General features: G+C 52.0%; 56 protein-coding genes and 2 pseudogenes (2 of these 58 running past the window's edge). 33 read left to right on the top strand and 25 right to left on the bottom strand.

The features are described from left to right. Nucleotides 1–1,541, bottom strand: the 5' portion of a protein-coding gene (dpiB, locus tag QUF14_RS03400; protein WP_001353363.1) for a sensor histidine kinase DpiB. Its footprint begins 118 nt before the window's first position; 1,541 of the gene's 1,659 nt are visible here — the first part of the coding sequence; its start codon is at nt 1,539–1,541; the stop codon falls past the left edge of the window. A 379-nt stretch (nt 1,542–1,920) separates the two neighbouring features. Here dpiB and citC point away from each other — a divergent pair, with 379 nt between their 5' ends. From citC to uspG, 11 genes are all read left to right on the top strand, one after another. Then, a complete protein-coding gene (citC, locus tag QUF14_RS03395; protein WP_000467722.1) occupies nt 1,921–2,979 on the top strand; it encodes a [citrate (pro-3S)-lyase] ligase in 1,059 nt (352 codons plus the stop codon). 14 nt (nt 2,980–2,993) lie between these two features. Beyond that, nucleotides 2,994–3,290 (top strand): citrate lyase acyl carrier protein, encoded by a 297-nt coding sequence (gene citD, locus QUF14_RS03390; RefSeq protein ID WP_000700703.1) that lies wholly within the window; start codon nt 2,994–2,996, stop codon nt 3,288–3,290. Continuing rightward, nucleotides 3,287–4,195, top strand: a complete 909-nt coding sequence (gene citE / locus QUF14_RS03385; protein ID WP_000622357.1) for a citrate (pro-3S)-lyase subunit beta — start codon at nt 3,287–3,289, stop codon at nt 4,193–4,195. Before citD ends, citE begins: the two co-directional genes overlap by 4 nt. A 10-nt stretch (nt 4,196–4,205) precedes the next feature. After that, nucleotides 4,206–5,738, top strand: a complete 1,533-nt coding sequence (gene citF, locus QUF14_RS03380) for a citrate lyase subunit alpha (protein WP_000192245.1) — start codon at nt 4,206–4,208, stop codon at nt 5,736–5,738. A gap of 3 nt (nt 5,739–5,741) precedes the next feature. Next, nucleotides 5,742–6,293, top strand: a complete 552-nt coding sequence (gene citX, locus QUF14_RS03375; RefSeq protein ID WP_000550422.1) for a citrate lyase holo-[acyl-carrier protein] synthase — start codon at nt 5,742–5,744, stop codon at nt 6,291–6,293. After that, nucleotides 6,268–7,146: a triphosphoribosyl-dephospho-CoA synthase CitG gene (gene citG / locus QUF14_RS03370; protein WP_000062467.1), complete on the top strand. Its 879-nt coding sequence runs from the start codon at nt 6,268–6,270 to the stop codon at nt 7,144–7,146. The genes citX and citG overlap by 26 nt, the downstream gene beginning before the upstream one ends. Nucleotides 7,147–7,196: 50 nt before the next feature. After that, complete coding sequence (gene citT / locus QUF14_RS03365; protein WP_000050323.1) at nt 7,197–8,660, top strand: citrate/succinate antiporter CitT; 1,464 nt, start codon at nt 7,197–7,199, stop codon at nt 8,658–8,660. 113 nt (nt 8,661–8,773) lie between these two features. Then, nucleotides 8,774–9,580, top strand: coding sequence for a ribonuclease I (gene rna / locus QUF14_RS03360; protein WP_024212085.1), 807 nt, complete (start codon nt 8,774–8,776; stop codon nt 9,578–9,580). 229 nt (nt 9,581–9,809) lie between these two features. Beyond that, nucleotides 9,810–10,220: a nucleoside diphosphate kinase regulator gene (gene rnk / locus QUF14_RS03355; RefSeq protein WP_000089742.1), complete on the top strand. Its 411-nt coding sequence runs from the start codon at nt 9,810–9,812 to the stop codon at nt 10,218–10,220. A gap of 142 nt (nt 10,221–10,362) precedes the next feature. Then, nucleotides 10,363–10,452, top strand: coding sequence for a small membrane protein YldA (gene yldA, locus QUF14_RS28870; RefSeq protein ID WP_349813939.1), 90 nt, complete (start codon nt 10,363–10,365; stop codon nt 10,450–10,452). A gap of 123 nt (nt 10,453–10,575) precedes the next feature. Further along, entirely contained in the window at nt 10,576–11,004 is a 429-nt protein-coding gene (gene uspG, locus QUF14_RS03350) for a universal stress protein UspG (protein ID WP_000278505.1), read from the top strand. A gap of 121 nt (nt 11,005–11,125) precedes the next feature. Here uspG and ahpF read toward each other — a convergent pair whose 3' ends face one another. Then, nucleotides 11,126–12,691, bottom strand: coding sequence for an alkyl hydroperoxide reductase subunit F (ahpF, locus tag QUF14_RS03345; RefSeq protein WP_032183601.1), 1,566 nt, complete (start codon nt 12,689–12,691; stop codon nt 11,126–11,128). 170 nt (nt 12,692–12,861) lie between these two features. Next, the gene (ahpC, locus tag QUF14_RS03340) at nt 12,862–13,425 is read right to left on the bottom strand and encodes an alkyl hydroperoxide reductase subunit C (RefSeq protein WP_000052796.1); all 564 of its coding nucleotides are present in this window, start codon (nt 13,423–13,425) and stop codon (nt 12,862–12,864) included. Between the two features lie 372 nt (nt 13,426–13,797). Here ahpC and dsbG point away from each other — a divergent pair, with 372 nt between their 5' ends. From dsbG to QUF14_RS03320, 4 genes are all read left to right on the top strand, one after another. Continuing rightward, nucleotides 13,798–14,544, top strand: coding sequence for a thiol:disulfide interchange protein DsbG (dsbG, locus tag QUF14_RS03335; RefSeq protein ID WP_024212086.1), 747 nt, complete (start codon nt 13,798–13,800; stop codon nt 14,542–14,544). Nucleotides 14,545–14,751: 207 nt separating this feature from the next. Beyond that, nucleotides 14,752–15,654: a DNA-binding transcriptional repressor CitR gene (gene citR, locus QUF14_RS03330; RefSeq protein WP_024212087.1), complete on the top strand. Its 903-nt coding sequence runs from the start codon at nt 14,752–14,754 to the stop codon at nt 15,652–15,654. Between the two features lie 146 nt (nt 15,655–15,800). Next, entirely contained in the window at nt 15,801–17,021 is a 1,221-nt protein-coding gene (locus QUF14_RS03325; protein WP_032183599.1) for a phosphoadenosine phosphosulfate reductase, read from the top strand. Further along, entirely contained in the window at nt 16,994–17,623 is a 630-nt protein-coding gene (locus tag QUF14_RS03320; protein ID WP_000528558.1) for an IbrB-like domain-containing protein, read from the top strand. Before QUF14_RS03325 ends, QUF14_RS03320 begins: the two co-directional genes overlap by 28 nt. On the opposite strand, the gene ybdL is transcribed toward QUF14_RS03320, so the two are convergent. Continuing rightward, nucleotides 17,624–18,784, bottom strand: coding sequence for a methionine-oxo-acid transaminase (ybdL, locus tag QUF14_RS03315; protein WP_000183933.1), 1,161 nt, complete (start codon nt 18,782–18,784; stop codon nt 17,624–17,626). Between the two features lie 108 nt (nt 18,785–18,892). On the opposite strand from ybdL, the gene hcxA reads away from it, so the two are divergent. Beyond that, nucleotides 18,893–19,981: a hydroxycarboxylate dehydrogenase HcxA gene (gene hcxA / locus QUF14_RS03310; RefSeq protein WP_001120478.1), complete on the top strand. Its 1,089-nt coding sequence runs from the start codon at nt 18,893–18,895 to the stop codon at nt 19,979–19,981. 9 nt (nt 19,982–19,990) lie between these two features. On the opposite strand, the gene QUF14_RS03305 is transcribed toward hcxA, so the two are convergent. Next, on the bottom strand, nt 19,991–20,188 hold the full coding sequence (locus QUF14_RS03305; RefSeq protein ID WP_000460431.1) for a YbdD/YjiX family protein: 198 nt from the start codon (nt 20,186–20,188) through the stop codon (nt 19,991–19,993). A gap of 141 nt (nt 20,189–20,329) precedes the next feature. Continuing rightward, a complete protein-coding gene (cstA, locus tag QUF14_RS03300) occupies nt 20,330–22,435 on the bottom strand; it encodes a pyruvate/proton symporter CstA (protein WP_001043157.1) in 2,106 nt (701 codons plus the stop codon). Between the two features lie 311 nt (nt 22,436–22,746). On the opposite strand from cstA, the gene QUF14_RS03295 reads away from it, so the two are divergent. Then, complete coding sequence (locus QUF14_RS03295; protein WP_000119449.1) at nt 22,747–23,169, top strand: DUF7832 domain-containing protein; 423 nt, start codon at nt 22,747–22,749, stop codon at nt 23,167–23,169. A 110-nt stretch (nt 23,170–23,279) separates the two neighbouring features. On the opposite strand, the gene entH is transcribed toward QUF14_RS03295, so the two are convergent. From entH to entC, 5 genes are read right to left on the bottom strand one after another with little or no spacing between them, the layout of a single operon-like run. Beyond that, complete coding sequence (gene entH / locus QUF14_RS03290) at nt 23,280–23,693, bottom strand: proofreading thioesterase EntH (RefSeq protein WP_000637945.1); 414 nt, start codon at nt 23,691–23,693, stop codon at nt 23,280–23,282. Between the two features lie 2 nt (nt 23,694–23,695). Next, on the bottom strand, nt 23,696–24,442 hold the full coding sequence (gene entA, locus QUF14_RS03285) for a 2,3-dihydro-2,3-dihydroxybenzoate dehydrogenase EntA (protein ID WP_000347669.1): 747 nt from the start codon (nt 24,440–24,442) through the stop codon (nt 23,696–23,698). After that, the gene (gene entB, locus QUF14_RS03280; RefSeq protein ID WP_001007113.1) at nt 24,442–25,299 is read right to left on the bottom strand and encodes an enterobactin biosynthesis bifunctional isochorismatase/aryl carrier protein EntB; all 858 of its coding nucleotides are present in this window, start codon (nt 25,297–25,299) and stop codon (nt 24,442–24,444) included. Before entB ends, entA begins: the two co-directional genes overlap by 1 nt. A 13-nt stretch (nt 25,300–25,312) precedes the next feature. Further along, nucleotides 25,313–26,923 carry a (2,3-dihydroxybenzoyl)adenylate synthase EntE gene (gene entE / locus QUF14_RS03275; protein WP_000026822.1) on the bottom strand — a complete coding sequence of 537 codons (1,611 nt, stop codon included), beginning with the start codon at nt 26,921–26,923 and terminating at the stop codon, nt 25,313–25,315. A 9-nt stretch (nt 26,924–26,932) separates the two neighbouring features. Then, nucleotides 26,933–28,108: an isochorismate synthase EntC gene (entC, locus tag QUF14_RS03270; protein ID WP_024212089.1), complete on the bottom strand. Its 1,176-nt coding sequence runs from the start codon at nt 28,106–28,108 to the stop codon at nt 26,933–26,935. Nucleotides 28,109–28,296: 188 nt separating this feature from the next. Here entC and fepB point away from each other — a divergent pair, with 188 nt between their 5' ends. Beyond that, nucleotides 28,297–29,253 carry a Fe2+-enterobactin ABC transporter substrate-binding protein gene (fepB, locus tag QUF14_RS03265; protein WP_001234337.1) on the top strand — a complete coding sequence of 319 codons (957 nt, stop codon included), beginning with the start codon at nt 28,297–28,299 and terminating at the stop codon, nt 29,251–29,253. 3 nt (nt 29,254–29,256) lie between these two features. On the opposite strand, the gene entS is transcribed toward fepB, so the two are convergent. Next, on the bottom strand, nt 29,257–30,507 hold the full coding sequence (entS, locus tag QUF14_RS03260; RefSeq protein WP_100733575.1) for an enterobactin transporter EntS: 1,251 nt from the start codon (nt 30,505–30,507) through the stop codon (nt 29,257–29,259). A 110-nt stretch (nt 30,508–30,617) separates the two neighbouring features. Here entS and fepD point away from each other — a divergent pair, with 110 nt between their 5' ends. The 3 genes from fepD to fepC are packed head-to-tail and all read left to right on the top strand — an operon-like array spanning nt 30,618 to nt 33,423. Beyond that, entirely contained in the window at nt 30,618–31,622 is a 1,005-nt protein-coding gene (fepD, locus tag QUF14_RS03255) for a Fe(3+)-siderophore ABC transporter permease (RefSeq protein ID WP_024212090.1), read from the top strand. After that, on the top strand, nt 31,619–32,611 hold the full coding sequence (fepG, locus tag QUF14_RS03250) for an iron-enterobactin ABC transporter permease (protein WP_000640941.1): 993 nt from the start codon (nt 31,619–31,621) through the stop codon (nt 32,609–32,611). The genes fepD and fepG overlap by 4 nt, the downstream gene beginning before the upstream one ends. Continuing rightward, a complete protein-coding gene (gene fepC, locus QUF14_RS03245) occupies nt 32,608–33,423 on the top strand; it encodes an iron-enterobactin ABC transporter ATP-binding protein (RefSeq protein WP_000140649.1) in 816 nt (271 codons plus the stop codon). Before fepG ends, fepC begins: the two co-directional genes overlap by 4 nt. Here the strand turns inward: fepC and wzz(fepE) are convergent. From wzz(fepE) to fes, 4 genes are all read right to left on the bottom strand, one after another. Continuing rightward, on the bottom strand, nt 33,420–34,553 hold the full coding sequence (gene wzz(fepE) / locus QUF14_RS03240; protein ID WP_000096729.1) for an LPS O-antigen length regulator Wzz(fepE): 1,134 nt from the start codon (nt 34,551–34,553) through the stop codon (nt 33,420–33,422). The two genes, fepC and wzz(fepE), sit on opposite strands and share 4 nt — an antisense overlap. Nucleotides 34,554–34,768: 215 nt before the next feature. After that, entirely contained in the window at nt 34,769–38,650 is a 3,882-nt protein-coding gene (gene entF, locus QUF14_RS03235; protein ID WP_100733576.1) for an enterobactin non-ribosomal peptide synthetase EntF, read from the bottom strand. Beyond that, on the bottom strand, nt 38,647–38,865 hold the full coding sequence (locus tag QUF14_RS03230) for an MbtH family protein (RefSeq protein WP_100733577.1): 219 nt from the start codon (nt 38,863–38,865) through the stop codon (nt 38,647–38,649). Before QUF14_RS03230 ends, entF begins: the two co-directional genes overlap by 4 nt. 2 nt (nt 38,866–38,867) lie before the next feature. Continuing rightward, nucleotides 38,868–40,070, bottom strand: a complete 1,203-nt coding sequence (gene fes, locus QUF14_RS03225) for an enterochelin esterase (protein WP_000125793.1) — start codon at nt 40,068–40,070, stop codon at nt 38,868–38,870. A 242-nt stretch (nt 40,071–40,312) separates the two neighbouring features. Here fes and fepA point away from each other — a divergent pair, with 242 nt between their 5' ends. Together fepA and entD are read left to right on the top strand one after the other, a co-directional pair. Continuing rightward, nucleotides 40,313–42,553 carry a siderophore enterobactin receptor FepA gene (gene fepA, locus QUF14_RS03220; RefSeq protein ID WP_001034927.1) on the top strand — a complete coding sequence of 747 codons (2,241 nt, stop codon included), beginning with the start codon at nt 40,313–40,315 and terminating at the stop codon, nt 42,551–42,553. 174 nt (nt 42,554–42,727) lie between these two features. Beyond that, on the top strand, nt 42,728–43,348 hold the full coding sequence (gene entD / locus QUF14_RS03210; protein ID WP_077630135.1) for an enterobactin synthase subunit EntD: 621 nt from the start codon (nt 42,728–42,730) through the stop codon (nt 43,346–43,348). 121 nt (nt 43,349–43,469) lie between these two features. Here the strand turns inward: entD and hokE (QUF14_RS03205) are convergent, their stop codons facing one another. Further along, on the bottom strand, nt 43,470–43,622 hold the full coding sequence (gene hokE / locus QUF14_RS03205; protein ID WP_000956467.1) for a type I toxin-antitoxin system toxin HokE: 153 nt from the start codon (nt 43,620–43,622) through the stop codon (nt 43,470–43,472). Here hokE (QUF14_RS03205) and QUF14_RS28865 point away from each other — a divergent pair. After that, nucleotides 43,591–43,864, top strand: a pseudogene (locus tag QUF14_RS28865) (hypothetical protein). The gene hokE (QUF14_RS03205) and the pseudogene QUF14_RS28865 overlap by 32 nt on opposite strands. Further along, the gene (locus QUF14_RS03200) at nt 43,854–44,006 is read left to right on the top strand and encodes a hypothetical protein (protein ID WP_286333341.1); all 153 of its coding nucleotides are present in this window, start codon (nt 43,854–43,856) and stop codon (nt 44,004–44,006) included. Before QUF14_RS28865 ends, QUF14_RS03200 begins: the two are co-directional and overlap by 11 nt. Here QUF14_RS03200 and hokE (QUF14_RS03195) read toward each other — a convergent pair. Next, complete coding sequence (gene hokE, locus QUF14_RS03195; RefSeq protein ID WP_000956464.1) at nt 43,972–44,124, bottom strand: type I toxin-antitoxin system toxin HokE; 153 nt, start codon at nt 44,122–44,124, stop codon at nt 43,972–43,974. The genes QUF14_RS03200 and hokE (QUF14_RS03195) overlap by 35 nt on opposite strands. A gap of 350 nt (nt 44,125–44,474) precedes the next feature. Next, on the bottom strand, nt 44,475–44,627 hold the full coding sequence (gene hokE, locus QUF14_RS03190; protein WP_001354838.1) for a type I toxin-antitoxin system toxin HokE: 153 nt from the start codon (nt 44,625–44,627) through the stop codon (nt 44,475–44,477). Here hokE (QUF14_RS03190) and QUF14_RS28860 point away from each other — a divergent pair. Next, nucleotides 44,596–44,825, top strand: a pseudogene (locus tag QUF14_RS28860) (hypothetical protein). The gene hokE (QUF14_RS03190) and the pseudogene QUF14_RS28860 sit on opposite strands and share 32 nt — an antisense overlap. A 65-nt stretch (nt 44,826–44,890) precedes the next feature. Here the strand turns inward: QUF14_RS28860 and QUF14_RS03185 are convergent. Then, the gene (locus QUF14_RS03185) at nt 44,891–45,019 is read right to left on the bottom strand and encodes a hypothetical protein (protein ID WP_001225242.1); all 129 of its coding nucleotides are present in this window, start codon (nt 45,017–45,019) and stop codon (nt 44,891–44,893) included. Between the two features lie 58 nt (nt 45,020–45,077). On the opposite strand from QUF14_RS03185, the gene QUF14_RS03180 reads away from it, so the two are divergent. The 5 genes from QUF14_RS03180 to ybdG all read left to right on the top strand — a co-directional run bounded on the left by QUF14_RS03180 (nt 45,078) and on the right by ybdG (nt 49,046). Beyond that, on the top strand, nt 45,078–46,196 hold the full coding sequence (locus QUF14_RS03180; RefSeq protein ID WP_001122259.1) for a YbdK family carboxylate-amine ligase: 1,119 nt from the start codon (nt 45,078–45,080) through the stop codon (nt 46,194–46,196). Nucleotides 46,197–46,261: 65 nt separating this feature from the next. Then, on the top strand, nt 46,262–46,510 hold the full coding sequence (locus QUF14_RS03175; RefSeq protein ID WP_000682514.1) for a DUF1158 domain-containing protein: 249 nt from the start codon (nt 46,262–46,264) through the stop codon (nt 46,508–46,510). 64 nt (nt 46,511–46,574) lie between these two features. Further along, nucleotides 46,575–46,943: an MmcQ/YjbR family DNA-binding protein gene (locus QUF14_RS03170; RefSeq protein WP_000360965.1), complete on the top strand. Its 369-nt coding sequence runs from the start codon at nt 46,575–46,577 to the stop codon at nt 46,941–46,943. Between the two features lie 94 nt (nt 46,944–47,037). Then, entirely contained in the window at nt 47,038–47,691 is a 654-nt protein-coding gene (nfsB, locus tag QUF14_RS03165; RefSeq protein WP_000351458.1) for an oxygen-insensitive NAD(P)H nitroreductase, read from the top strand. A 107-nt stretch (nt 47,692–47,798) separates the two neighbouring features. After that, nucleotides 47,799–49,046, top strand: coding sequence for a mechanosensitive ion channel YbdG (gene ybdG / locus QUF14_RS03160; protein WP_001153126.1), 1,248 nt, complete (start codon nt 47,799–47,801; stop codon nt 49,044–49,046). Between the two features lie 155 nt (nt 49,047–49,201). Here the strand turns inward: ybdG and pheP are convergent, their stop codons facing one another. The 5 genes from pheP to cusC form a co-directional block, all read right to left on the bottom strand. Then, entirely contained in the window at nt 49,202–50,584 is a 1,383-nt protein-coding gene (gene pheP, locus QUF14_RS03155; RefSeq protein ID WP_024211934.1) for a phenylalanine transporter, read from the bottom strand. A gap of 101 nt (nt 50,585–50,685) precedes the next feature. Continuing rightward, nucleotides 50,686–53,829, bottom strand: a complete 3,144-nt coding sequence (cusA, locus tag QUF14_RS03150; RefSeq protein WP_000573913.1) for a Cu(+)/Ag(+) efflux RND transporter permease subunit CusA — start codon at nt 53,827–53,829, stop codon at nt 50,686–50,688. Nucleotides 53,830–53,840: 11 nt separating this feature from the next. Then, complete coding sequence (gene cusB, locus QUF14_RS03145) at nt 53,841–55,064, bottom strand: Cu(+)/Ag(+) efflux RND transporter periplasmic adaptor subunit CusB (RefSeq protein WP_000717100.1); 1,224 nt, start codon at nt 55,062–55,064, stop codon at nt 53,841–53,843. A gap of 15 nt (nt 55,065–55,079) precedes the next feature. Then, on the bottom strand, nt 55,080–55,412 hold the full coding sequence (gene cusF, locus QUF14_RS03140) for a Cu(+)/Ag(+) efflux RND transporter periplasmic metallochaperone CusF (RefSeq protein ID WP_000709862.1): 333 nt from the start codon (nt 55,410–55,412) through the stop codon (nt 55,080–55,082). A gap of 23 nt (nt 55,413–55,435) precedes the next feature. After that, entirely contained in the window at nt 55,436–56,818 is a 1,383-nt protein-coding gene (cusC, locus tag QUF14_RS03135; RefSeq protein ID WP_000483761.1) for a Cu(+)/Ag(+) efflux RND transporter outer membrane channel CusC, read from the bottom strand. 156 nt (nt 56,819–56,974) lie between these two features. Here cusC and cusR point away from each other — a divergent pair, with 156 nt between their 5' ends. Both cusR and cusS read left to right on the top strand, forming a co-directional pair. Beyond that, nucleotides 56,975–57,658 (top strand): copper response regulator transcription factor CusR, encoded by a 684-nt coding sequence (gene cusR, locus QUF14_RS03130; protein ID WP_100733804.1) that lies wholly within the window; start codon nt 56,975–56,977, stop codon nt 57,656–57,658. Next, nucleotides 57,648–57,671: the start of a Cu(+)/Ag(+) sensor histidine kinase CusS gene (cusS, locus tag QUF14_RS03125; protein ID WP_000157206.1), read on the top strand. Its footprint extends 1,425 nt past the window's final position; the window shows 24 of its 1,449 coding nt (coding positions 1–24); the start codon lies at nt 57,648–57,650; the stop codon falls past the right edge of the window. The genes cusR and cusS overlap by 11 nt, the downstream gene beginning before the upstream one ends.

Genomic DNA, 57,671 nt, shown 5'->3' with positions numbered 1-57,671 from the left:
ACGTAGCTGGCAATCAAGTACAACCCAATGCCATGTTCGCCGGGCTCGTCAGCACGCGTACTGACACCCTGCTCAAATATTTTGTCTCGTAGAGACTCTGGAACGCCGCAGCCCTGATCGGCGACTTCAATCACCACATCATCGCCTTCATCGCTAAGGAATAATTCAACGATCTTGTTTCCTTCATCGCTACGCAGGCTGGCTTCGAAGGCGTTATCAAGTAAATTGCCAACAATGGCTGCAAACTCGGTGCTGTCCAGTCCTGGCGGCAGTTGCGAAAGCTGACTTCCGGGGACGATGACCATTTTTAGCCCCAGTTCGCGGGCGCGCTGCACTTTACCAAAAAGCAGCCCCGCCACCTGGCGATCGGCAAACGCCTCGCGCAGGCTATCAATGAGCTGTTGCTGGGCCTGAGACTCCCCCTGCACCATCGCCAACACGCGATCATACTCTTTCATCTGCAACAGACCATTGAGCGTCGACATCCAATTGAGATGCTCGTGTCGCAATGTGCGCAGGCTCTCGACGTATTGTTTAATTTGCGTCAGTTGTGCATTGAGGGTGGATATTTCGTCTTTACTACGAAAGCTGATAATGGCCCCCAGCAAATCATCACCAGAACGAATAGCTTCCCGGTTGGCAATAACGCTCAGACCGTTAAAGTTCGCCACCACATCCTGACGTTTTTCATCAATCTGTTCGGTAAAGAAATCGGCGGGCCTGACCACTTCAGCAATGGGTTTACCCAACCATTGCCGTCCGGGGGAACTCAGCCCCAGCATCTTTCTTGCGTTACGATTGATGGCGGTAATGTAACCGTGCGGATCCACCGCAATCAGCCCTTCATAAACCGAACTAAACAGCGCCTCTTGCTGACGGACCACGCGTGCGATTTGCTTTGGCTCCATGCCCATCATTTGCCGACGGATATGCGCGGCCAGGAACCACGACAGCAACATCAGAATCCCTAACAGCACGACAAACACGCCAGCCATCGGTAATAAAAACTCAGCCCGCCAGCTATCGATTTTACTCACCAGGTAGCCAATCGACACCACGCCGATGACTTTTCCATCGTCATCAAAGATTGGCGTTTTGGCACGCATCGCCATGCCAATTGACCCTTTCCCGGTGATAAAGTAGCTCTCCCCTTTCTCCAGCGCGCCCGGTTTGGTGAATTGCATAGGATAACCAATTTTCTCCGGATTAGGATGGTAAAGACGAATCGAGTGCCGGTCACCAATCACGACATAATCGAAATCAGTATCTCTTTGTAATTTGTTAGCGATGGTCGCCAGCCTCTTGTAGTCACGCGTTTTCACTGCGCTGATGATACTGTCATTAGAAGCAATAATTTTTGCCTGATTCATTGCCATGTCGCGCACATGAAGCGTTAAATAGTCCTCAAAACTGGCCGTAAAATATTGCGCCAGGGCTGCAATGACAAATATTGAGAACACCAGAATCAGCAAAAAGATACGCAGCGGAAATGCCAGTCTTTGGAAAAATGCAAACTGTTTATTCTCGTTAAGCTGCAACATTGTTTTCCTTGCGGGTTGTCCCGAGCCTTTTTGACGGATGTAATTAAAATGTTGAATCAAAATACATAGATATTAAATATAATCGTGGCAAATTTTATTCATTAAATCAATTAAATCACTTAAACCTGCGGGTCATTTCGTAATTACATTAATTAAAAAACTTAAAACCATTAAATAAATAAAAAACCACTAACTCTATGTGAAATAAATCAAAATTTCACGCTGCAATACTCCTTAGGATGTATAGCGAAAGGAGAAAAAGATATACCTCGATCGCCCCCCTTTCTCCCAAGTGAAAATAAAAGGTTATCAGTTTGCAACATCGAACAACATTCGTTGCAAATCGATAACAACATGCACCTTCAGGATACTATTTATTATGTTCGGCAATGATATTTTCACCCGTGTAAAACGTTCAGAAAATAAAAAAATGGCGGAAATCGTCCAATTCCTGCATGAAAATGATTTGAGCGTTGACACCACAGTCGAAGTATTTATTACCGTAACCCGCGATGAAAAGCTTATCGCGTGCGGTGGAATTGCCGGAAATATTATTAAATGCGTTGCTATCAGTGAATCCGTTCGCGGTGAAGGACTGGCGCTGACATTAGCCACTGAATTGATAAACCTCGCCTATGAGCGGCACAGCACGCATCTGTTTATTTATACCAAAACCGAATACGAGGCGCTGTTCCGCCAGTGCGGTTTTTCCACGCTGACCAGTGTACCCGGCGTGATGGTGCTGATGGAAAACAGCGCCACGCGACTGAAACGCTATGCCGAATCGCTGAAAAAATTTCGTCATCCAGGGAACAAGATTGGCTGCATTGTGATGAACGCCAATCCCTTTACGAATGGTCACCGTTATCTGATTCAACAGGCTGCAGCACAGTGCGACTGGTTGCATCTGTTTTTAGTTAAAGAAGATTCTTCACGCTTTCCCTATGAAGACCGGCTGGATCTGGTGTTAAAAGGCACCGCCGATATTCCACGCCTGACTGTGCATCGCGGCTCCGAATACATCATCTCCCGCGCTACGTTCCCTTGCTACTTCATTAAAGAACAGAGCGTCATTAACCATTGTTACACCGAAATTGATCTGAAGATTTTCCGTCAGTACCTCGCTCCCGCGCTGGGTGTAACTCACCGCTTTGTCGGTACTGAACCCTTTTGTCGCGTTACCGCCCAGTACAACCAGGATATGCGCTACTGGCTGGAAACGCCGACTATCTCCGCACCGCCCATCGAACTGGTTGAAATTGAGCGGCTGCGTTACCAGGAGATGCCGATATCCGCTTCCCGGGTACGTCAACTGCTGGCGAAAAACGATCTCACGGCTATCGCGCCGCTGGTCCCTGCAGTCACGCTGCATTATTTGCAGAACCTGCTTGAGCACTCCCGCCAGGACGCGGCAGCTCGTCAAAAGACCCCCGCATGAGAAACAGGTGAAAAATGAAAATAAACCAGCCCGCCGTTGCAGGCACCCTTGAGTCTGGGGATGTGATGATACGCATCGCCCCACTCGATACGCAGGATATCGACCTGCAAATCAACAGCAGCGTTGAAAAACAGTTTGGTGATGCCATTCGCACCACCATTCTGGACGTTCTCGCCCGCTACAACGTGCGCGGCGTACAGCTGAATGTCGATGACAAAGGCGCACTGGACTGCATTTTACGTGCACGACTGGAAGCCCTGCTGGCACGCGCCAGCGGTATCCCGGCTCTGCCATGGGAGGATTGCCAATGATTTCCGCTTCGCTGCAACAACGTAAAACTCGCACCCGCCGCAGCATGTTGTTTGTGCCTGGTGCCAATGCCGCGATGGTCAGCAACTCATTCATCTACCCGGCTGATGCCCTGATGTTTGACCTCGAAGACTCCGTAGCATTGCGTGAAAAAGACACCGCCCGCCGCATGGTTTACCACGCGCTGCAACATCCGCTGTATCGCGATATTGAAACCATTGTGCGTGTAAACGCGCTGGATTCCGAATGGGGTGTCAACGACCTGGAAGCCGTCGTTCGCGGTGGTGCGGACGTTGTGCGTCTGCCGAAAACCGATACCGCTCAGGATGTTCTGGATATCGAAAAAGAGATCCTGCGTATCGAAAAAGCCTGTGGTCGTGAACCCGGCAGTACCGGCTTGCTGGCGGCGATTGAATCTCCGCTGGGCATTACCCGCGCAGTGGAAATCGCTCACGCTTCCGAGCGTTTGATCGGTATCGCCCTCGGTGCAGAAGACTATGTGCGCAACCTGCGTACAGAACGCTCCCCGGAAGGAACTGAACTGCTGTTCGCTCGCTGCTCCATTTTGCAGGCCGCGCGATCTGCGGGTATTCAGGCGTTCGATACCGTCTATTCTGACGCAAACAACGAAGCCGGATTCCTGCAAGAAGCCGCCCACATCAAACAGCTGGGCTTTGACGGCAAATCGCTGATCAACCCGCGTCAGATTGATCTGCTGCACAACCTCTACGCACCGACCCAGAAAGAAGTGGATCACGCCCGCCGCGTCGTAGAAGCCGCTGAAGCCGCCGCTCGCGAAGGCCTCGGCGTGGTTTCCCTGAACGGCAAGATGGTGGACGGTCCGGTTATCGATCGCGCCCGTCTGGTGCTCTCCCGCGCAGAACTTTCCGGCATCCGCGAAGAATAAGGCAATCAAAATGACGCAGAAAATTGAACAATCTCAACGACAAGAACGGGTAGCGGCCTGGAATCGTCGCGCTGAATGCGATCTTGCCGCTTTCCAGAACTCGCCAAAGCAAACCTACCAGGCTGAAAAAGCGCGCGATCGCAAACTGTGCGCCAACCTGGAAGAAGCGATTCGTCGCTCTGGTTTACAGGACGGCATGACGGTTTCCTTCCATCACGCTTTCCGTGGCGGTGACCTGACCGTCAATATGGTGATGGACGTCATCGCGAAGATGGGCTTTAAAAACCTGACTCTGGCCTCCAGCTCCCTGAGTGATTGCCATGCGCCGCTGGTAGAACACATTCGCCAGGGCGTGGTTACCCGCATTTATACCTCTGGCCTGCGCGGTCCACTGGCGGAAGAAATCTCCCGTGGTCTGCTGGCGGAACCGGTGCAAATCCACTCTCACGGCGGACGTGTGCATCTGGTACAGAGCGGCGAACTGAATATCGATGTGGCTTTCCTCGGCGTCCCGTCCTGTGATGAATTCGGTAATGCCAACGGCTACACCGGTAAAGCCTGCTGCGGCTCCCTCGGCTATGCAATGGTTGATGCCGACAACGCAAAACAGGTCGTGATGCTTACCGAAGAACTGCTGCCTTATCCGCATAATCCGGCAAGCATTGAGCAAGATCAGGTTGATCTGATCGTCAAAGTCGATCGCGTTGGCGATGCTGCAAAAATCGGCGCTGGTGCTACCCGTATGACCACTAACCCGCGCGAACTGCTTATTGCCCGTAGCGCTGCGGATGTGATTGTCAACTCAGGCTACTTTAAAGAAGGTTTCTCCATGCAGACCGGCACCGGCGGCGCATCGCTGGCGGTAACCCGTTTCCTGGAAGACAAAATGCGTAGCCGCGATATTCGCGCCGACTTCGCCCTTGGCGGTATTACCGCAACGATGGTTGATCTGCACGAAAAAGGTCTGATCCGCAAACTGCTGGATGTACAGAGCTTTGACAGCCACGCTGCACAATCGCTGGCCCGTAACCCCAATCACATCGAAATCAGCGCCAACCAGTACGCTAACTGGGGTTCAAAAGGTGCATCGGTTGATCGTCTCGACGTGGTGGTACTGAGCGCGCTGGAAATTGACACCCAGTTCAACGTTAACGTGCTGACCGGCTCTGACGGCGTACTGCGTGGCGCTTCCGGTGGTCACTGCGATACCGCGATTGCCTCTGCACTTTCCATCATCGTCGCACCGCTGGTACGCGGTCGTATTCCGACTCTGGTGGATAACGTGCTGACCTGCATCACCCCGGGCTCCAGTGTCGATATTCTGGTCACAGACCACGGTATCGCAGTTAACCCGGCACGTCCGGAACTGGCAGAACGTCTGCAGGAAGCGGGGATCAAAGTGGTTTCTATTGAGTGGCTGCGTGAACGTGCGCGTCTGCTGACCGGTGAACCACAGCCGATTGAATTCACCGACCGCGTCGTTGCCGTTGTGCGTTACCGCGATGGCTCGGTGATCGATGTTGTGCATCAGGTGAAGGAATAAGCCATGCACCTGCTTCCTGAACTCGCCAGCCACCATGCGGTGTCAATTCCCGAGCTGCTCGTCAGCCGGGATGAAAGGCAAGCACGGCAACACGTCTGGCTCAAGCGCCATCCTGTTCCACTGGTCTCCTTTACCGTGGTTGCGCCTGGGCCGATTAAAGACAGCGAGGTCACACGCCGAATTTTTAATCATGGCGTGACAGCCTTGCGTGCCTTAGCCGCAAAACAGGGCTGGCAAATTCAGGAGCAGGCTGCACTGGTTTCCGCCAGCGGGCCGGAGGGCATGTTGAGCATTGCCGCCCCGGCTCGCGACCTCAAGCTCGCCACCATTGAGCTTGAACATAGTCATCCTCTCGGGCGGTTATGGGATATCGATGTCCTGACACCCGAAGGCGAAATTCTCTCCCGCCGCGACTATTCACTGCCGCCTCGCCGCTGCCTGTTGTGCGAGCAAAGCGCAGCTGTTTGCGCGCGTGGAAAAACCCATCAACTGACCGATTTACTCAACCGCATGGAGGCGCTGCTGAACGATGTCGATGCCTGCAACGTCAACTAAAACCACAAAGCTTGCGACGTCATTAATCGATGAGTACGCCCTGCTGGGCTGGCGCGCCATGCTGACTGAAGTCAATCTGTCACCGAAACCAGGCCTCGTGGATCGGATTAACTGCGGGGCGCACAAAGATATGGCGCTGGAAGATTTTCACCGCAGCGCGCTGGCGATTCAGGGCTGGTTACCCCGTTTCATTGAATTTGGTGCCTGTAGTGCTGAAATGGCACCAGAAGCGGTACTCCACGGATTACGCCCAATTGGTATGGCTTGCGAAGGTGATATGTTCCGCGCCACTGCGGGCGTAAACACGCATAAAGGCAGCATTTTTTCTTTAGGGCTACTGTGTGCGGCAATTGGCCGTTTGCTTCAACTCAACCAGTCGGTAACGCCAATAACCATTTGTGCGACGGCGGCAAGTTTCTGCCGTGGCCTGACCGATCGCGAACTGCGTACCAATAATTCACAACTGACGGCAGGTCAACGGTTGTACCAGCAACTTGGCCTTACCGGCGCGCGCGGCGAAGCCGAAGCAGGTTACCCACTGGTGATCAACCACGCCCTGCCGCATTACCTCACTCTGCTGGATCAGGGGTTAGATCCTGAACTGGCATTGCTCGATACCTTACTCCTACTGATGGCGATCAACGGCGATACCAACGTTGCATCGCGCGGTGGCGAGGGAGGCCTGCGCTGGCTACAGCGCAAGGCGCAAACATTATTGCAAAAAGGGGGCATCCGAACCCCCGCCGATCTCGATTATCTCCGGCAGTTCGACAGGGAGTGTATCGAACGAAATCTCAGTCCAGGCGGCAGTGCCGACCTGCTGATCCTTACCTGGTTTTTAGCACAGATTTAATTATTTAAGCACTTGATAAATTTGGAAATATTAATTTTCGGAGAACCCGTATGTCTTTAGCAAAAGATAATATATGGAAACTATTGGCCCCACTGGTGGTGATGGGCGTCATGTTTCTTATCCCTGTCCCCGACGGTATGCCACCGCAGGCATGGCATTACTTCGCTGTGTTTGTGGCAATGATTGTCGGCATGATCCTCGAGCCAATTCCGGCAACAGCGATCAGTTTTATTGCGGTTACTATTTGCGTTATTGGCAGTAATTACCTTCTCTTTGATGCCAAAGAATTAGCTGACCCAGCGTTTAATGCGCAAAAACAGGCGCTGAAATGGGGTCTGGCTGGTTTTTCCAGCACCACGGTATGGCTGGTATTTGGCGCATTTATTTTTGCATTAGGGTATGAAGTTTCCGGGTTAGGTCGTCGCATTGCCCTTTTCCTGGTGAAATTCATGGGCAAACGCACGCTGACGTTAGGTTATGCGATAGTCATTATCGACATTCTGCTGGCACCGTTTACACCGTCCAACACCGCGCGTACCGGGGGTACGGTTTTTCCGGTCATTAAAAACCTGCCGCCGCTGTTTAAATCATTCCCGAACGATCCGTCCGCGCGTCGTATTGGCGGCTATTTGATGTGGATGATGGTCATTAGTACCAGTCTGAGTTCGTCCATGTTTGTCACCGGTGCGGCACCAAACGTGCTGGGTCTGGAGTTCGTCAGCAAAATTGCCGGCATCCAGATTAGCTGGTTGCAGTGGTTCCTCTGCTTCCTGCCGGTTGGCGTTATCTTACTTATCATTGCGCCGTGGCTTTCCTACGTGCTTTACAAACCGGAAATCACACACAGTGAAGAAGTAGCAACCTGGGCGGGTGATGAACTAAAAACCATGGGTGCGCTGACACGCAGAGAGTGGACGCTGATTGGCCTTGTATTGCTCAGCTTAGGTTTGTGGGTATTTGGCAGTGAAGTCATTAATGCTACTGCGGTAGGTCTGCTGGCAGTTTCGCTAATGCTGGCCCTGCACGTTGTGCCGTGGAAAGACATTACCCGCTATAACAGCGCATGGAACACGCTGGTCAACCTGGCAACTTTGGTTGTGATGGCTAATGGCCTGACTCGTTCTGGCTTTATTGACTGGTTCGCCGGTACCATGAGTACGCACCTGGAAGGATTCTCACCAAACGCAACGGTGATTGTACTGGTTCTGGTGTTCTACTTTGCGCACTACCTGTTTGCCAGCCTGTCTGCGCACACCGCAACCATGCTGCCGGTTATTCTGGCCGTCGGTAAAGGTATTCCGGGCGTACCAATGGAACAACTGTGTATCCTGCTGGTGCTGTCTATCGGTATCATGGGCTGTCTGACGCCGTATGCAACCGGTCCTGGGGTGATTATTTACGGCTGCGGCTATGTGAAATCAAAAGATTACTGGCGTCTTGGCGCAATCTTCGGGGTGATTTACATCTCTATGCTGCTGTTGGTTGGCTGGCCGATTCTCGCTATGTGGAACTAATACGTTCGCCAAACGCTGAATAAATCATCACGCCCGCCAGGTAAGCCCACCAGGCGGGCTTTTTTATGATTTAATAGGTAGTATTCAGTGTATGTATGAGTTCCACACCCATTATGAAAGCATTCTGGCGTAATGCCGCGTTGCTCGCGGTTTCTCTGCTTCCCTTCTCTTCTGTCAACGCTGTGGCGTTGCAGGCAAAACAGTATGGCGATTTTGATCGCTATGTCCTTGCTCTCTCCTGGCAAACCGGGTTCTGCCAGAGTCAACACGATCGAAATCGTAACGAACGGGATGAATGTCGCCTGCAAACCGAAACACCCAACAAAGCCGACTTTCTGACCGTACATGGTCTATGGCCGGGATTGCCTAAATCGGTTGCGGCCCGTGGTGTTGATGAACGACGCTGGATGCGCTTTGGTTGCGCTACTCGCCCAATCCCGAATCTACCAGAGGCGCGCGCCAGCCGGATGTGTTCATCGCCGGAAACCGGGTTATCGCTGGAAACGGCAGCTAAACTAAATGAAGTCATGCCGGGAGCTGGCGGTCGTTCCTGCCTGGAACGTTACGAATATGCCAAACACGGCGTCTGCTTTGGTTTTGATCCGGACGCTTACTTCGGCACGATGGTACGCCTGAATCAAGAAATTAAAGAGAGCGAAGCCGGAAAATTCCTTGCGGATAACTACGGTAAGACAGTGAGCCGCCGTGACTTTGACGCCGCCTTTGCCAAAAGCTGGGGAAAAGAGAACGTGAAAGCAATTAAGCTAACGTGTCAGGGTAACCCTGCGTATTTGACTGAAATTCAGATCTCGATCAAAGCTGACGCCATCAACGCTCCGCTTTCTGCAAACTCATTCTTGCCACAACCACACCCAGGCAACTGTGGCAAAACCTTTGTGATTGATAAAGCAGGTTATTAATCCTCTGATTTACAAAAGACGCTAATTCGTCTTCCATAAACTATGACGATTAAGATTTATACATAATGCGCTGCATTGAGGAATTCCCTGAATGTGACGCAAATCACTTCAAAGAGTGAGCAACAGTCAGTATCATCATGTGAGTTAAACCCTCGCCGCCTGACGGTGAGGGTTTTCTTTTGGGTATGTTTATCTGCGACACTCGCAGTACCGACGACATGGAGTAAAAATGTCCAGACCAACTATCATCATTAACGACCTGGATGCCGAACGCATCGATATTCTGCTGGAGCAACCTGCCTATTCTGGTTTGCCAATCGCCGACGCGTTAAACGCAGAGTTGGATCGCGCCCAAATGTGTTCGCCAGAAGAGATGCCACACGACGTGGTGACAATGAACAGCCGGGTTAAATTCCGCAATCTTAGCGATGGCGAAGTGCGTGTGCGCACGCTGGTGTATCCGGCAAAAATGACCGATAGCAATACTCAGCTTTCCGTTATGGCTCCGGTAGGTGCCGCACTGCTGGGGCTGCGCGTTGGCGATTCCATTCACTGGGAACTTCCGGGCGGCGTTGCAACCCACCTTGAAGTGCTGGAACTCGAATACCAGCCAGAAGCTGCTGGCGACTACCTGCTTTAATCCCATCTGCACAAGCGACAACTCGCTTTGCCCAGAGGATGCACTCGCATCCTCTTTCCGCTCAAATATCAACCAGATTTATCATTTTGCTCTTAAGCACAGCATTCTAATCTGAACTGGTTATTCATCTGCGGAACCCCATATGAGCGAAGCTCTCAGTATCACTGCGTTTTATATATTCATAGCAGCTATTATTGTTGCTGCAGTGCTATACCTTGAACAACGCTGGTAGTACCTGGTTTTATTTATTTTCCAGATCAATCGCAAATTCAGATCGAATCAGCCTCGCAAATCATAGATTCATAATCAATAATGTGCTGTTATGTATACATGCAAAAACAAGGAGAGAATGCTTATGTACAAAACAATCATTATGCCAGTGGATGTATTTGAAATGGAATTGAGCGACAAAGCTGTTCGCCACGCTGAATTCCTCGCCCAGGATGATGGAGTTATTCATCTACTTCACGTACTACCGGGGTCAGCCAGCCTGAGCCTGCACCGTTTTGCCGCTGATGTACGTCGTTTTGAAGAGCATCTGCAACATGAAGCAGAAGAACGTTTGCAAACGATGGTCAGCCACTTCACCATCGATCCTTCCCGCATTAAACAACATGTCCGTTTTGGTAGCGTGCGGGATGAAGTCAATGAGTTGGCAGAAGAACTGGGGGCTGATGTTGTCGTTATCGGTTCGCGCAACCCATCGATTTCGACCCATCTGTTAGGTTCTAACGCCTCAAGCGTTATCCGCCACGCTAATCTGCCTGTACTGGTCGTTCGCTAACAGACAAAAATATTTATACCGCCCTGCCCGGAGCCATCCCGGCGGGGCTTTTTATTGCAATAAAAAAGCCGCCAGGTTTGACCCCGGCGGCTAAGCAATTGCAGGTGAATCTTACTTCTTCTTATGCTGTTTTGGTGCGAATCAGGTAGTCAAAAGCACTCAGAGAGGCTTTGGCACCTTCGCCAGTGGCGATGATGATCTGCTTGTACGGAACCGTCGTACAGTCACCCGCTGCGAACACGCCTTTGACGTTGGTTTCGCATTTCGCATCAATGATAATCTCGCCCATGCGGTTACGTTCGACTGCGCCTTCGAGCCAGTTGGTGTTCGGCAGCAGACCAATCTGGACAAAAATACCGGCCAGTTCGATGTTGTGAATATCGCCGCTGACACGATCGCGATATTCCAGACCAACAACTTTGCTGCCGTCGCCTTTCACTTCCGTGGTTTGCGCATTCAGAATAATGTCGACGTTTTTCAGGCTGCGCAGTTTGTCCTGCAGAACCTGGTCGGCTTTCATTTCTGGCGCAAATTCCAGCAGAGTTACGTGTTCAACGATACCCGCCAGGTCGATTGCCGCTTCCACGCCGGAGTTACCACCGCCGATAACCGCTACGCGTTTGCCTTTAAACAGCGGGCCGTCGCAGTGCGGGCAGTAGGTCACGCCTTTGGTACGATACTGATCTTCTCCCGGAACATTCATGTTGCGCCATTTTGCACCGGTCGCCACTATAATGCTGCGTGCTTTCAGTACCGCGCCAGAAGCTGTTTCAATCTGATGCAGGCCACCTTCAACCGCTGCCGGAATCAGTTTGCTGGCGCTCTGGCTGTCGATCACATCAACGTCGTATTCATCAACATGAACTTTCAGTGCACCTGCCAGTTTTTGGCCTTCGGTCTTCGGTACAGAAATGTAGTTTTCGATATCAACGGTATCGAGGATCTGACCACCAAAACGTTCACCCATCAGACCGGTACGGATGCCTTTACGTGCGGAGTAAATTGCTGCCGCTGCACCCGCCGGGCCGGAACCAACGATTAATACGTCATAAGCATCACGCTTGTTCAGCTCTTCTGCCGCACGTTTTTCCGCGCCAGTATCAATTTTGGCGACGATTTCGGAAATAGTCATGCGGCCCTGACCAAACTCTTTCCCGTTTACGAACACTGCCGGAACGCCCATCACGTTGCGATCGGTGATTTCGTTCTGGAAGGTGCCGCCGTCAATTGCCGTATGCTTGATGCGCGGGTTCAGTACGCTCATCAGGTTCAGCGCCTGCACCACGTCCGGGCAGTTATGGCAAGAGAGCGAGTAATAGGTTTCGAATTCAAAATCACCGTCAATATGGCGAATCTGCTCCAGCAAAGACTGCGCTTCTTTTGACGGATGACCACCGGTCCACAACAACGCCAGTACCAGCGAGGTGAACTCGTGGCCCAGCGGGGAACCTGCAAAACGTGGCCCCTGGTTGGAACCTGGGTTAGTGATCAGGAAAGACGGCTTACGCACCGGCAAGCTGTTATCTTCTTTAAAGGTGACTTTGTCTGACAGTTCTGCGATTTCAGCCAACAGTTCCTTGATTTCTGCCGATTTAGCGCTGTCATCCAGCGTGGCAATTAACTCAACAGGCTTGGTCAATTTCTCAAGGTAAGCCTTGAGTTGAGTTTTCATATTTGTGTCGAGCATGTTTATCTCCTGGGCTTTAAACATCATCATGCAAGCGGCCTCTGCGGCTACCTGGATGCAGCTTGCATCATGGTGCGGGGAAGAAAATCGGGTGCCGCAGCACCCGATTAATTAGGTGAATTTCCGAACTATTTCGCGCCGGAGTTGGTAGCGCGAAAGACAAAGGAAATTTAGATTTTACCAACCAGGTCCAGAGACGGAGCCAGAGTTGCTTCACCTTCTTTCCATTTAGCCGGGCAAACTTCACCTGGGTGAGAAGCTACGTACTGTGCTGCTTTGATTTTACGCAGCAGGTCAGACGCGTCACGGCCAATGCCTTCAGCGGTAACTTCGATTGCCTGGATGATACCCTGCGGGTCAACAACGAAGGTTGCACGGTCAGCCAGACCTTCATCTTCACGCATGTTGTCGAAGTTACGGGTCAGGGCGCCAGTCGGGTCGCCGATCATCGCATATTTGATTTTAGCGATAGTTTCAGAGCTGCTGTGCCATGCTTTGTGGGTGAAGTGAGTATCGGTAGATACTGCGTATACATCTACGCCCAGTTTCTGCAGTTCTTCGTAGTGGTCAGCAACGTCACCCAGTTCGGTCGGGCATACGAAAGTAAAGTCAGCCGGGTAGAAGAAGAAGACGCTCCAGCGGCCTTCGGTATCTTTTTCGGTGATTTCGATGAATTCGCCGTTTTTGAATGCCTGGTTTTTAAAAGGTTTAATTTTGGTGTTAATCAAGGACATCTATACTTCCTCCGTGTTTTCGATGAGATGTAAGGTAACCAATTTTTGCCGATTCGGCTAATGCGTTTCCATTATCAAATCGATAAGTTTTACCTTACAACCGTCGTAAGACAACTTTGTGAACTTTGCACCGCCAGTGGCGATAAAAAGTAAAATGGGCCCCCTTTCCAGGTGACCGTGTAATCTGAACTACCCTTTGGTATCTTCAGCGCCTGCCTGCAGGCTGTGGTGTTGCCCTTACAAATGCAACAACGACATGGATTACAACACCCTCATAAACAAAGGGCAATCACCTGATCTAAGCTCTTACCTATGACAGTGATAGGTTATGCCTTTTACTCCATTTTTGCACTGACTGAAAAGGACAAATTAATGTTAAAAAAGATACTTTTACTGGCTCTGCTTCCTACAATCGCCTTTGCAGAGGAACTTCCTGCTCCGGTAAAAGCGATTGAAAAACAGGGCATTAAGATCATCAAAACGTTCGATGCCCCCGGCGGAATGAAAGGTTATCTCGGCAAGTATCAGGATATGGGCGTCACCATCTACCTGACTCCAGATGGTAAGCACGCTATCTCTGGTTACATGTACAACGAGAAAGGTGAAAACCTGAGTAACATGCTTATCGAAAAAGAAATTTATGCGCCAGCCGGACGCGAAATGTGGCAACGGATGGAACAATCGCACTGGCTCCTCGACGGTAAAAAAGACGCGCCAGTCATAGTCTACGTTTTCGCCGATCCGTTCTGCCCATATTGTAAACAGTTCTGGCAGCAGGCGCGCCCGTGGGTTGATTCTGGCAAAGTACAGTTGAGAACATTGTTGGTTGGGGTTATCAAACCAGAAAGTCCGGCGACAGCCGCGGCAATTCTGGCCTCTAAAGATCCCGCAAAAACCTGGCAAGAATATGAAGCCTCTGGCGGCAAACTTAAGCTAAATGTGCCTACAAACGTAAGTGCAGAGCAAATGAAAGTGTTAAGCGACAACGAGAAACTCATGGACGATCTGGGGGCAAATGTCACACCGGCTATCTATTACATGAGTAAGGAAAATACGCTGCAACAGGCCGTGGGGTTGCCCGATCAGAAAACGCTTAATATCATTATGGAAAATAAATAGAAGATAATTCATGGGTGGTTGAAATACATCCTTGCTTTTCAACCATTCTAAAAACGCATGAATTGCTTCTTCCCCTCCAGACAACTGTGTTACTTTAGAAAAACTTAATCCAGAGTTAAGTAATAAAACATAACAAATATAAATAAAACAGTAGAATCATTGATTACAAGAATGATTTATGGACAAGATAATATAACGGAGTATGTTATGGCTAATCTTTATGATTTAAAAAAATTCGACCTCAATTTACTGGTCATATTTGAGTGCATTTATCAACACCTCAGCATTAGCAAAGCAGCAGAATCATTATATATAACGCCATCTGCCGTTAGTCAGTCGTTACAACGTTTACGCGCGCAATTTAATGACCCGTTATTCATCCGCTCAGGGAAAGGTATCGCGCCGACTACAACAGGATTAAATCTGCATCACCATCTTGAGAAAAATCTCCGAGGCCTTGAACAAACGATCAATATCGTTAATAAGTCTGAGCTGAAGAAAAATTTTATTATCTACGGTCCTCAGCTTATTTCTTGTAGTAATAACAACATGCTAATCCGCTGTCTAAGACAAGATACTTCAATCGATATAGAATGCCATGACATACTGCTTTCAGCTGAAAACGCTGAAGAATTGTTAGTTCAACGCAAAGCTGACCTGGCAATTACACTGCAACCAGTAATTAGCCGCTCTGTCATCTGCATGCCGGTACATACTATTCGCAATTCTCTTATATGTAGCAACAAACATCCTCGTATTACCGATACCAGTAACTATGAACAAATTATCGCCGAAGAATTCACCTTGTTGATATCTAAATCAGCAGGGATTGACGAAATTCAAATGGACATAGATGAACGTTTTATGAACCGTAAAGTTTCATTTCGCAGTTCTTCTTTGTTGACGATAATTAATAGTATTTCTGTTACTGACTTATTGGGCATTGTGCCCACCGAACTGTACGATTTACATCGTGATTTTTTGAAGTTACAAGAGATAAAACTGGAACGACCACTTCCTACGGTTAAACTTTATATTTCCTATAACAAGGCTTCGTTGAACAACCTTGTCTTCTCACGATTCATAGATCGTTTAAATGATAGCTTCTGATTTATTACCACGGATAAATGTTATATTACGCATCAATTGATTCATTGTGTGAATATAAAATAATGTGCTCTATCTTGCTTCGTTTACCCTATAATTAGCGGATTCATCTCACAAGTCACCCAGTAACGTTCAGAGAGCGTTTTCAGATGTCTATTTATAAAATCCCTCTTCCGCTGAATATTTTAGAAGCTGCACAGGAACGTATTACCTGGACACTTAACACCTTGCCCCGTGTTTGCGTTTCTTTTTCGGGGGGTAAAGATTCCGGATTAATGCTGCATCTTACCGCCGAACTTGCCAGAAAATTAGGAAAAAAAATCTGCGTTTTGTTTATCGACTGGGAAGCACAGTTCTCTTGTACCATCGACTATGTACAGTCGTTACGCGAGTTGTATACCGACGTTATTGAAGAGTTTTACTGGGTAGCACTCCCACTCAAGACGCAAAATTCCCTTTCACAATACCAACCAGAATGGCAGTGCTGGGAATCTGATGTCGAATGGGTGCGTCAGCCCCCGCAAGAAGCGATAACCGATCCTGACTTTTTCTCCTTTTACCAGCCAGGCATGACCTTCGAACAATTTGTACGTGAGTTTGCCGAATGGTTTTCACAAAAACGTCCGGCGGCGATGATGATCGGCATCCGTGCGGATGAGTCCTACAACCGTTTTGTCGCCATCGCCAGTTTAAGTAAACAACGTTTTGCCGATGATAAGCCCTGGACCACAGCCGCACCAGGCGGTCACAGCTGGTACATTTACCCCATCTACGACTGGAAAGTAGCTGATATCTGGACCTGGTATGCTAATCATAAATCCCTATGTAACCCATTGTATAATATCATGTATCAGGCAGGCGTTCCCCTGCGTCATATGAGAATTTGCGAACCTTTTGGCCCGGAGCAACGGCAAGGATTATGGCTCTATCACGTTATCGAACCGGATCGCTGGGCTGCTATGTGCGCACGAGTTAGCGGGGTAAAAAGTGGCGGCATTTACGCCGGACATGACAATCATTTTTATGGTCATCGGAAAATCCTCAAACCAGAGCATTTAGACTGGCAAGAGTATGCATTATTGCTGCTTGATAGCATGCCGGAGAAAACGGCTGAGCATTACCGCAACAAAATTGCCATTTACTTGCATTGGTATCAGAAAAAAGGTGTCGAGGTGCCACAGACCCAGCACGGGGACATTGGCGCGAAAGATATCCCCTCCTGGCGGCGAATTTGCAAGGTGTTACTGAATAACGATTACTGGTGTCGGGCATTATCATTTAGCCCAACCAAAGCGAAGAATTATCAGCGTTATAACGAACGGATAAAAGTAAAACGTCAGGAGTGGGGAATACTATGCAACAACAATTAACGCAGGATTTAACCCAATTTCTCGCCAGCTTGCCGGAAGACGATCGCATCAAAGCGATTAACGAAATCCGCCTGGCGATCCATCAGGTTAGCCCCTTTCGTGAAGAGCCAGTAGATTGTGTTCTGTGGGTTAAAAACAGCCAACTTATGCCAAATGATTACAACCCAAACAATGTGGCACCGCCCGAGAAAAAACTGTTACAAAAATCCATTGAGATAGATGGTTTTACCCAACCTATTGTGGTCACGCACACAGATAAAAATGCTCTGGAAATCGTGGATGGCTTTCACCGTCATGAAATTGGTAAAGGCTCTAACACGTTAAAAATGCGATTAAAAGGATATTTACCGGTCACCTGTCTGGAAGGAACACGTAACGAACGCATCGCCGCGACTATTCGTCATAACCGCGCTCGTGGACGCCACCAAATCACAGCCATGTCAGAAATCGTTCGTGAACTCAGCCAGTTAGGATGGGACGACAATAAAATCGGCAAAGAGCTGGGTATGGACAGCGACGAAGTGTTGCGCCTGAAACAAATTAACGGCCTGCAAGAGTTATTTGCTGACCGTCAATATTCCCGCGCCTGGACAGTAAAATAATTACAGCTGGCGCAGGCGTTCAGCTGCCGCCAGCAACGTCGATTCCTTCTTGGCAAAACAGAGACGAATGAGCTTATGGGGGAAGGGATCGGCGCAAAATACCGACAGCGGGATCGCCGCCACGCCATGCTCCCGCGTCAGCCTCTGGCAAAACTCAACGTCATCCAGCGAAGAAACCGCGCTGTAATCCACCAGCAAAAAGTAAGTGCCTTCGCACGGTAAAATCTCCAGCCGACTCTCACTTAAGGCGTTCACCAGAATATCGCGCTTCTGGCGATAAAAGTCCGGTAACGCAAGATAGTGTTCAGGTTCTGCTCGCAGCATATCGGCAAGGGCCAGCTGCGCCGGGGTATTCACCGAAAAAGTCAGATACTGATGCACTTTGCGGATCTCGGCGCTGATGGGCGCAGGCGCAACGCAATAGCCCACTTTCCAGCCGGTCATATGATAGGTCTTGCCAAACGATGACACCGCCACCGCCCGCTCACGCAGTTGCGGATGCGCCAGCACACTGGCATGGTCCTGCTGTGAAAAGTTGATATGCTCGTAAACTTCATCGCTAATGACAAAAATCTCGTGCCCGGCAATTGCCTGCCACAAAGCGGAAAAATCAGTCTGCTGCCAGACAGTAGCACTGGGGTTATGCGGGGTGTTAAGGATCACCAGTCGGGTGCGCTCGCTTAACAATGCGGCAAATTCCTGCCAGTCCACGCGAAAATGCGGTGGTTGCAGTGCAATACGTTTCACTATTCCACCCGCAAGCGTGATGGCGGGGGCGTAACTGTCATAGCTGGGATCAAAGCAAATCACTTCATCGCCATTGCGCACCAATGCAGTAATCGCTGCGTACAGCGCTTCCGTCGCCCCTGCTGTTACGGTGATATCGCTGTCGGCATCTGGTTGATAGCCATACAGCCGTTCCGTTTTCTGAGCAATCGCCTCGCGCAAGGCCTGCACGCCAGTCATAGGCGCGTATTGGTTTGCTCCCTGGGCAACGTGGTACGCCAGCCGTTCCTGCAAATAGCGCGGACCATCAAAATCAGGAAAGCCTTGTGACAGGTTAATCGCCTGGTGTTGCTGCGCCAGTGCGCTCATCTGGGTGAAAATAGTGGTGCCAAGTTGTGGAAGTTTGCTTTGTGGAATCAGAGGGTTATTTGTCATTTTTATTGTGCCTGACAAAGTTGCGTGTTGAAGCCACTATAACACGATGCTAGTATTTGGCAATCAAGACGTTTAGATGTCTAAATAAAACAATAAGGACAACACAACATGCCTCACAATCCTATCCGCGTCGTCGTTGGCCCTGCTAACTACTTTTCTCATCCCGGCAGTCTCAATCACCTGCATGATTTTTTCACTGATGAACAACTTTCTCGCGCAGTGTGGATCTACGGTGAACGTGCACTTGCCGCGGCGCAAACCAAACTTCCATCGGCGTTTGAACTGCCAAGAGCAAAGCATATTTTGTTTCGCGGTCATTGCAGTGAAAGCAATGTGCAACAACTGGCGGCTGAGTCCGGTGACGATCGCAGCATGGTGATTGGCGTCGGTGGCGGCGCACTGCTCGACACCGCGAAAGCCCTCGCCCGCCGTCTCGGTCTGCCGTTTGTTGCCGTTCCAACGATTGCCGCTACCTGCGCTGCCTGGACACCACTCTCTGTCTGGTACAACGATGCCGGACAGGCGCTACATTATGAGATTTTTGACGACGCCAATTTTATGGTGCTGGTGGAACCGGAGATTATCCTCAATGCGCCGCAAGAATATCTGCTGGCGGGAATCGGTGACACGCTGGCGAAATGGTATGAAGCGGTGGTGCTGGCCCCACAACCAGAAACGTTGCCACTAACCGTGCGGCTGGGAATCAATAATGCGCAGGTCATTCGCGACGTCTTGTTAAACAGTAGCGAACAGGCGCTTGCCGATCAGCAAAATCAGCAGTTAACGCAATCATTTTGCGATGTGGTCGATGCGATTATCGCCGGAGGCGGAATGGTCGGTGGTCTGGGCGATCGTTTTACGCGTGTGGCGGCGGCCCATGCCGTGCATAACGGTCTGACTGTACTGCCACAAACCGAGAAGTTTCTCCACGGCACCAAAGTCGCCTACGGAATTCTGGTGCAAAGCGCCTTGCTGGGTCAGGATGATGTGCTGGCGCAATTAACCGGGGCGTATCAGCGTTTTCATCTGCCGACTACGCTGGCGGAGCTGGAAGTGGATATCAATAATCAGGTGGAGATTGACAAAATGATTGCCCACACCCTACGTCCGGTGGAATCCATTCATTATCTGCCAGTCACGCTGACACCAGATACTTTGCGTGCTGCGTTCGAAAAAGTGGAATCGTTTAAAGCCTGACGTACAAATTTAGCAGCAGCGCGCGCCGCCTTTTCCACCGTAGCGCGCGTCCTGCCGCTCACGGAAAAACTCCTCGTAGGTCATCGGCGTTTGATCGGGATGGTTAACCCGCATATGTTCGACATAGTTGTCGTAATCAGGCATACCAATCATCAGCTTCGCCGCCTGACCTAAATATTTTCCGGCTTTTGCCAGTGAATCAAACATCAATACCTCCGGTAATCAGGTTGCTGAGAGAGTGCATTAATAGCTATCAACGCGCTCGGTCAGTCCCCTCGCCCCACCAGGGAGAGGGTTAGGGTGAGGGGGAACCCCAGGCACTACGCCAACATCCCCCTCACTCTGACTTTAGTGCGCGCCTTTCGCCTGCGCCACGATCTCCTCGACATTTTCCGGCATTGGCTCATACGGCGTTTCTTTCGCCGTTGGCTTCGGCTCTTTCAATGCCGCCAGTGCCGTCTTAATCGAGAACAGTGCCAGAACCACCACAACCACCATAAAGAAGATGGTTAATCCGGCATCCAGACGGTTGTTGAACACCAGTTGCGCCAGTTGTGACTCAGTATACTGCGACGGAATATTGCCGCTGTCGATCATTGCCTGGAACTTGTTAGCAATCGCCAGGAAACCGACTTTCGCATCCGGGCTAAACGCTTTCTGCCAGCCTGCGGTCAGGGTACAAATCAGCAGCCAGGCCGTTGGTACCAGCGCCACCCAGGCGTAACGTTGACGTTTCATCTTGAACAACACCACGGCACAGAGCATCAGCGCCATCCCTGCCAGCATCTGGTTGGCAATACCAAACAGCGGCCACAGAGTGTTAATACCGCCCAGCGGATCGACCACGCCCTGATGCAGAAAGTAACCCCAAGCCAGCACGCACAGCGCCGTTGCCAGCAGGTTAGCAGGCAGTGAATCGGTCCGTTTCAGGCCCGGAGAAACCACGCCCAGCAGATCCTGCAACATAAAGCGCGCAGCACGCGTACCCGCATCCACCGCCGTCAGAATAAACAGTGCTTCAAACAGAATGGCGAAGTGATACCAGAACGCCACATCCATCATGCCACCCAGCGCGCCGTGCAGAATGTAGGCCATCCCCACCGCCAGGGTCGGCGCACCGCCCGCACGGGAAATGATCGACTGTTCACCCACTTCGCTGGCAATCTGATTTAACGTATCTGGCGTAATGCTAAAGCCCCAGCTACTCACTACCTGCGCAGCAGATGCCACTACATCCGCCGTCCCCGCCGGAGCCAGCACCGCCATCGGACTGTTCATCGCGAAGTACACGCCCGGATCGATGATACAGGCAGAAACCAGTGCCATAATCGCCACGAAGGATTCCATCAACATCCCACCGTAGCCGATAAAGCACGCCTGACCTTCGTTCGCCAGCATCTTCGGTGTGGTGCCGGAAGAGATCAGCGCATGGAAGCCAGACACCGCGCCACAGGCGATAGTAATAAACAGGAACGGGAACAGATTACCGGTCCATACCGGGCCAGTGCCATCTACAAACTTGGTCAGCGCAGGCATGGTCAGCGTCGGACGCATAATCAAAATGCCTACCGCCAGACCGACGATAGTCCCGATTTTCAGGAAGGTAGAGAGGTAGTCACGCGGAGCCAGCAGCAACCACACCGGCAGAACCGCCGCCACAAAACCGTAACCCACCAGCATCCAGGTCAGCTGCACGCCGGTAAAGTCAAAGTACGGTGCCCAAGTCGGGCTTTCTGCCACCCAGCCGCCAGAGATAATGGCGAAAATAAGGAATACCAGGCCAATCACCGACACTTCCCCAATGCGGCCTGGACGCAGATAGCGCAGGTAAATCCCCATGAACAGCGCCAGCGGAATGGTGAACGCAACGGTATACGTTCCCCACGGGCTATGAGTCAGGGCTTTCACCACGATCATCGCCAGTACTGCAAGGATAATGACCATGATCATAAAGCAGGCCACCAGCGCAATCACCCCGGCGGTTGGCCCCATCTCTTCTTTAACCAGCTCGCCCAGCGAGCGACCGTCACGGCGCGTGGAAACAAACAGCACCATGAAATCCTGCACCGCACCGGCGAGAACCACCCCGGCAAGTAGCCAGATCATCCCCGGTAGGTAGCCCATTTGCGCCGCCAGTACCGGCCCCACCAACGGGCCTGCTCCGGCAATGGCCGCAAAATGGTGACCGAACAGCACTTTCTTGTCCGTCGGCACATAGTCCAGCCCGTCGTTATGGCGCACCGCTGGCGTCATACGCGTCGGGTCAACCGCCAATACATTTTTGGCAATATAAAGACCATAAAAACGGTAAGCGATCAGATAGATACAGACCGACGCCACCACAATCCACAGCGCGTTGATCTGTTCCCCACGATTTAAAGCAATGTATCCCAGAGCAAATGCTCCCATTACAGAGAGCACTGTCCAGACGAGGTATTTCCCTGATTTGTTCATAGTTGTTATCCGTGTGCGTGTCCATAGAGATGTTACATTTTGTTTCTATATCAGCAGATTTTATTTAACAACCAAGAAACCAATGCGCACAACAAAAACACCTCATATTTACATCACATTGTTAACGAGATCACTTTAGTCGCGAAAAGACGTGTACAATTACGGACAATTGAGAGGGTTGACTCACCAGAGTAGTAACACTACTTATATGCGAAAATGCATAGCCGAAATCTATAGTATTCCGCGTCAATGTTATGCAACGCAACTATACGATAGCATGGCTATTTCGTTATATGATAAGGAGTCCTCCCATGAGCTATGACAAAGCGAAATACCATTTTGACTCGGTTATAGAAGAAGGTTTACCGCTCAGCCAGGCATACATCCATACTGGTTTTTATTTAGGTTGGTTGATTGATAATAACTTGTTGGACGAGGAGTTTAAGGAAGATCTCGCTGAATCTCTTGCCCTCTTTACGCGCAGAGAAATAACAGCCCCTCAGCTTTTTGAAGAATTCGATGGTACTTTGACCGATGAAGAACTTTCGACCCAAGGAAACGCCTTTACTAAACATTATTTTGATTTTGATACAGGCGATTATCTCGAAGACTACTGCACCCATCTTGTCAAAGATCTTCCCAGCGAATTCCATGTAAAAGACACATGGGAAAACTATAAAATCGCAGCGAGTTTCATATCCAGACGCTATCAGGAATGGCTACAGAACCAATAGTCTCACCCTCTGCACATATTTTTCCGGGTAGCGCTTTCACTTACCAGGCCAACAAATTCTCGCGAATCGTAGGCCTGATAAGCGAAGCGCATCAGGCATATTAATCCAATTTAGCCGATCACCGCCGTACCCAGCCGGCAAGTGCAGCAACGCCGCCCCTGTTCATCGAAAACAACGATTTCCCAGCTCTGATTTTGCCGCCCAAGATGCAACGGCTGGCAGATGCCGCGTACCTTTCCCTCAGACACCGGGCGATGATGTGTGGCGTTAAGCTCCGTGCCCACCACGCACTGTCCGTCGCGAGTCATCATAAATCCGGCCATCGATCCCAGGGTTTCCGCCAGCGCCGCCGACGCGCCGCCATGCAGCAGGCCAAACGGCTGATGAGTACGGGTATCAACCGGCATTTCGGCTTCCAGCACATCATCGCCCAGACGGGTATACACAATTCCAAGATGCGCCACCATTGTGTTATCGCTGGTGGCGTTCAGTTCGTCGAGCGTTAAATGGCGTTTCCAGATCATGCTTATGCCCCCAGTGTTGAGCCGCCATCTACCACAATATCCTGTAGGGTGATATGGCTGGCGAGGTCAGAGGCGAGGAACAAAATCGTGTTGGCGATCTCTTGTGGACGGGCGATTTTCCCCAGCGGAATGCCGAGTTTAAACTGCTCGCCAAAGCCGCGAATACGCTGCTCTTCGGCGTCATCACTCACCCACAGCGTGCGTTGCATATCGGTGTCGGTGGACCCCGGGGAAACCACATTACAGCGTACACCGCTACCCGCCAGTTCCAGCCCGACGCTCAACGCCAGGCTTTTCAGCGCCGCTTTCGACGCACCGTAAGCGCTCATACCAATACGCGGCGTGTGTGCAGCGTCGGACGCCACAGTAACAATCGCCCCGCCCCGCTGACGACGAAACTGGTTCATGGTCTGCTGGAACAGGTTAAACGCACCGCCGACGTTAACCGCAAAAGTCTGCTGCCAGTCCTCCTTGCTGAGCTGATCGGTCGCGCCCATGCGCAAAATTCCCGCCGCATTGACCAGCACGTCCAGTCGCTCCGTTTGCGCTAACAGTCGCTGACACACTTGCGCCACCTGCGCAGCGTCGGCTACATCCATTACTTCGGTCGCAAAGGGATATTGCTCCAGAGTGAACGCTTGATCAAAACCTGTAACTCTCGCTCCGGCCTCAACAAATGCCAGCGCCGTGGCGTAGCCAATACCTTTCCCCGCGCCGGTTACCCAGACATTTTTGCCGCTGAAATCCATCATTTCACCTCGCGGGAGAGTAGCTTCCACCAGGCATCGATGGTCGGATTTTTCGCCAGCATGACAAAATCGATATCGCCATGCACTTTGCGCCAGCGCGCCGCCAGCGCCATCATGCGCACCGAATCCAGACCGTAATCAATTAGGTTGTCGTCATCGAACGGCTCATCGGACTCGTCCAGCAACGGCAGGATCACCTCTCGCAGCGCCGATTTGCTGGCGGGGATAGGTGCTGGCAGCAATTCTTCGGTCATCACCACCCGGCCAGAACGTCCGGCCACATATTTCAGCGACATCAAATGCTCGTCACGGCTGAAATCGGCCAGCGCATCCGCCACCATAAACGGTTTAATATCGCGCATAAATGCGTCGGTTGCGGTGGTCATACAGCCAATGTGGGCGTACACCCCGGTAATAATCAGCTGGTTACGTCCACTCTCTTTGAGCATTTGCTCCAGCGGAGAACGATGAAACGCGCTGTAACGCCACTTCACCAGCACCGTGTCGTCGGCATCTGGCGTCAGGCGATCCACCACCTTTTGCTGTTCCGGTGAGCGGGTCAGGCCCGGTCCCCACATATCATTCAACAGCGCCCGATCTTCATCGCTCTGCTCTTTCGGCTGGGCGGTGTAATAAACCGGGATATTGTGCTGTTTGCAGTAGTCGCGTAGTGCCGCAATATTCGCGATCACCTGCTCCATCATCGGGCAGTTCTCGCCCCAGAAGCTAACAAAATAGTCCTGCATATCATGGATTAACAACGCGGCACGTTGCGGCTCAAAGGCCCAGTTGACTTTATTGTGCGGAATATCGTGAGACTCCGGCAGTGCGTAAGCCTGTAATTTTGGAATAGCCATCGTGTTCTCTCCTTCAGGCTGATGCGCGTGACGCCAGCCACTGACGTAATTGTTTTTTATCGACTTTCCCGACCGCCGTCAGCGGAAGTGAATCTACACACTCCACGCGATCCGGTAATTTAAATTCGGCAATACCCTGTTCACGCAGGAAACGACGCACCTGTACCGCACGCAGTGGTTCTTTTACCACCAGATAAGCACAGCTTTTTTCGCCCATCAGCTCATCTTCCATACTCACCAGGGCGGCGTAGATCACCGCCGGATGGCGCAGCAACAGGTTTTCGATCTCTTCGGCAGCGATCTTCTCGCCGCCACGGTTGATCTGATCTTTCTCGCGCCCCTGCACGGTGATGTACCCCTCTGGATCAATAGAGATCAGATCGCCGGAACAGTAAAAACCGTTGGCATCAAAGGCGCTGGCATTGTGCTGTGGACTTTTGTAATAGCCGCGGAAGGTGTACGGCCCGCGCGTCATCAGGCGTCCAACTTCCCCTTGCGGCAGTGGATTTCCGTCAGCATCGGCAACCCACACTTCATCATCCGGACACATTGGATAGCCCTGGGTATGGATAATTTTTTCCGCGCTATCATCAAGACGGGTGTAGTTCACCAGCCCTTCCGCCATGCCGAATACCTGCTGTAACTGGCAGCCAATCTCTGCGGGAATACGCGCCGCAAGCGTGGCAGAAAGACGTGCGCCACCGACCTGTAACAGTTTCAGCGAGGCAAGCTGCGCCCGGCTTTCGCCTTCAGCCAGTGCCTGCAACCACAGGCTGACTGCTGGCGGCACCAGCGCGGTGACGTTCACCTGATGTTTTTCAATCAATGGGAAACAAAGCGTGGCGCTGGGGTCGGCAGCCAGAACGACAGTGCCGCCAGCGAGAAATACCCCCAACGATCCCGGCGAACTCATGGCGTAGTTATGAGCCGCCGGGATCGCGCACAGGTAGCGCGTCTGTTGCGTGAACTGACAAATCTCGACGCTACGACGCACGCTGTAGTAGTAATCGTTATGAGTGCGCGGGATCAGTTTCGGTGTGCCGGTGGTGCCGCCGGAAAGCTGGAAATAGGCCACTTCATCAGCAGGAGATGGCGTGGCAGTAAAATCCTCAGCCGGATGGTTAATCGCATCCTGCAAGTTATGCTCACCGCTGTCGTTCAGCAGTTGCACCACGCGAATGGAAGAATGCTCTGCAACAAATGTGTTGAGGAAATCATCCCCGCTAAATAGCGCATGTTGGCGATCGGCAATCAGTAACACCGGTTTAATCTGGCTGGCGTATGCGTTCATTTCACTACGCTGATGACTGAACAGCGCCAGCACCGGTGCAACGCCCAGTTTTAACAGCGCAAAAAAGGTAATATACAATTCAGCGACGTTACCCAGTTGTACCAGTGCGGTTTCACCGGGTTTAATGCCCTGACGACGCAAGCTACAGGCGAGATTATCCGCCGCCTGATTCAGTTCCCGGTAACTCAACTGACGCTCGCCGTCGATGACCGCGATGCTGTCGCTTGCGGCATGACGGGTCAGAATGTCGGTCAGCGGCAAATCCTGCCAGTAGCCTTTTTCCCGATAGCGACGGGCAAACTCTTCCGGCCAGCGGGTGAATGGAATGCTCATCCTCGCTCCTTAATGCAATCCAAAAACGTTCAACATGGTAGAAAGTTTGACGCCCGTTTCGCGCCATTCACCCAACGGTGAGGACGCAGGCACAATCCCCGCTCCGGCAAACAGACGCACCTGATTTTCCCGCAGCTTCGCGCAGCGGATGGTCACCACCCACTCGCCGTTACCTTCGCTGTCACACCAACCGACAATGCCGCCAAACAGTTCGCGGTCGAACGGTTCCAGCTCAGCAATCACCTGGGTCGCGGCCTGATGCGGGAAACCGCTCAGCGCGGGGGTCGGATGCAGCAGACAGGCCAGAGTCAATGCGTTTTCTTGCGAATTCGCTTTGCCTTCAAAGGGTGTTGCGAGATGCCACAGCGTCGGCGTGGTGATCAATTGTGGGGAGGATGGAACGTGTAACTCACTACTGCGTTCGCGCAGTACCTCTTTCATCGCCTGAGTGACAAGTTCATGTTCATGGCGATCTTTTTCTGACGCCAGCAGACGATTACCCGCTTCGCGATCAAGCACGTCATCCGGCTGACGACGCGCGGAACCGGCTAACGGAATCGAGCTAAAACGCTCGCCGTCTTTACGCAGCAGCAGTTCCGGGCTGGCTCCCAGCAGGACGCCACCATCAGCTAACGGCACATGGAAGTTGTAACTAACCGGGTTTTGCGCAATCAACCGTTCCAGCAATACGCCACTATCAATGGCGGCGTCAGTGGTGATATCAATCAACCGTGACAACACCACTTTGTCGACTTGCGGCGTGGCGGTAAGTGCGGCGGCGCGGGCAACCATCTGTTCAAACGTAGTTTGTTCCGGAATTGCCTGACGTTCCACCACGTTCAGCGACTGGCTGCGGGTGAAACGGCGGGCTGAAGTCTGTTTTTCCTGCCGGGAGAACGACTGCCAGGATTCGGGAATATACAGCGACGAAGGCTGACGTGGATCGAAGGGAATCGCCCCAACCATCACCGGATTTTTAATGCCCTGCGCTTTGGCATCGGTAAACAGCGCGGCGAGTTTTTGCTGGAAGGGACTGTCGGGCGAATCCCCGTTCACAGCCGGTTCATCGAAGCGGGCGAAACATCCTGACGTCGTAAAACTGCGGTACGGCGACATAAAGAAAAAGCGATTGGGCGCAAGTGTTGCCATGGTCTGCTGTACTTCCTCAGCCAGTGACGTATCCATATCATCCTCCACAAAATGATAAAGGCTTTAATAATGATTATCATTTATATTTTCGGTCGCTAACCTAAAAGCAAACGAGCACTATGTCAACTCTTGAGGTAACGCAATCTGCAAGTCGGGGTTGCATCTGCTTGTGGTTACAATGAAAATGAGAAGCATTAACTTCATTAATAACAGGAAGCTGATTTGTGAGACTCGCCCCGCTCTACCGCAACGCCCTTCTTTTAACCGGACTTTTGCTTTCAGGAATATCCGCAGTTCAGGCTGCCGACTGGCCGCGTCAGATTACTGACAGTCGTGGTACTCATACCCTGGAAAGCCAGCCGCAGCGTATTGTTTCCACCAGCGTCACCCTGACCGGCTCACTGCTGGCGATTGATGCACCAGTGATCGCCAGCGGCGCGACCACGCCGAATAACCGCGTAGCGGATGACCAGGGTTTTTTACGCCAGTGGAGCAAGGTAGCGAAAGAACGCAAACTGCAACGTCTCTATATCGGCGAACCGAACGCCGAAGCAGTAGCGGCACAAATGCCAGATCTGATTTTAATTAGCGCGACCGGCGGCGATTCAGCGCTGGCGCTATACGATCAGCTTTCCACTATCGCACCAACGTTAATCATCAATTACGACGATAAAAGCTGGCAGTCGCTGTTAACGCAACTTGGCGAAATTACCGGGCATGAGAAACAAGCGGCAGAGCGGATTGCACAGTTTGATAAGCAACTGACGGCGGCGAAAGAGCAAATCAAATTACCGCCGCAGCCGGTCACTGCCATTGTCTATACCGCCGCCGCGCACAGTGCCAATCTCTGGACAGCTGAATCAGCACAAGGGCAGATGCTGGAACAACTCGGCTTTACGCTGGCCAGGTTACCCGCAGGCTTAAACGCCAGCCAAAGCCAGGGCAAACGCCATGACATCATTCAGCTTGGTGGGGAAAATCTGGCGGCAGGGTTAAATGGCGAGTCGCTATTCCTGTTCGCCGGTGATCAGAAAGACGCCGATGCGATTTATGCCAATCCACTGCTCGCGCACCTGCCTGCTGTACAAAACAAGCAGGTTTATGCGCTGGGAACCGAGACGTTCCGACTGGATTACTACAGCGCCATGCAAGTGCTGGATCGGCTTAAGGCGCTGTTCTAAGCATTAACTGTCAGACGCTGTCACCTGCGGCGGCGTCTGGCGAAAACGACGCAACTCTACCAGTACCAGCAACAACAACACGCCGATAATCAACAAACCAAAACCACTCGCGCTTGCGGAGGCCACCGGCGTCATCATCGCTCCCAGACCGCCCAACAGCGCTGCGCCTATAGCATCGCCCGTCACGTTTTGTGCCGTCCACAAACCGTTAATCCGCCCTAACATCGCTTCCGGGGTTTGCGTTTGCAGCATTGTGTATTGCAGCAACGAACTAACCGCGCTCAACCAGCCGAACAGCGCCAGACAAACCACGCCTAAAATCCACATCGGCATCAGGCCAAACAAACCAATGGCGAGGAACGATCCCAGCGTGGAGAGCAGCATCAATAACCCTGGTCGCGCGCTATGTGCCAGCTTCCCGCTGGTTAACGCGCCAATAGCTGCACCGAGCGGGATCGCCGCATAGAGAAAACCAATCTGTGCCGCCGACATCTGCCAGTTGTCAGCCAGCGCCGGATACAGTACCCGTACCGCGCTCGCCATCGTCAATAATCCCCCCAGCAACGCAATCCCTCCCACCAGCGGGCTGGCGAGCAGAAAACGAAATCCTGCCAGTAATGATTTCAACGGATGCTCACGCGGTTGCGGTGGCGGAGGTAGCGCCGGAAGGCTTAACAATGGCAGCAAGGTAATAAACGTGCCCGCCGCCGCCAGCCCGTAGTTCCAGGCCACACCGCCAGTCGCCAGCAATAAACCGCCAATCATAGGCGAAATCACCGACCCCAGACGCACGGTCAACATGGTGATAGCCCCGGCCTGCATTAAGTTTTCACGCCCTACCAGTGCAGGTGTCGCCGCCAGTAGCGCCGTAACGCCAAGCGATGCGAAAAAACCATCCCATAATCCGAGTAAATAGATTGCCAGCAAAGACGGCTCCGGCAGTAACGCGTTCAGGCACAGACCAATGAAGCCAATGCCACAGGTGCCACGCGCCAGCAAAATCACTTTTTTGCGCTCATAGCGATCCGCCAGCACACCGCCGACCATCAAGCCGACAAACATCGCCCCGCCGGTCAGCGTCACCGAAAGCCCCACCTGCCAGGTACAATGCGTCATCATCTGGATCTGCACCGGCACCGCGACGCCGAGCAAACCCAGAGAAACAATAGAGATAAAACGAGCGAGGAATACTGCGCGAAACGCCGGGTGCGTTTTCAACAGGCTGAGGTTAAGCAGCCAGGATTGTTTATTCATTACAATGCCTTGCCATCAAATATTTTAAATACCTATTCTTAGGCTGCACATGCTAACATATCCAAATAAGATCGATAACGATAATTAATTTCATTATCATGGAAGTTCGTATGTCTGGTTCTGTTGCCGTGACACGCGCCATTGCCGTGCCCGGATTGCTGTTATTACTGATTATCGCGACGGCATTAAGCCTGCTCATTGGAGCAAAATCACTCCCCGCTTCCGTAGTGCTGGAGGCCCTCTCCGGCACCTGCCAGAGCGCCGACTGCACCATCGTGCTCGACGCGCGACTGCCGCGTACCCTTGCCGGTTTACTGGCAGGAGGCGCGCTTGGCCTTGCCGGGGCGTTAATGCAAACCCTCACCCGAAACCCACTTGCCGACCCCGGCTTGCTTGGCGTGAACGCCGGAGCCAGCTTTGCCATTGTGCTGGGCGCGGCGCTGTTTGGTTACTCATCCGCGCAGGAACAACTGGCGATGGCCTTCGCCGGTGCGCTGGTGGCCTCGTTGATTGTTGCCTTTACTGGCAGCCAGGGCGGTGGGCAGTTAAGTCCGGTGCGTTTAACTCTGGCGGGCGTGGCGCTGGCGGCAGTGCTGGAAGGGCTGACCAGCGGAATCGCCCTGCTTAATCCCGACGTCTACGATCAACTGCGTTTCTGGCAAGCCGGTTCGCTGGATATTCGTAATTTACACACCTTAAAAGTGGTGCTGATCCCTGTGGTGATCGCCGGAGCAACTGCGCTATTACTGAGCCGCGCACTGAACAGTTTAAGCCTCGGCAGTGACACCGCGACGGCGCTGGGCAGTCGCGTAGCACGCACGCAGTTGATTGGCCTACTGGCGATTACCGTGCTTTGTGGTAGTGCGACGGCGGTAGTTGGCCCGATTGCTTTTATTGGCCTGATGATGCCGCACATGGCACGTTGGTTGGTTGGAGCCGATCATCGCTGGTCGCTGCCCGTCACGCTGCTCGCCACACCTGCCCTGCTGCTGTTTGCCGATATTATCGGGCGGGTGATTGTTCCCGGCGAACTGCGCGTTTCTGTAGTCAGTGCCTTTATTGGCGCACCAGTGCTGATCTTCCTTGTACGACGTAAAACGCGAGGTGGCGCATGATTTACGTCTCTCGTCGATTAATTATCACCTGTCTGCTGTTGCTAATAGCTTGTGTGATGGCAAGCGTGTGGGGATTACGCAGCGGTGCCGTCACGCTGGAAACCTCTCAGGTATTTGCCGCGCTGATGGGTGACGCACCGCGCAGTATGACAATGGTGGTCACCGAATGGCGTTTACCGCGGGTACTAATGGCACTGTTGATTGGTGCGGCACTGGGCGTCAGCGGCGCGATTTTTCAGTCGTTGATGCGTAACCCACTCGGCAGCCCTGACGTAATGGGCTTTAACACCGGAGCGTGGAGCGGCGTGCTGGTGGCGATGGTGCTGTTTGGTCAGGACCTGACGGCTATCGCGCTGGCAGCAATGGCGGGCGGCATTATCACTTCGCTGCTGGTCTGGCTGCTTGCCTGGCGTAACGGTATCGACACCTTTCGGTTGATTATTATCGGCATCGGCGTTCGCGCCATGCTGGTGGCCTTTAATACCTGGCTGTTGCTGAAAGCGTCTTTAGAAACGGCGTTAACAGCGGGTTTGTGGAATGCAGGATCGCTCAATGGCCTGACGTGGGCAAAAACCTCGCCTTCCGCGCCCATCATCATATTGATGCTAATTGCCGCCGCCTTGCTGGTAAGGCGGATGCGCTTGTTGGAGATGGGCGATGACACCGCGTGTGCGTTAGGCGTCAGCGTCGAACGTTCGCGGCTATTAATGATGCTTGTGGCAGTAGTGCTTACCGCTGCGGCAACGGCGCTTGCCGGGCCGATTTCCTTTATTGCTTTAGTCGCACCACACATTGCCCGCCGTATCAGCGGCACCGCTCGCTGGGGTCTAACCCAGGCAGCGCTGTGCGGTGCGCTGTTACTGCTGGCAGCCGATCTCTGTGCTCAACAACTGTTTATGCCGTATCAACTTCCGGTTGGCGTCGTTACCGTCAGCCTCGGCGGTATTTACCTTATCGTCTTGTTAATTCAGGAGTCTCGCAAAAAATGACCGAATCAGTAGCCCGTTTGCGCGGCGAACAGTTAACCCTCGGATATGGCAAATATACCGTTGCGGAAAATCTGACTGTAGAAATTCCTGATGGTCACTTCACGGCAATTATCGGGCCAAATGGCTGCGGTAAATCCACGTTACTGCGTACCTTAAGCCGCCTGATGACGCCTGCTCACGGGCATGTCTGGCTGGATGGCGAGCACATTCAACATTACGCCAGTAAAGAGGTCGCACGCCGGATTGGTTTACTGGCGCAAAACGCCACCACGCCGGGAGATATCACCGTGCAGGAGTTAGTAGCGCGCGGGCGTTACCCGCATCAACCGCTGTTTACCCGCTGGCGTAAAGAAGATGAAGAAGCGGTAACGAAAGCGATGCAGGCCACAGGAATAACTCATCTGGCAAATCAAAGCGTTGATACCCTCTCCGGTGGGCAACGCCAGCGAGCATGGATAGCAATGGTGCTGGCCCAGGAAACGGCAATTATGCTACTCGACGAACCCACCACCTGGCTGGATATCAGTCATCAGATTGATTTGCTGGAATTGTTAAGCGAACTGAACCGCGAGAAAGGCTATACCCTGGCGGCGGTACTGCACGATCTTAATCAGGCCTGTCGGTACGCTAGCCATTTGATTGCATTACGTGAAGGGAAAATTGTCGCTCAAGGAGCACCAAAAGAGATAGTCACTGCTGAACTGATTGAGCATATTTATGGTTTGCGTTGCATGATCATTGACGATCCGGTAGCCGGAACTCCGCTTGTGGTGCCGCTCGGACGAACGGCACCTTCAACCGCGAAGATTTAAACTAAGTGGTCTGCCATCATGGCATCCTGTTTTCTGGATGCCATGGCATGGCGCAACAGCACGCTACCACAAGCCACCATACCGCCGATCAACGCAGAAAGGATCACGATAATCGCCTTACCCGGACCATCTTTTTTTACCGGTAATGACGGACGCAACTGATATTTAAACGGCGTAAAATTCACATCGTTGACATTTGTTTTTGTTAATTGCTCGACTAGATACTGACGATTACGTAATTCACCATTCAGCTCCGCAACGTCAGTGACCGCTTTTTCAATTTCCAGTTTACGTTCAATACCGTCTGCGCCGAGAGAAATAGAAAAGTCGGGGTCATCTTTAACTGCCTGACCATTGCTATAAACGGGCTTTTTAATTCCTGCCGCGTTGGCAATGTCGAGTGAATAATTGAGGCGCTGAATGTTTGCATCAAGTTGGTTTTTCGTTTTAATGCGATCCTGAGCCAGTTTTTCTTTTTCAAACTGGGTTTTGATTTCCAGTTTATTACGGACGTTTTCTAGCGACTCTTTCACCACCAACGCAGAGATATAATCGATATACCCGCTCAAAACGGTCTGCGCCTCTTCACTGGTTGGCGCGGTGAAACTTAGCGTCCAGGAGGCATACAGTGACGGTTCATCTTTTTTCTTACTGGCATTGTCATCAACCGCTTTCATTTTTTCGCTCAATGCGACGATAGCGCGATGCAAATCCAGTTCGTCGATTTTCGCCTCTTTTAATTGGTCCATCACATAAGGTGATGAGCGCAGGTACTCTTCCAGTAAGCTAACCGACTGAAACTTCTTGATAAACAGGTTAAATGCTTCTGTACGATCAATTTTGATATCCAGATCCAGCACACGAAGCTTAGTGAATGTTTTCTCAAGCGCCTGCCACTGAACAGGTTCTGGAGGCGTGACAACCGCCGCGCTGGTCCATTTTTGCGGCAGGATGAAAGAGATCAGTAAACCTGCGCAGGCAAACGCAAAAACGACCGCCATGACCGTTTTTTTGGCCCGCCATAAAACTTCAATTAGATTAAGTAAATCAATTTCATTATTACTGGGCGACGCCAGAGGATACTCGGGAAAATGAGCGTCACTTCCCTGTTTAATATTCAGTGATGACATGGGGTATAACCTGAAAATGAGTCCAATAGGGGGAAATCTCCACGGCGCTCACTTTACCAGTTGGTGAGAATTATCCGAAGCTGAAGTTTGTAAATTCCTTCCACTGAATACAACATTCACTCTATTTAAGAGAAATATCCACCAAACTTATAAATTAAATAAATGATAAACCCATAATCATTTCCTGTAATTATGGGTTTATGGATAATATTAATTTACCTGTTTAGCGTAGCGCGAATAATCGGCCCAATTTTTTCAAACGCCCCTGGAGAGATAATATCCACATGCGCACAATCCTGACGATAGATATCCAGCTCCGCAATCCACGGCGACCAGGCGCGTTCGGGACTCATACCTTCCTGAAGCGTGCGTTCAGCAACAAACAGCGTCGCTTTACCGTCAAACGGTACGCTATGAGCAGTTGTCAGCAGGCGCACAGCATCAGCGTAGTTGCCTTCAATGGTGGTAAACAACTCCGTTGAAGTACTTCCCTGCTGTGCCGCCAGGAAGGCCTCGCGCTCGCGGTTAATCTCCGCCAGCACTTCCGGGTCCAGACCATTAGCCTCTTTTTCCTGCCAGTTTTGCGTTTCTGGCGGCCAGGTATCCAGCAAGCCAAGAAATGCCACCTGTTCGCCACGGGCACGCAGCCGTGCCGCAATCCCCTGCGCCAGCGTACCGCCCAGCGAATACCCCAGCAGGTAATAAGGGCCGTGCGGTTGTTGTTCAAGTAACGTTGCCAGATGCGCTTCGCAGACTTCATCCAGGTTTGCCGCGGTCTGCATGGGGCCATGAGGGCGCGGAGACTGGATGCCAATAATCGACCATTGAGGATCGAGATAACGCGAGAGCACGCTAAACTGCCAGGCAAAACCAGATGCTGGATGGAAACAAAACAGCGTCGGGCCATTACCTTCACGCAACGGCAGGATGGTTTCAAATCCCATGCGCTGGGTGCTGTCTTCTTCACCATCAATAACCGTTGCCAGTTTGGCGACGGTTGACGCGACCATCACCTGCCCCGGCGTCACCTGACGGGCAAACTGTCGACTAAGTTGTGCTGCCAGTTTCATTGCCAGTAGCGAATGACCGCCAAGCGCGAAGAAATCAGCGTCAGCATCCTGCACGTCACAACCCAGCAACGACGAGAATGCCGCGGCGATAATCGTTTCACTGCCCACTTTCGGCGCACGCCCCGGCACTTGTGCCTTCAGTTCCGGCAACGGTAAGGCTTTGCGATCCAGCTTACCGTTGGCGCTAAGTGGTAACTGTGGCAGTTGCAGTAGAACCACGGGCACCATATGCGGAGGCAATTTTTCGCGAAGCTGCGCCTGCAATGCGCTGGTATCCAGCGGCAGGCCCGATTGCGATACAAAATAGCCCACCAGTTGACGCGCATCCCCCCCGGTGGCTGCCGCCTGATTAATCACACAAGCGTGGGTAACTGCTTGCTCGACATCCGGCAGCGCCTGCATCACACGATCGATTTCGCCCAGTTCAATCCGCTGACCACGAATTTTTAGCTGATCATCACTACGCCCGAGATACTCCACCGCGCCGTTATCCAGCCAGCGGGCAACATCTCCGGTACGGTACATCCGTTCACCTGGCGCGAAAGGATCGGCAATAAAGCGGCTGGCTGTCAGATCGGGTCGTCCAAGATACCCCTGCGCCAGTTGAATACCGGTCAGATAGAGATCGCCTGCCACACCCGGCGGCACCGGATGCATCATCGCATCGAGAATGCGCAGGCCCGTGTTCCACACCGGGTAGCCAATCGGCACACTGCTGCCGCGTACCGCTGCAAGTTCAGCACCAAAGGCTGGATACCAGCTCACATCCACCGCTGCTTCCGTCGGGCCATAAAGATTATGTAACGGCGCGCCGGTTAACTGCTGCCATTCGCGACATAAATCGGCTGGTAAGGCTTCTCCGCTACAGAAAACCTGTTTCAACGTCGCGCAACTCTGGCGAGCGGTTTCCGGCGTCAACGAAGCAACAAACGCCGCCAGCATCGACGGTACAAAATGCGTGGTCGTTACGCCATATTCAGCAAAGAATTGCTGCATAGCGAGCGGATCGCGGTGCGCTTCCGGTTCAGCCATCACCAGTTTCGCCCCGGCAATAAACGGCCAGAAAAACTCCCACACCGAGACATCAAAACTGCACGGCGTTTTTTGGGCAACAACATCTTCGCCTGTGAGCGGGTAGTGGTTTTGCATCCATAACAGGCGGTTAACGATAGCCGTCTGCCCGACCATCACCCCTTTCGGCCTGCCGGTGGAACCGGAGGTAAAGATGATATAAGCCGTGTGGTGCGGTTGTGAAAGTTGCAGCGGCGCACTGCCCTGCGGTGTAAGCGGGGCGTTATAGCAAAGACTGGTTAAATTGGGGATATCACTAAAGCGCGGCAGTTGATCATCGGTGGTGATTAACAGCGACGGACGCGCATCTTCCAGCATCATTTTCAGGCGATCGTCCGGATAGCCCGTATCCAGCGGTAGCCAGGCCGCACCTGCTTCAACTATCGCATGTAGCGCCATAGTCAAAAAGACCGAGCGCGGTAGTGCCACCGCTACGCTGTCGCCAGGTTTAACGCCGCGCTCACGCAGCAGATTCGCCAGCGCCACCACCTGCTCGCGCATTTCCCGATAACTGAACTGGTAACGCACATCTGCCAGTGCCGGAGCATCCGGCGTTTTTGCCGCCTGTTCTGCCACCAGCGCGCTCAGTGTGGTTTCTGGAATCTCAACCTGAGTGGCGTTGATCTGCGCCAGCTGTGCATACTCTTCTGGCAGCAGAATATCGACATCGCCGCACAACCGCGCCGGATCCGCGGCAAACTGCGCCGTCAGCATTTTCAGCCGTTCAGCATGCTTGATTAACGTTGGCTCATCGTAACGCTGTTTATTGGCGAGGATCTCAATACTCAAATCACCGTTTTCATCCGGGAAAAGGGCCAGTTCAAGGTCATTAACCGGACCGGTTGCCAGGGTATGGGTTTGCGCCTGTACCCCCGGAATATCTAACTGATAATCAAATACTTTAATATTGAGCACCGGACCGAACAGCGGTTCCTCTCCCGCCGCGCGCCCGCTGTCACGGACAATTTGTTCGGCATCGTAACGTTGATGACGACGCATTTTTTTCAGTTGTGCCGCTAGTCGGGCTGCCAGTTGCGGCAATGTTTCTTGTGCCTCAATGTGAATACCCAACGGCAACACGTTGAGCACGGGTCCGGTAGCCGTCAGCGCCGCTGAGCCCAGTCGACGCATAAAGATAAATCCGGCGGCATAGTCCATGTGGTTGCACAATCGCCCCAGCCACAAAGCCGCCAGCGCAAGGGCTATATCGGTACGCTGCACACCTGAAAGTTGCGTAGCCAACTGGCGGAATTCCCCGCCGTTAAATTCCAGTTTCAGACGCAAAATATCTGCCGAGGCGCTGCGCCCCGGTAAAGGGGCTGGAGAAAGTGACGCGGGCGGTGGTAGTTGACGACGTTGCTCCGCCCAGAATGCCGCATCACGCTGCCAGGCTTCGCTTTCGCGGTACTGCTGGTACTCTTCCACGACATCAGCGAAAGGCGTAAACGGCGAAGCCGGTGTTGGTTCGCCACGCATCCATGCACAGTAAATGTTGGCGATCTGGCGGGTAATGACCGGGAAACTGAAGCCATCGACCAGCAAATGGTGGTAACGCTGATACCAGTACCAGCGGTTATCTGCCACCTGTATCAGTTGATGAAAAACCAGAGGTTTACCGCTATCGACGCGCAGATCTTGTTGCAAATCCGCCTGCATTAATGCCTGCGCAGTACCGTGCGGATCAATGTTGGTTCGCAGGTCGATAATTTCTGGCAGTTCGAACGTCAGCGCATCATCGACCCATTGCCAGACTTCGCCGTTATCTTCCGTAAAACGCATCCGCAGCGTATCTGCTTGCGCTAATCCGGCAACCACCGCGCGAGCCAGTAATGGCGCATCAACATCTCCGGTTAACTCAACGTAATGCGCCACGCTCCAGGCGGAGGGTAAATCCGACAGTTTTTCTGCCATCCAGATGCCGGGCTGTGCGGCAACTAAAGGTAAATGCTGGCTCATTGCGCCTCCTGCTGCTGGATGAAATTCGCCGGTGTCAGAGTACGCCAGTGGGCGTCCTGCCACTGCTGGCAGGACGCCTGTGACTGCGGCTGACACACAACATCCCAGCCTGCCGGTAAGGCGCACTGTTGCGGCCACAGACTGAATTGCCCCTGCGCATTGCGTAAAATGTAAAACACGCCCTGCGGATCATCGAAGGGATTACTGAATGCCATATTCAACTCCTGTCATGGAAAAGTGGTTGCCAGAGGTCGATTAGCCCCTGCATCAAGCCACCGCGCCAACAAAGCGCATCATGTCCGCCGTCAACCTGACGCCAGAAAATGGATTCTTTTAGGGGGGCTAATTGCGCATACAGCGCCTGATTGGCCCGCATAATCATCGGCTCGCGAATACCTGCTTCCAGCACAATGCGCAGACCTTCGGCGCTAACTTCACCAGCTTTGAGCTGTTCAAGTAACACGCCCTCTTGCTGCCCGCCCCGATGCGGCCACCAGTACGATCCCGACTGGCTTAATACACAGCCAAAGCGTTCAGGCCAGTGCAGTCCGGCATACAGCGCGGAAAGTCCACCAAAACTCTGCCCTGCGACCACGGTGCGATCGGCGCAATCGCTAAAGGGGGCGATAGCTTTCACCTGGGGTAATAACTCTTGCTGTACTGCCAGCCAGAAATCCGCATTACACGGCAGTTCGTGGGCGCGGTGCGTGGTGTCGATAGCGTCGATCAACACGTACACGGCGGGAGGAAGTTGCTGACGATGGGTCAACGAAGTCAGCGCAGGCCAGACGGGCATACTCTGCGCCCAAAATTCGCCATCAAGTAAAACTGCCAGCGGACGTTCTTCTGCTGTTGCATCGCCGGTGGTAAAAATCCATACACGGCGTGAATTTTTCAACCGTTCACTTTTCCAGATAATTTCTTTGGCAGGCGTTTCTGGCGCTTGCGGACAATCCCATCCTGGTTGCAGGGGCGCTTGCGGCATTTCGAGTGCAGAAACAGCGTGCCCTCGCCCGCCTTTCCAGCTTTGTGGATTTAGCGGATCGGCTATCGCCTGGGGTAATAGTTTTCGCCAGCCTTCGCGCAATTCGAGGCGATCAGGTGATGGTGCAGAAAAAATGTCATCACGTTCGGTAGGAATAAAACAGTAGCTGCCGCGCCAGTTGGCATTGAGTTGTGTCGTCCACTGCCAGACATCGGTCCCTGCAATTCGCTGCATCGACTGGGGTTGGCTGTTCTGATGGTGATCGGTCACGCCAGTGATATAGACCCATACGCGCTTTATCGTCGAGTGGTCTTCAGCACCTTGTGGATCACGCCACCAGAAAGTGACCTGATACATTTCGTCATTCAGACGCTGACATTCCGGGCCATGTTTCGACTGCCACCAGCTCTCACTTCCTACTTTTAACGCTGTCACACCATAACCCCATGTTTACTGTGCAATTTTTCATTGATTGCAGAAATATATTGATAATATTATTGATAACTATTTGCATTTGCAATAGCGTAATGGCGCGCCGTGGGAAGCGCGGACATTAATTAACCAACTGCACTGCGTGTCTTTCAGGATCAAAGGTTTTCGCGGTAGCGGGATACGTCGTATTGATGACGACTACGCCCGACAGTTGCAATTCGTGGCAAAAATGCAGGAATAAAACAATGAACAAGAAGATTCATTCCCTGGCCTTGTTGGTCAATCTGGGGATTTATGGGGTAGCACAGGCACAAGAGCCAACCGATACTCCTGTTTCACATGACGATACTATTGTCGTTACCGCCGCCGAGCAGAACTTGCAGGCGCCTGGCGTTTCGACCATCACCGCAGATGAAATCCGCAAAAACCCGGTTGCCCGCGATGTATCGGAGATCATTCGTACCATGCCTGGCGTTAACCTGACCGGTAACTCCACCAGTGGTCAGCGTGGTAATAACCGCCAGATTGATATTCGCGGCATGGGTCCGGAAAACACGCTGATTTTGATTGACGGTAAGCCTGTCAGCAGCCGTAACTCGGTGCGTCAGGGCTGGCGTGGCGAGCGTGATACCCGTGGTGATACCTCCTGGGTGCCGCCTGAAATGATTGAACGTATTGAAGTTCTGCGTGGTCCGGCAGCTGCGCGTTATGGCAACGGCGCGGCGGGCGGCGTGGTTAACATCATTACCAAAAAAGGCAGCGGCGAGTGGCACGGCTCCTGGGATGCTTATTTCAATGCGCCAGAGCATAAAGAGGAAGGTGCCACCAAACGCACCAATTTCAGCTTGACCGGTCCGCTGGGCGACGAATTCAGCTTCCGTTTATATGGCAACCTCGACAAAACTCAGGCTGATGCGTGGGATATTAACCAGGGCCATCAGTCAGCGCGTGCTGGAACGTATGCCACGACGTTACCAGCCGGGCGCGAAGGGGTGATCAACAAAGATATCAATGGCGTGGTGCGTTGGGACTTCGCCCCTATGCAATCACTCGAACTTGAAGCGGGCTACAGCCGCCAGGGTAACCTGTATGCGGGTGACACCCAGAACACCAACTCTGACGCTTACACTCGCTCTAAATATGGCGATGAAACCAACCGCCTGTATCGCCAGAACTACTCGCTGACCTGGAACGGTGGCTGGGATAACGGCGTGACCACCAGCAATTGGGTGCAGTACGAACACACCCGTAACTCGCGTATTCCGGAAGGCCTGGCGGGCGGCACCGAAGGGAAATTTAACGAAAAAGCGACACAAGATTTCGTCGATATCGATCTTGATGACGTGATGTTGCACAGCGAAGTTAACCTGCCGATTGATTTCCTCGTTAACCAGACGCTGACGCTGGGGACCGAGTGGAATCAGCAGCGGATGAAGGACTTAAGTTCCAACACCCAGGCGCTGACCGGAACGAATACCGGCGGTGCTATTGATGGTGTAAGTGCCACTGACCGTAGCCCATATTCAAAGGCAGAAATTTTCTCGCTATTTGCCGAAAACAACATGGAGCTGACTGACAGCACCATCGTAACGCCGGGGCTGCGTTTCGATCATCACAGCATTGTTGGCAATAACTGGAGTCCGGCGCTGAATATATCGCAAGGTTTAGGCGATGACTTCACGCTGAAAATGGGCATCGCCCGTGCTTATAAAGCGCCGAGCCTGTACCAGACTAACCCGAACTACATTCTCTACAGTAAAGGTCAGGGCTGCTATGCCAGCGCGGGCGGCTGCTATTTGCAAGGTAATGATGACCTGAAAGCAGAAACCAGCATCAACAAAGAGATTGGTCTGGAGTTCAAACGCGACGGCTGGCTGGCGGGTGTCACCTGGTTCCGTAACGATTATCGCAATAAGATTGAAGCGGGCTATGTGGCTGTAGGGCAAAACGCAGTCGGCACCGATCTCTATCAGTGGGATAACGTGCCGAAAGCGGTGGTTGAAGGTCTGGAAGGATCGTTAAACGTACCGGTTAGCGAAACGGTGATGTGGACCAACAACATCACTTATATGCTGAAGAGTGAAAACAAAACCACGGGCGACCGTTTGTCGATCATCCCGGAGTATACGTTGAACTCAACGCTGAGCTGGCAGGCACGGGAAGATTTGTCGATGCAAACGACCTTCACCTGGTACGGCAAGCAGCAGCCGAAGAAGTACAACTATAAAGGTCAGCCAGCGGTTGGACCGGAAACCAAAGAAATCAGTCCGTACAGCATTGTGGGCCTGAGCGCGACCTGGGATGTGACGAAGAATGTCAGTCTGACCGGCGGCGTGGACAACCTGTTCGACAAGCGTTTGTGGCGTGCGGGTAATGCCCAGACCACGGGCGATCTGGCAGGAGCCAACTATATCGCCGGTGCCGGGGCGTATACCTATAACGAGCCGGGACGTACATGGTATATGAGCATTAATACGCACTTCTGATGCGAACGTCAGATTGTTGACAAAGTGCGCGTCGTTCATGCCGGATGCGGCGTGAACGCCTTATCCGGCCTACAAAAATCTTGCCAATTCAATATATTGCAGGATAGTGTAGGCCTGATAAGCGTAGCGCATCAGGCAGTTTTGCGTTTGTCATCAGTCTCTAATATGGTCGACATGAAAACTACGCATACCTCCCTCCCCTTTGCCGGACATACGCTGCATTTTGTTGAGTTCGATCCGGTGAGTTTTCGCGAGCAGGATTTACTCTGGCTGCCACACTACGCACAACTGCAACACGCTGGACGTAAACGTAAAACAGAGCATTTAGCCGGACGGATCGCTGCTGTTTACGCCTTGCGGGAATATGGCTATAAATGTGTGCCCGCAATCGGCGAGCTCCGCCAACCTGTGTGGCCTGCGGAGGTATACGGCAGTATTAGCCACTGCGGGACTACGGCATTAGCCGTGGTATCTCGTCAACCGATTGGCATTGATATCGAAGAGATTTTCTCTGTACAAACCGCAAGAGAATTGACAGACAACATTATTACACCAGCAGAACACGAGCGACTCGCAGAATGCGGTTTAACCTTTTCTCTGGCGCTGACACTGGCATTTTCCGCCAAAGAGAGCGCATTTAAGGCAAGCAAGATACAGGCCGCTCAAGGTTTTCTGGATTATCAGATAATTAGCTGGAATAAACAGCGGATCATCATTCATCGTGAGAATGAGATGTTTGCTGTGCACTGGCAGATAAAAGAAAAAATAGTCATAACTCTGTGCCAACACGATTAATTGACAACATCTGGTACGATTCGCCCGCAGCCATCACTGACTGCGGGCGAAAGTGTAAAGCAGGTGCCTTACCACCCTGAACTGACAACCGGATATGCGGGGATTACTCCCCGCACAACGGCTACTTCTTCGGTTCGTAAGCGAGAACAGCCCTGAACTCAATATTACGTTCCTTTACGGTGAACTCACACAGCGAGTCGCCGACCAGAAGCGTAAATCCCAGCACTGTCAAACACAGCACTATGACCGCCACAAGGGCATATTTCGTCAGCATGTTTATATTGCCTCCATGCGAAGAAGGGACTACCATCCAAATTGTCTGGTTTGGAGTGGCGGCCCCAGGGTTGATAGAAATATCTCCTGGGGCTTCATCTTTCCAGACCTCAGAGTTAACCTGAAACCGGAAAGCTTCAGGCACCCGCCGTTATCTTACCCTTCCTTAGCAAAATGGCTGTTTATTTATACAGTAAATCCTGTTCCGGACTTTTCATTGGTATTATCGCCCATGCCAATTAAACGAAATCGCCCGCAGCCATTGCTGACCGCGGGCGAAAGTGTAAAGCAGGTGCCTTACCACCCTGAACTGACAACCGGATATGCGGGGATTACTCCCCGCACAACGGCTACTTCTTCGGTTCGTAAGCGAGAACAGCCCTGAACTCAATATTATGTTCCTTTACGGTGAACTCACACAGCGAGTCGCCGACCAGAAGCGTAAATCCCAGCACTGTCAAACACAGCACTATGACCGCCACAAGGGCATATTTCGTCAGCATGTTTATATTGCCTCCATGCGAAGAAGGGACTACCATCCGAGTTGTTGAGGTTCGGAGTGGCAGCCCCAGGGTTGATAGAAATATCTCCTGGGGCTTCATCTTTCCAGACCTCAGAGTAAACCTGAAACCGGAAAGCTTCAGGCACCCGCCGTTATCTTACCCTTCCTTAGCAAAATGGCTGTTTATTTATACAGTGAGTCCTGTTTCGGACTTCTGTTGGCAAAACTGATCATTGCTCTTAAAACGACATCGCCCGCAGCCATCACTGACCGCGGGCGAAAGTGTAAAGCAGGTGCCTTACCATCCTGACCTGACAACCGGATATGCGGGGATTACTCCCCGCACAACGGCTACTTCTTCGGTTCGTAAGCGAGAACAGCCTTAAACTCAATATTACGTTCCTTCACCGTAAACTCACACAGCGAGTCTCCGACCAGAACCGTAAATCCCAGCACCGTCAAACACAGCACTATGACTGCCACAAGGGCATATTTCGTCAGCATGTTTATATTGCCTCCATGCGAAGAAGGGACTACCATCCAAATTGTTTGGGTTTGGAGTGGCAGCCCCAGGGTTGATAGAAATATCTCCTGGGGCTTCATCTTTCCAGACCTCAGAGTAAACCTGAAACCGGAAAGCTTCAGGCACCCGCCGTTATCTTACCCTTCCTCAACAAAATAGCTGTTTATTTATACAGTTAGTCTTATTTCGGACTTCTCACTACGCATCAGATCAACCGAAACTAAACCAATTTTTCCTTCGCCCCTCAATCGTCAAAATTCTCCGCCGCCAGCCAGCTCTGCCATAACTTGGCACATTGCAAAAGTAGCCAAATTGCTTCAGTAGCAATCAGTTCACCATCACCAAAAAAAGAAACATTCCAGAACTTCCGCATCTCTCCCGGCCGCTCCCACTTCTATACTCAAATGAAAACGCCAACATAAGAGAAACCTATGCCAATACCCGATTTTCAAGTCTCTGAACCTTTTACCCTCGGTATTGAACTGGAAATGCAGGTGGTTAATCCGCCGGGCTATGACTTAAGCCAGGACTCTTCAACGCTGATTGACGCGGTTAAAAATCAGATCACTGCCGGGGAAGTAAAGCACGATATCACCGAAAGCATGCTGGAGCTGGCGACGGATGTTTGTCGTGATATCAACCAGGCTGCCGGGCAATTTTCAGCGATGCAGAAAGTCATCTTGCGAGCAGCCGCAGACCATCATCTGGAAATTTGCGGCGGGGGCACGCACCCGTTTCAGAAATGGCAGCGTCAGGAGGTATGCGATAACGAACGCTATCAACGAACGCTGGAAAACTTTGGTTATCTCATTCAGCAGGCGACCGTTTTTGGTCAGCATGTCCATGTTGGCTGCGCCAGTGGCGATGACGCCATTTATTTGCTGCACGGCTTGTCGCGGTTTGTGCCGCACTTTATCGCCCTTTCTGCCGCATCGCCGTATATGCAGGGAACGGATACACGCTTTGCTTCCTCAAGACCGAATATTTTTTCCGCCTTTCCCGACAATGGCCCAATGCCGTGGGTCAGTAACTGGCAACAATTTGAAGCCCTGTTTCGTTGTCTGAGTTACACCACGATGATCGACAGCATTAAAGATCTGCACTGGGATATTCGCCCCAGCCCCCATTTTGGCACGGTGGAAGTTCGGGTGATGGATACCCCATTAACCCTTAGCCACGCGGTAAATATGGCGGGATTGATTCAGGCCACCGCCCACTGGTTACTGACGGAACGCCCGTTCAAACATCAGGAGAAAGATTACCTGCTGTATAAATTCAACCGCTTCCAGGCCTGCCGTTATGGGCTGGAAGGTGCCATTACCGATCCGCACACTGGCGATCGTCGGCCACTAACGGAAGACACCTTGCGATTGCTGGAAAAAATCGCCCCTTCCGCAGATAAAATTGGTGCATCGAGCGCGATTGAGGCCCTGCATCGCCAGGTCGTCAGCGGTCTGAATGAATCGCAGCTGATGCGTGATTTCGTCGCCGATGGCGGCTCGCTGATTGGACTGGTGAAAAAGCATTGTGAGATTTGGGCCGGAGAATAAGTCGGGAATTGCCTTACAGAAGAATATCCCTGACAATGGTGTTTTAACTTACATTTAACAATGTTATGAAACACCCTTTAGAAACCTTAACCACCGCAGCAGGCATTTTGCTGATGGCTTTCCTCTCTTGCCTGCTGCTGCCCGCCCCCGCACTGGGGCTGACGCTGGCACAAAAACTGGTGAGCACGTTCCATCTGATGGATCTTAGCCAGCTTTACACTTTATTGTTTTGCCTGTGGTTTTTAGTGCTGGGCGCAATTGAGTATTTTGTTCTGCGCTTTATCTGGCGACGCTGGTTCTCGCTGGCGGATTAAACGTCGATTATCGCCGTACTTCACGGCATACTTTGCTTATTCTCCTTCGCCTAAAGGAACGTTTATGGATAAGCAATCACTGCACGAAACGGCGAAACGCCTGGCCCTTGAGTTACCCTTTGTCGAGCTTTGCTGGCCTTTTGGCCCGGAGTTCGATGTCTTTAAAGTTGGCGGCAAGATTTTTATGCTGTCGTCGGAGCTGCGCGGCGTCCCCTTTATCAATTTGAAGTCCGATCCACAAAAATCCCTGTTAAATCAGCAGATATACCCGAGCATTAAGCCAGGGTATCACATGAATAAGAAGCACTGGATTTCAGTGTATCCAGGCGATGAGATCTCCGAAGCGTTACTGCGCGATCTTATCGATGATTCATGGAATTTAGTGGTTGATGGCTTATCTAAACGCGATCAAAAAAGAGTGCGCCCAGAGTAAAAGCGAAAATCTATAGCGCATTTTTCTCGCTTACCATTTCTCGTTGAACCTTGTAATCTGCTGGCACGCAAAATTACATACACATGGAGTCTTTATGGATATCATTTCTGTCGCCTTAAAGCGTCATTCCACTAAGGCATTTGATGCCAGCAAAAAACTTACCCCAGAACAGGCCGAGCAGATCAAAACTCTTCTGCAATACAGCCCATCCAGCACCAACTCCCAGCCGTGGCATTTTATTGTTGCCAGCACGGAAGAAGGCAAAGCGCGTGTTGCCAAATCCGCCGCCGATAATTACGTGTTCAACGAGCGCAAAATGCTTGATGCCTCGCACGTCGTGGTGTTCTGCGCGAAAACCGCGATGGACGATACCTGGCTGAAACAGGTTGTTGACCAGGAAGATGCCGATGGCCGCTTTGCCACGCCGGAAGCGAAAGCCGCGAACGATAAAGGTCGCAAATTCTTCGCCGATATGCACCGTAAAGATCTGCATGATGATGCTGAGTGGATGGCAAAACAGGTTTACCTCAATGTCGGTAACTTCCTGCTGGGCGTTGCGGCGCTGGGTCTGGACGCGGTGCCAATCGAAGGTTTTGACGCAGCAATCCTCGATGAAGAATTTGGTCTGAAAGAGAAAGGCTACACCAGCCTGGTGGTTGTTCCGGTAGGTCATCACAGCGTCGAAGATTTCAACGCTACACTGCCGAAATCCCGTCTGCCGCAAAACATCACCATAACTGAAGTGTAATTCTCCTTTGCCGGGCATCCGCCCGGCTATTTCCCCTCAGATTATCCTGATTTGCATAACCCTGTTTCAGCCGTCATCATAGGCTACTGTTGTATAAAGGAGACGTTATGCAGGATTTAATATCCCAGGTTGAAGATTTAGCGGGTATTGAGTTTGATCACACCACCTCGATGGTGATGATTTTCGGTATTATTTTTCTGACTGCCGTTGTAGTGCATATTATTTTGCACTGGGTAGTACTACGGACCTTCGAAAAACGTGCCATCGCCAGTTCACGGCTATGGTTGCAAATCATTACCCAGAATAAACTCTTCCACCGTTTAGCTTTCACCTTGCAGGGGATTATCGTCAATATTCAGGCGGTATTCTGGCTGCAAAAAGGCACCGAAGCGGCTGATATTCTGACCACCTGCGCGCAGTTGTGGATCATGATGTATGCACTGCTTTCAGTCTTCTCGTTGCTGGATGTTATTTTGAATCTGGCGCAGAAATTCCCGGCGGCGTCTCAGTTACCGCTGAAAGGGATATTTCAGGGGATTAAACTGATCGGCGCGATTCTGGTCGGCATTTTGATGATCTCGCTGCTGATTGGTCAATCGCCAGCGATTCTGATCAGCGGTCTTGGTGCAATGGCTGCCGTGCTGATGTTGGTATTTAAAGATCCGATTCTTGGTCTGGTGGCAGGTATTCAGCTTTCCGCGAACGATATGCTGAAACTGGGCGACTGGCTGGAGATGCCGAAATACGGCGCGGATGGCGCGGTGATCGATATTGGGTTAACCACCGTCAAAGTGCGTAACTGGGACAATACCATTACCACTATTCCTACCTGGTCTCTGGTTTCTGACTCCTTTAAAAACTGGAGCGGGATGTCAGCATCCGGCGGGCGACGTATTAAACGCAGTATCAGCATTGATGTCACCAGTATTCATTTTCTTGATGAAGACGAAATGCAACGTCTGAATAAAGCGCATTTGTTAAAACCTTATTTAACCAGCCGCCATCAGGAAATTAATGAGTGGAATCGCCAGCAAGGTTCTACGGAGTCGGTATTAAACCTGCGTCGAATGACCAATATTGGAACCTTTCGCGCCTATCTGAACGAATATCTACGTAACCATCCGCGGATTCGTAAAGATATGACCTTAATGGTACGCCAACTGGCTCCTGGCGATAACGGTTTACCGCTCGAGATCTATGCGTTTACCAACACCGTGGTGTGGCTGGAATATGAAAGTATTCAGGCTGATATATTCGACCACATATTTGCGATTGTCGAAGAGTTTGGTCTGCGGCTTCATCAGTCACCAACCGGCAATGATATTCGCTCCCTGGCAGGTGCATTTAAGCAGTAATTAAAAAACCGCTCTCATCGAATGGATGAGAGCGGTTTAGGATGGTCGACATCGTTTTGTCGGATGTAGCGTGAACACCTTATCCGACTTACAGAATCGTTACAAATTGTAGGCCCGATAAGCTTGCGCATCGGGCAAATCAGCCTCACATCAGCTTAATTCGCTTTTCTACGCAATGTTTTAAACGCCACAAACAGGAATACAATCCACACCGGCAGCAAAATTGCCGACAAGCGCATATCATCCATCGTGCACATCAGCAGCAAAATCATGCCGAGGAAGGCAATGCAGAGATAGTTGCCGAACGGATAAAGCAGCGCTTTAAACTGTGTTTCACGCCCCTGACGTCGCATCGCCGCGCGAAAACGCAGATGCGCCAGACAGATCATAATCCAGTTCAACAGCAACGTTGCCACCACCAGCGCCATCAGCAGACCAAACGCTTTTTGCGGCAGCAGATAGTTAATCAACACCACCAGCGAAGTGATAGCCCCAGAAAGCATCAGCGAGTTAATCGGCACGCCGCGACGGCTGACGCGAGTCAAAAACTTCGGCGCATTACCCTGCACAGAAAGACCAAACAGCATCCGGCTGTTGGAGTAAACCCCACTGTTGTATACCGATAATGATGCTACCAGAATTACGAAGTTCAGCGCAGAAGCCACCACATTGCTGTCAAGATTATGAAAAATCATCACAAACGGGCTACTGTTAGATTTCACTTCCACCCACGGGTAGAGTGCCAGTAATACTACCAGCGAACCGATATAAAACAGCAGAATGCGATACACCACCTGATTTACCGCTTTTGGAATGCTTTTTTCCGGATCGCGCGCTTCAGCCGCAGTAATCCCAATCAGTTCCAGCCCGCCGAAGGAGAACATAATCACCGCCAGCGACAAAATCAGCCCATTCCAGCCAGTGGCAAAGAAACCACCGTAGCGCCAGAGGTTGTCGATACTGGCTTTCTCACCGCCGTGACCAGAAAACAGCAGCCAAAGGCCAAAGCCAATCATGCCGATAATTGCCAGCACTTTAATCAGCGCAAACCAGAACTCAGTTTCGCCATATAAGCGCACGTTCACCAGGTTAACGGCGTTGATGATAATAAAGAAGGCGGCAGCCCAGATCCAGGTGGGAACATCCGGGAACCAGTACTGCATATAGATGCCCGCAGCGGTGAGTTCAGCCATCCCCACCAGTACGAACATCACCCAGTAGTTCCAGCCTGAGAGGAAGCCCGCAAACGGTCCCCAGTATTTATAGGCAAAGTGGGCAAACGAACCGGATACCGGCTCCTCAACCACCATCTCGCCAAGCTGGCGCATGATCAGGAAAGCAATGATCCCGGCGACGCCGTAGCCCAACAATACAGCCGGACCTGCCATCTGAATCGCCGGGCCAATGCCAAGAAACAGACCAGTACCAATAGCGCCACCCAGCGCAATCAGTTGAATATGACGGTTATGTAATCCGCGATGAAGCGTCGGCTCTTTATTCGACGCAGTATCTTCCGATACGGTTGACGCGTTTTTCACGCCTTTCCCCTGTGTGTCTTTTTTGTTGAGGGGCACCTTTTAACATTTAGTGCCCATCGTCGCAAGACACAATCCACACGGTTAAACCGGGTATCTTGCTTTTATTTCCGTACCCGATGTCGGTGCAGCCACATCAGCTTATACGCCGCCGGGATAATAAACAGCGACAGCAAAGGTGCGGTGATCATGCCGCCAATCATCGGCGCGGCAATCCGGCTCATCACCTCTGAACCTGCCCCCGTTCCCCACAAAATCGGCAGCAGACCCGCGATAATCACCGCCACCGTCATCGCTTTCGGGCGCACACGCAGCACTGCGCCGTGATACAACGCCTCATCCAGCTTCTGCTCGCTGAATGTTTGCGGATTATCCAGGGATGGATCTGCCTCTATGGCGTGACGTAAATACATCAGCATCACCACGCCAAATTCGGCGGCGACTCCCGCGAGGGCGATAAAGCCAGTGCCCGTTGCCACGGAAAGATGAAAGTCCATCCACCACAGCAACCAGATGCCACCCACCAGCGCAAACGGTACGCTGCTGATAATCAGTAACGCTTCACCCACGCGACGGAACGCCAGATACAACAGCACGAAGATGATCATCAACGTCATCGGCACCATGAGTTTCAGCTTGTGGTTGGCACGCTCCAGCAACTCGAACTGCCCGGAGAATGCCACGCTGGTGCCCGGTTTTAACTGCACTTTCTCGGCAATCGCTTTTTGCAAATCGTGAACCACCGACACCATGTCACGATCGCGGGCATCGATATAAATCCAACTTGTCGGGCGCGCATTCTCGGTTTTCAGCATCGACGGTCCGGTAGAGACTTTAACGTCGGCCACATCCGCCAGGGTGATTTGCTGCTTCATCGGCGTCAGGATCGGTAGCTGGCGCAGCGCCTGTGGGCTATCGCGCCAGCTTTGCGGATAACGCAGATTAATTGGATAACGGGCAATCCCTTCCACCGTTTCACCAACCATCGCCCCACCCACTGCTGAAGTCACAAACAACTGCACATCCGCCACCGTCATACCGTAACGGGCGGCTTTTTCACGGTTGATCTCAACGTTGATATAGCGCCCACCTTCCAGACGCTCGGCAAGGGCAGAAGCCACGCCTGGCACCGTTCGCGCCACTTCTTCAATTTGCTCCGCCATCGCGTCGATATCCGCCAGCACAGTGCCGGAAACTTTAATGCCGATGGGGCTTTTAATGCCGGTTGAGAGCATATCGATACGGTTACGAATTGGCGGCACCCACAGATTTGCCAGCCCCGGCAGACGCACGGTGTTATCCAGTTCCTCAATGATTTTGTCCATCGTCATGCCTGGCCGCCACTGATCCTGTGGCTTAAGCTGGATGGTCGTTTCTACCATCTCCAGCGGTGCGGAGTCGGTGGCGGTTTCCGCTTTCCCGGTTTTGCCAAATACCCGCGCCACTTCAGGTACGCTCATAATCAGCTTGTCGGTTTTTTGCAGCATACTCGCCGCCTCCGCTGCGGAAATCCCCGGCAGCGTCGATGGCATATACAACAAGTCGCCTTCATTGATCTGCGGTAAAAATTCTCCGCCAACTTTATTGAGCGGCCAGAGAACCGTCAGTACCGAAAGCGCCGCCACCAACAGCGTGGTTTTCGGCCAGTGCAGTACTTTCAGCAACAGCGGATGATAAACACGAATCAAAAAGCGATTGAGCGGATTACTGCTTTCTGGTGGAATTTTGCCACGGATCCAGTAGCCCATCAGGATCGGGATCACTACGATCGCCAGCAGCGCCGCGCCCGCCATCGCATACGTTTTGGTGAACGCCAGCGGGCCAAACAGACGCCCTTCCTGCCCTTCCAGGGTGAAGATCGGGATAAACGACAGCGTGATAATCAGCAGACTGATAAACAGCGCTGGCCCCACTTCAACAGATGCATCGGTGATCACCTGCCAGCGCGTTTTATTATCCAGCGTGGCGTCAGGATGCTGGTGCTGCCACTCTTCCAGCCGTTTATGCGCATTCTCGATCATGACGATAGCGGCATCGACCATCGCCCCGACGGCAATCGCAATACCGCCCAGCGACATAATATTGGCATTCAGTCCCTGGAAGTGCATGACAATAAAAGCAATACACAACCCCAGCGGCAACGAAATAATCGCCACCAGCGCCGAGCGCACATGCCAGAGAAACAGCGCGCAGACTACCGCCACCACAATAAATTCTTCCAGCAGCTTGCCGCTGAGGTTGTCGATGGCGCGGTCAATAAGCTGGCTGCGATCGTATGTTGTAACTATCTCCACGCCTTCCGGCAGACTGCTTTTCAGCGTTTCCAGTTTGTCCTTCACGGCGGCGATCACTTCACGGGCGTTTTTGCCGGAACGCAGGATCACCACCCCACCTGCCACTTCTCCTTCGCCATTGAGTTCGGCAATGCCCCGGCGCATCTCCGGGCCAATCTGGACCTTCGCAACATCACGCAGATAAACGGGCACGCCATTTTCGCTGGCTTTTAAAACGATGTGATTAAAGTCGTCGAGCGTTTGCAGATAGCCGCTGGCGCGTACCATATATTCCGCTTCCGCCAGTTCGAACGACGAACCGCCCGCTTCCTGGTTTGAAGCATCCAGCGCGCTTTTTACTTCGGCGAGACTGATGCCATATTGCGCCAGGCGCTGGGGATCGATAACCACCTGATACTCTTTCACCACACCACCTACCGACGCCACTTCCGCAACGTCAGGGATGGTTTTTAACTCATATTTGAGAAACCAGTCCTGCAATGAGCGTAAATCGGCCAGATCGTGCTTACCGCTGCGATCCACCAGTGCATATTCATAGATCCAGCCAACCCCCGTGGCATCTGGTCCCAGCTCGGCGCTGACTCCCGCAGGCAGCTTACCCTGTACCTGGTTGAGGTACTCCAGCACCCGCGAGCGCGCCCAGTACGGATCGGTGCCATCTTCGAAAATGACATACACATAAGAGTCGCCAAACTGCGAGAAACCGCGCACAGTCTTCGCGCCAGGTACTGACAACATGGTGGTGGTTAGCGGATAAGTCACCTGATTTTCAACGATTTGCGGTGCCTGACCGGGATAGCTGGTTTTAATAATCACCTGCACATCGGAGAGATCCGGCAGCGCATCCACTGGCGTGTTAATGATAGTCCAGGTGCCCCAGATACTCAGAAACAACGCGCCCATCAGCACCAGAAAACGGTTCGCCACCGAGCGACGAATAATCCATTCAATCATTGGTTATTCCCTCAATGCGCATGGGTAGCACTTTCAGAGCGCATTCGCTCCAGTGCGCCAGAAATATTGGCTTCAGAATCAATCAGGAACAGGCCGCTGGAAACCACCTTTTCACCTTCCGCCAGACCAGAGCGTAATGCGGTGACGCCTTGCGACGCCTGGAAAACAGCAACGCGTTTCGGTACAAAGCGCCCGTCGGCATCAACGGTAATCACCCGCTGTTCGTTACCAGTATCAATCAGCGCCTGTGACGGAATGAGCAGCATCGGTTCGCTGGCGGTGTTGAGTTGCAACCAGGCATTCATTCCCGGTTTTAGCGCTTCGTCGGCGTTGTCGACTTCCAGACGCAGCTGCAGCGTGCGGGTCGCGGCATCCACGCCGGGTAACAGCGTCCATTTGCGGATGCTGAGCGTTTTATCCGGTCGCGCCGGAACGGTGAGCGTAAACTGCGAGGCATCTTTCACCAGCCAGGCGATGGACTCCGGGATAGCTGCAGTGACCCACACCGGGTCCATACCCTGAATTTTCGCGACCACGTTATCTTTGGCGATATTCATTCCCGCGCGCAGATCAAACGCAGTGATCACGCCATCAATAGGGGCTTTGAGCGTAAAGCGAGTCTGGATTTTTTGCGTGGCGATCAGGCGGCGAATATCCGCCTCCGGCATTCCCGCCAGCCGCAGGCGTTCAAGAATGCCTTCAGTCTGGGTCGCCGTACCGCCGGTTTCGCGCAGCAGTAAATACTCACTCTGCGCTTCCACCCAGTCGGGAATGGTCAGGTCGAGAAGCGGTGTGCCCTTTTGCACTTTATCGCCCACGGTGAGCGGATACACCTTGTCGATAAACCCGGCGGCGCGGGCCTGCACAATGGCAAACTGATACTCGTTGTAACTCACATTCGCTGGGAAACTCTGGGCAAAAGTCAGCGGCCCGCGCGTGACGGTCGCCGTTTTCACCCCCAGATTTTGCGTCTGGGTCGGGTCAATGCGCACACCAGACGCAGAACTCTCTTCATCGGCATATTTCGGCACCAGATCCATATCCATAAACGGCGATTTACCTGGTTTATCGAACCGCGTATTGGGATACATTGGGTCGTACCAGAATAAGATTTTACGTTCTGCGGTCGGCGTTTTTTCTGCGGGCGGCTCAGCCTTTGCAAACCAGGTAAAACCTGCCGCAGAAATAATACCGCCCGCGATCATGCTGCCGATAATAAGCGCGATTTTTTTCATTTCATTAAACCTGGGTTACTGGCTGACTTTAATATCCTGTAATAAAGAAAGGTTGCCCTGCTGGACAAAATTAAACGCCACTTTGTCGCCGGTTTTTATTTCGCCCATCTTCGTCTGCGGGGTGATGGTAAAGCGCATGGTCATCTCCGGCCAGTTCACTGCGGCAATCGGATCGTGATGGATAGTGATTTTTTTGCTTTCCAGATCAATACTTTTTACCACACCGGTGGCACTAATGACCTGCGGTTGTGCTTCGTTCATGGTTTCATGATGATGTTCGTTAGCCTGGGCATTAAAGCCAATAACGGTAAACAGACTGAACATTGCGACTTGCAGTGCTTTTTTCATTTATTCTCTCCTGGAGTTAAAAATTATTGCTGCCAACCGCCCCCTAAGGCGGTATATAAAGAAATTTCGTTAACCTGACGGGCATAATTCAGGTCGAGTAAAGTTTGTCGGGTTGCAAATAAGGAACGCTCGGCATCCAGCACTTCCAGATAACTTACCGCGCCGTGCTGATATAATGCCCGCGCCCGTTGCAGGGTAATTTGCAGCGACGCCAGATAACGCTGCTGGGCGCTGATTTGATCGTTCAGGCTTTTACGTAATGCAAGCGCATCTGCCACTTCTTTAAAGGCGTTCTGAATTTTCTGTTCATAATTCACCACCGACTGCTGCTGGCGAATTTCGGCGATATCCAGATTGGCCTGGTTGCGTCCGGCATTAAAAATGGGGATCTCAATTTTGGGAATAAAATTCCACATCCCGCTGCTGGCGTTAAATAATGATGACAGATCGCTGCTGGCGGTTGATATTCCACTGGTCAGGCTTATAGACGGGAAAAATGCCGCACGCGCAGCACCAATATTGGCATTGGCCGCCATTAACGCGTGTTCAGCTTCCATAATATCCGGGCGCTGCAACAAGATTTGCGACGACAAGCCCGCCGGTAATTTAACGCTTTGCAGGCTGTCGCTGTTTACTGTCTGCGCTTGCGGCAGCTTGCCGTAGTTTCCCAATAACAGTTGCAATGCATTATTCGCCTGCGCCAGTTCCCCCTGACGTTTAGCGATGTCACTGCGGGTACTTTCTATCACCCCGCGAGCCTGTTCCAGCGCCAGAACATTGCTGCTACCAGTCAAAAGTTGTTTTTCGACAAACGCATATGACTGCTGATAATTACGCAGCGTTTCTTCGGCTATTTGTAATTGCGCATAAGCCAGTTGCTGATTGAAATAGCTTTGCGCGACATTAGAAACCAGCAGAATATGCACCGCGCGCTGAGCTTCCTCAGTGGCTAAATAATTTTGTCGCTCGGCTTCGCTCATGTTCTTTAAGCGACCGAAAAAATCGAGATCAAAGCTGGCGTTAAGGCCAGTCGAGAACTCCCGCGTCGTGGCTGAATCGCCTTTAAGATTGCCGCTCCAGCTGCCGCTACCCTCGCCATTGAGCTGCGGGTAGCGGTCGGCATCGGTCAGACGATATTGCGCCCGTGCCTCCTGCACTTTCAGCGTCGCCATGCGCAAATCCCGATTATTCACCAGCGCCTCGCTAATCAGCGTCTTCACCTGATTATCAACAAAAAAGGTGCGCCAGCCCGCGTTCTGGTAGTTATCTACCGCGTTAACCAGGCCGTTCTGGCTGAGTGAGAACTGCTGCGGAACAGGCATTGCCGGACGCTGATAATCCGGTGCCAGAGAACAACCGGTTAACGCAAGGGCCACACAAAATGGCAGAAGTTTACAAGGAAACATAGGCACATAATTTCTGGTGATTTTATGCCGCCAACTTTACTCGCCAGGCTCTGATTTTCCGGTGACAGGAAAATGACAATACTGTCATTTTGCCAATAAGCGATTGCCATCTGATCCCGCTACTCTAGAATTGCCCGGGCAACATGCGGAGGAAATATGAAACTGTTGATTGTCGAAGATGAAAAGAAAACCGGCGAATACTTAACCAAAGGGTTAACCGAGGCCGGTTTTGTGGTTGATTTGGCCGATAACGGGCTGAATGGATATCATCTGGCGATGACCGGAGATTACGACCTGATAATCCTCGATATTATGCTGCCGGACGTGAACGGCTGGGATATCGTGCGCATGTTGCGTTCCGCCAATAAAGGGATGCCGATTCTGTTGCTTACCGCGCTTGGAACCATTGAACATCGCGTCAAGGGGCTGGAGTTGGGGGCAGATGACTACCTGGTGAAACCGTTCGCTTTTGCTGAACTGCTGGCGCGGGTGCGGACTCTACTGCGGCGCGGGGCGGCGGTAATTATCGAAAGTCAGTTTCAGGTTGCCGACCTGATGGTCGATCTCGTTAGCCGCAAAGTCACCCGCAGCGGTACGCGCATCACTTTGACCAGTAAAGAATTTACCCTGCTGGAATTTTTCCTCCGTCATCAGGGCGAAGTGCTGCCCCGCTCGCTTATCGCCTCGCAGGTATGGGACATGAATTTTGACAGCGATACTAACGCTATTGATGTGGCGGTGAAGCGACTGCGCGGCAAAATCGACAACGACTTTGAGCCGAGGCTGATTCAAACCGTGCGCGGCGTGGGTTACATGCTTGAGGTGCCGGATGGCCAGTAAGCCGTTTCAGCGC

It is taken from the genome of Escherichia sp. HH091_1A, assembly GCF_030295175.1.
Lineage (GTDB): Bacteria > Pseudomonadota > Gammaproteobacteria > Enterobacterales > Enterobacteriaceae > Escherichia > Escherichia coli_F.
Note: the sequence above shows the minus strand (reverse complement) of the source record. Positions and strands in the feature narration are given on the sequence as shown.

Bases quoted from the DNA above. Each gene is read 5' to 3' on its own strand.
- citC (WP_000467722.1), top strand. From the start codon at position 1,921: ATGTTCGGCAATGATATTTTCACCCGTGTAAAACGTTCAGAAAATAAA.
- citD (WP_000700703.1), top strand. From the start codon at position 2,994: ATGAAAATAAACCAGCCCGCCGTTGCAGGCACCCTTGAGTCTGGGGAT.
- citE (WP_000622357.1), top strand. From the start codon at position 3,287: ATGATTTCCGCTTCGCTGCAACAACGTAAAACTCGCACCCGCCGCAGC.
- citF (WP_000192245.1), top strand. From the start codon at position 4,206: ATGACGCAGAAAATTGAACAATCTCAACGACAAGAACGGGTAGCGGCC.
- citX (WP_000550422.1), top strand. From the start codon at position 5,742: ATGCACCTGCTTCCTGAACTCGCCAGCCACCATGCGGTGTCAATTCCC.
- citG (WP_000062467.1), top strand. From the start codon at position 6,268: ATGTCGATGCCTGCAACGTCAACTAAAACCACAAAGCTTGCGACGTCA.
- citT (WP_000050323.1), top strand. From the start codon at position 7,197: ATGTCTTTAGCAAAAGATAATATATGGAAACTATTGGCCCCACTGGTG.
- rna (WP_024212085.1), top strand. From the start codon at position 8,774: ATGAAAGCATTCTGGCGTAATGCCGCGTTGCTCGCGGTTTCTCTGCTT.
- rnk (WP_000089742.1), top strand. From the start codon at position 9,810: ATGTCCAGACCAACTATCATCATTAACGACCTGGATGCCGAACGCATC.
- yldA (WP_349813939.1), top strand. From the start codon at position 10,363: ATGAGCGAAGCTCTCAGTATCACTGCGTTTTATATATTCATAGCAGCT.
- uspG (WP_000278505.1), top strand. From the start codon at position 10,576: ATGTACAAAACAATCATTATGCCAGTGGATGTATTTGAAATGGAATTG.
- ahpF (WP_032183601.1), bottom strand. From the start codon at position 12,691: ATGCTCGACACAAATATGAAAACTCAACTCAAGGCTTACCTTGAGAAA.
- ahpC (WP_000052796.1), bottom strand. From the start codon at position 13,425: ATGTCCTTGATTAACACCAAAATTAAACCTTTTAAAAACCAGGCATTC.
- dsbG (WP_024212086.1), top strand. From the start codon at position 13,798: ATGTTAAAAAAGATACTTTTACTGGCTCTGCTTCCTACAATCGCCTTT.
- citR (WP_024212087.1), top strand. From the start codon at position 14,752: ATGGCTAATCTTTATGATTTAAAAAAATTCGACCTCAATTTACTGGTC.
- QUF14_RS03325 (WP_032183599.1), top strand. From the start codon at position 15,801: ATGTCTATTTATAAAATCCCTCTTCCGCTGAATATTTTAGAAGCTGCA.
- ybdL (WP_000183933.1), bottom strand. From the start codon at position 18,784: ATGACAAATAACCCTCTGATTCCACAAAGCAAACTTCCACAACTTGGC.
- hcxA (WP_001120478.1), top strand. From the start codon at position 18,893: ATGCCTCACAATCCTATCCGCGTCGTCGTTGGCCCTGCTAACTACTTT.
- QUF14_RS03305 (WP_000460431.1), bottom strand. From the start codon at position 20,188: ATGTTTGATTCACTGGCAAAAGCCGGAAAATATTTAGGTCAGGCGGCG.
- cstA (WP_001043157.1), bottom strand. From the start codon at position 22,435: ATGAACAAATCAGGGAAATACCTCGTCTGGACAGTGCTCTCTGTAATG.
- QUF14_RS03295 (WP_000119449.1), top strand. From the start codon at position 22,747: ATGAGCTATGACAAAGCGAAATACCATTTTGACTCGGTTATAGAAGAA.
- entH (WP_000637945.1), bottom strand. From the start codon at position 23,693: ATGATCTGGAAACGCCATTTAACGCTCGACGAACTGAACGCCACCAGC.
- entA (WP_000347669.1), bottom strand. From the start codon at position 24,442: ATGGATTTCAGCGGCAAAAATGTCTGGGTAACCGGCGCGGGGAAAGGT.
- entB (WP_001007113.1), bottom strand. From the start codon at position 25,299: ATGGCTATTCCAAAATTACAGGCTTACGCACTGCCGGAGTCTCACGAT.
- entE (WP_000026822.1), bottom strand. From the start codon at position 26,923: ATGAGCATTCCATTCACCCGCTGGCCGGAAGAGTTTGCCCGTCGCTAT.
- entC (WP_024212089.1), bottom strand. From the start codon at position 28,108: ATGGATACGTCACTGGCTGAGGAAGTACAGCAGACCATGGCAACACTT.
- entS (WP_100733575.1), bottom strand. From the start codon at position 30,507: ATGAATAAACAATCCTGGCTGCTTAACCTCAGCCTGTTGAAAACGCAC.
- fepD (WP_024212090.1), top strand. From the start codon at position 30,618: ATGTCTGGTTCTGTTGCCGTGACACGCGCCATTGCCGTGCCCGGATTG.
- fepG (WP_000640941.1), top strand. From the start codon at position 31,619: ATGATTTACGTCTCTCGTCGATTAATTATCACCTGTCTGCTGTTGCTA.
- fepC (WP_000140649.1), top strand. From the start codon at position 32,608: ATGACCGAATCAGTAGCCCGTTTGCGCGGCGAACAGTTAACCCTCGGA.
- entF (WP_100733576.1), bottom strand. From the start codon at position 38,650: ATGAGCCAGCATTTACCTTTAGTTGCCGCACAGCCCGGCATCTGGATG.
- QUF14_RS03230 (WP_100733577.1), bottom strand. From the start codon at position 38,865: ATGGCATTCAGTAATCCCTTCGATGATCCGCAGGGCGTGTTTTACATT.
- fepA (WP_001034927.1), top strand. From the start codon at position 40,313: ATGAACAAGAAGATTCATTCCCTGGCCTTGTTGGTCAATCTGGGGATT.
- entD (WP_077630135.1), top strand. From the start codon at position 42,728: ATGAAAACTACGCATACCTCCCTCCCCTTTGCCGGACATACGCTGCAT.
- hokE (WP_000956467.1), bottom strand. From the start codon at position 43,622: ATGCTGACGAAATATGCCCTTGTGGCGGTCATAGTGCTGTGTTTGACA.
- QUF14_RS03200 (WP_286333341.1), top strand. From the start codon at position 43,854: ATGCCAATTAAACGAAATCGCCCGCAGCCATTGCTGACCGCGGGCGAA.
- hokE (WP_000956464.1), bottom strand. From the start codon at position 44,124: ATGCTGACGAAATATGCCCTTGTGGCGGTCATAGTGCTGTGTTTGACA.
- hokE (WP_001354838.1), bottom strand. From the start codon at position 44,627: ATGCTGACGAAATATGCCCTTGTGGCAGTCATAGTGCTGTGTTTGACG.
- QUF14_RS03185 (WP_001225242.1), bottom strand. From the start codon at position 45,019: ATGCGGAAGTTCTGGAATGTTTCTTTTTTTGGTGATGGTGAACTGATT.
- QUF14_RS03180 (WP_001122259.1), top strand. From the start codon at position 45,078: ATGCCAATACCCGATTTTCAAGTCTCTGAACCTTTTACCCTCGGTATT.
- QUF14_RS03175 (WP_000682514.1), top strand. From the start codon at position 46,262: ATGAAACACCCTTTAGAAACCTTAACCACCGCAGCAGGCATTTTGCTG.
- QUF14_RS03170 (WP_000360965.1), top strand. From the start codon at position 46,575: ATGGATAAGCAATCACTGCACGAAACGGCGAAACGCCTGGCCCTTGAG.
- nfsB (WP_000351458.1), top strand. From the start codon at position 47,038: ATGGATATCATTTCTGTCGCCTTAAAGCGTCATTCCACTAAGGCATTT.
- ybdG (WP_001153126.1), top strand. From the start codon at position 47,799: ATGCAGGATTTAATATCCCAGGTTGAAGATTTAGCGGGTATTGAGTTT.
- cusA (WP_000573913.1), bottom strand. From the start codon at position 53,829: ATGATTGAATGGATTATTCGTCGCTCGGTGGCGAACCGTTTTCTGGTG.
- cusB (WP_000717100.1), bottom strand. From the start codon at position 55,064: ATGAAAAAAATCGCGCTTATTATCGGCAGCATGATCGCGGGCGGTATT.
- cusF (WP_000709862.1), bottom strand. From the start codon at position 55,412: ATGAAAAAAGCACTGCAAGTCGCAATGTTCAGTCTGTTTACCGTTATT.
- cusC (WP_000483761.1), bottom strand. From the start codon at position 56,818: ATGTTTCCTTGTAAACTTCTGCCATTTTGTGTGGCCCTTGCGTTAACC.
- cusR (WP_100733804.1), top strand. From the start codon at position 56,975: ATGAAACTGTTGATTGTCGAAGATGAAAAGAAAACCGGCGAATACTTA.